General features: G+C 55.1%; 44 protein-coding genes, 3 tRNA genes and 1 pseudogene. 9 read left to right on the top strand and 39 right to left on the bottom strand.

Features of this window, described 5'->3' with window-relative positions; translation table 11 throughout:
• Positions 1–63: 63 nt before the first annotated feature.
• The 9 genes and pseudogenes from GTO91_RS15065 to GTO91_RS15030 form a co-directional block, all read right to left on the bottom strand.
• Positions 64–139: transfer RNA gene (locus GTO91_RS15065), tRNA-Phe, on the bottom strand.
• Positions 140–141: 2 nt separating this feature from the next.
• Positions 142–218, bottom strand: a tRNA-Val gene (locus GTO91_RS15060).
• 7 nt (positions 219–225) lie between these two features.
• A tRNA-Cys gene (locus GTO91_RS15055) sits at positions 226–300 on the bottom strand.
• A gap of 80 nt (positions 301–380) precedes the next feature.
• On the bottom strand, positions 381–992 hold the full coding sequence (locus GTO91_RS15050; RefSeq protein ID WP_161259554.1) for a methyltransferase family protein: 612 nt from the start codon (positions 990–992) through the stop codon (positions 381–383).
• A gap of 181 nt (positions 993–1173) precedes the next feature.
• On the bottom strand, positions 1174–2718 hold the full coding sequence (locus GTO91_RS15045; protein ID WP_235919631.1) for a helix-turn-helix transcriptional regulator: 1545 nt from the start codon (positions 2716–2718) through the stop codon (positions 1174–1176).
• Positions 2719–2754: 36 nt separating this feature from the next.
• Positions 2755–3126, bottom strand: coding sequence for an MmcQ/YjbR family DNA-binding protein (locus GTO91_RS15040; protein WP_161259552.1), 372 nt, complete (start codon positions 3124–3126; stop codon positions 2755–2757).
• Between the two features lie 133 nt (positions 3127–3259).
• Positions 3260–4267, bottom strand: a complete 1008-nt coding sequence (locus tag GTO91_RS15035; protein WP_407929535.1) for a hypothetical protein — start codon at positions 4265–4267, stop codon at positions 3260–3262.
• Positions 4259–4327, bottom strand: a pseudogene (locus GTO91_RS18800) (SEC-C metal-binding domain-containing protein); the annotation flags it as partial. The gene GTO91_RS15035 and the pseudogene GTO91_RS18800, both read right to left, overlap by 9 nt.
• Positions 4326–4778 carry a hypothetical protein gene (locus GTO91_RS15030; protein WP_161259551.1) on the bottom strand — a complete coding sequence of 151 codons (453 nt, stop codon included), beginning with the start codon at positions 4776–4778 and terminating at the stop codon, positions 4326–4328. The gene GTO91_RS15030 and the pseudogene GTO91_RS18800, both read right to left, overlap by 2 nt.
• Before the next feature lie 365 nt (positions 4779–5143).
• Between GTO91_RS15030 and GTO91_RS15025 the strand changes: the two genes are divergently transcribed.
• A complete protein-coding gene (locus tag GTO91_RS15025) occupies positions 5144–6013 on the top strand; it encodes an AraC family transcriptional regulator (RefSeq protein WP_161259559.1) in 870 nt (289 codons plus the stop codon).
• 19 nt (positions 6014–6032) lie between these two features.
• Here the strand turns inward: GTO91_RS15025 and GTO91_RS15020 are convergent, their stop codons facing one another.
• From GTO91_RS15020 to GTO91_RS18250, 9 genes are all read right to left on the bottom strand, one after another.
• A complete protein-coding gene (locus tag GTO91_RS15020; RefSeq protein ID WP_161259550.1) occupies positions 6033–6425 on the bottom strand; it encodes an iron chaperone in 393 nt (130 codons plus the stop codon).
• On the bottom strand, positions 6353–6850 hold the full coding sequence (locus tag GTO91_RS15015) for a DnaJ family domain-containing protein (protein WP_161259549.1): 498 nt from the start codon (positions 6848–6850) through the stop codon (positions 6353–6355). Before GTO91_RS15015 ends, GTO91_RS15020 begins: the two co-directional genes overlap by 73 nt.
• Positions 6851–6911: 61 nt before the next feature.
• Positions 6912–7586 (bottom strand): methyltransferase family protein, encoded by a 675-nt coding sequence (locus GTO91_RS15010; RefSeq protein ID WP_161259548.1) that lies wholly within the window; start codon positions 7584–7586, stop codon positions 6912–6914.
• Between the two features lie 100 nt (positions 7587–7686).
• Positions 7687–8496 carry a MerR family transcriptional regulator gene (locus GTO91_RS15005; protein WP_161259547.1) on the bottom strand — a complete coding sequence of 270 codons (810 nt, stop codon included), beginning with the start codon at positions 8494–8496 and terminating at the stop codon, positions 7687–7689.
• A 196-nt stretch (positions 8497–8692) separates the two neighbouring features.
• A complete protein-coding gene (locus GTO91_RS15000; protein WP_207709038.1) occupies positions 8693–9355 on the bottom strand; it encodes a DUF6273 domain-containing protein in 663 nt (220 codons plus the stop codon).
• A 30-nt stretch (positions 9356–9385) separates the two neighbouring features.
• Complete coding sequence (ppsA, locus tag GTO91_RS14995) at positions 9386–12001, bottom strand: phosphoenolpyruvate synthase (protein ID WP_161259546.1); 2616 nt, start codon at positions 11999–12001, stop codon at positions 9386–9388.
• A gap of 391 nt (positions 12002–12392) precedes the next feature.
• On the bottom strand, positions 12393–12995 hold the full coding sequence (locus GTO91_RS14990; protein WP_161259545.1) for a class I SAM-dependent methyltransferase: 603 nt from the start codon (positions 12993–12995) through the stop codon (positions 12393–12395).
• A 128-nt stretch (positions 12996–13123) separates the two neighbouring features.
• Entirely contained in the window at positions 13124–14572 is a 1449-nt protein-coding gene (gene rlmD / locus GTO91_RS14985; protein ID WP_161259544.1) for a 23S rRNA (uracil(1939)-C(5))-methyltransferase RlmD, read from the bottom strand.
• A gap of 191 nt (positions 14573–14763) precedes the next feature.
• Positions 14764–15495: a hypothetical protein gene (locus GTO91_RS18250; RefSeq protein WP_235919629.1), complete on the bottom strand. Its 732-nt coding sequence runs from the start codon at positions 15493–15495 to the stop codon at positions 14764–14766.
• A gap of 507 nt (positions 15496–16002) precedes the next feature.
• Between GTO91_RS18250 and GTO91_RS14975 the strand changes: the two genes are divergently transcribed.
• From GTO91_RS14975 to GTO91_RS14965, 3 genes are all read left to right on the top strand, one after another.
• Complete coding sequence (locus GTO91_RS14975; protein WP_161259543.1) at positions 16003–16638, top strand: copper amine oxidase N-terminal domain-containing protein; 636 nt, start codon at positions 16003–16005, stop codon at positions 16636–16638.
• Between the two features lie 62 nt (positions 16639–16700).
• Positions 16701–17744 carry a hypothetical protein gene (locus GTO91_RS14970; protein ID WP_161259542.1) on the top strand — a complete coding sequence of 348 codons (1044 nt, stop codon included), beginning with the start codon at positions 16701–16703 and terminating at the stop codon, positions 17742–17744.
• Between the two features lie 212 nt (positions 17745–17956).
• Positions 17957–19201: a hypothetical protein gene (locus GTO91_RS14965; protein ID WP_161259541.1), complete on the top strand. Its 1245-nt coding sequence runs from the start codon at positions 17957–17959 to the stop codon at positions 19199–19201.
• 91 nt (positions 19202–19292) lie between these two features.
• Here GTO91_RS14965 and GTO91_RS14960 read toward each other — a convergent pair whose 3' ends face one another.
• Complete coding sequence (locus tag GTO91_RS14960; protein ID WP_161259540.1) at positions 19293–20942, bottom strand: amidohydrolase family protein; 1650 nt, start codon at positions 20940–20942, stop codon at positions 19293–19295.
• Positions 20939–21613 (bottom strand): CPBP family intramembrane glutamic endopeptidase, encoded by a 675-nt coding sequence (locus GTO91_RS14955; protein ID WP_161259539.1) that lies wholly within the window; start codon positions 21611–21613, stop codon positions 20939–20941. The genes GTO91_RS14960 and GTO91_RS14955 overlap by 4 nt, the downstream gene beginning before the upstream one ends.
• Positions 21614–21873: 260 nt before the next feature.
• On the opposite strand from GTO91_RS14955, the gene GTO91_RS14950 reads away from it, so the two are divergent.
• From GTO91_RS14950 to GTO91_RS14940, 3 genes are all read left to right on the top strand, one after another.
• Positions 21874–22563, top strand: coding sequence for a DUF4912 domain-containing protein (locus tag GTO91_RS14950; protein WP_161259538.1), 690 nt, complete (start codon positions 21874–21876; stop codon positions 22561–22563).
• Complete coding sequence (locus tag GTO91_RS14945) at positions 22556–24166, top strand: glycoside hydrolase family 57 protein (protein ID WP_161259537.1); 1611 nt, start codon at positions 22556–22558, stop codon at positions 24164–24166. The genes GTO91_RS14950 and GTO91_RS14945 overlap by 8 nt, the downstream gene beginning before the upstream one ends.
• 256 nt (positions 24167–24422) lie before the next feature.
• Positions 24423–24695: a DUF4911 domain-containing protein gene (locus GTO91_RS14940; protein ID WP_161259536.1), complete on the top strand. Its 273-nt coding sequence runs from the start codon at positions 24423–24425 to the stop codon at positions 24693–24695.
• Positions 24696–24812: 117 nt separating this feature from the next.
• Here GTO91_RS14940 and GTO91_RS14935 read toward each other — a convergent pair whose 3' ends face one another.
• The 13 genes from GTO91_RS14935 to GTO91_RS14875 all read right to left on the bottom strand — a co-directional run bounded on the left by GTO91_RS14935 (position 24813) and on the right by GTO91_RS14875 (position 43118).
• Complete coding sequence (locus tag GTO91_RS14935; protein WP_161259535.1) at positions 24813–26063, bottom strand: glycosyltransferase family 4 protein; 1251 nt, start codon at positions 26061–26063, stop codon at positions 24813–24815.
• 44 nt (positions 26064–26107) lie between these two features.
• Positions 26108–26473, bottom strand: a complete 366-nt coding sequence (locus GTO91_RS14930; protein WP_328793821.1) for a carbohydrate-binding protein — start codon at positions 26471–26473, stop codon at positions 26108–26110.
• Between the two features lie 280 nt (positions 26474–26753).
• Positions 26754–27890 carry a homocitrate synthase gene (gene nifV / locus GTO91_RS14925; protein ID WP_170294272.1) on the bottom strand — a complete coding sequence of 379 codons (1137 nt, stop codon included), beginning with the start codon at positions 27888–27890 and terminating at the stop codon, positions 26754–26756.
• Between the two features lie 178 nt (positions 27891–28068).
• Positions 28069–28281 (bottom strand): hypothetical protein, encoded by a 213-nt coding sequence (locus tag GTO91_RS14920; protein WP_161259533.1) that lies wholly within the window; start codon positions 28279–28281, stop codon positions 28069–28071.
• A gap of 105 nt (positions 28282–28386) precedes the next feature.
• On the bottom strand, positions 28387–28848 hold the full coding sequence (gene bcp, locus GTO91_RS14915; RefSeq protein ID WP_161259532.1) for a thioredoxin-dependent thiol peroxidase: 462 nt from the start codon (positions 28846–28848) through the stop codon (positions 28387–28389).
• Positions 28849–29025: 177 nt separating this feature from the next.
• Complete coding sequence (locus tag GTO91_RS14910; RefSeq protein ID WP_161259531.1) at positions 29026–29529, bottom strand: L-2-amino-thiazoline-4-carboxylic acid hydrolase; 504 nt, start codon at positions 29527–29529, stop codon at positions 29026–29028.
• Between the two features lie 119 nt (positions 29530–29648).
• Positions 29649–31127 (bottom strand): hypothetical protein, encoded by a 1479-nt coding sequence (locus GTO91_RS14905; protein WP_161259530.1) that lies wholly within the window; start codon positions 31125–31127, stop codon positions 29649–29651.
• Positions 31128–31242: 115 nt separating this feature from the next.
• On the bottom strand, positions 31243–32010 hold the full coding sequence (locus tag GTO91_RS14900; RefSeq protein WP_161259529.1) for a MerR family transcriptional regulator: 768 nt from the start codon (positions 32008–32010) through the stop codon (positions 31243–31245).
• 133 nt (positions 32011–32143) lie between these two features.
• Positions 32144–33559 (bottom strand): tetratricopeptide repeat-containing protein, encoded by a 1416-nt coding sequence (locus GTO91_RS14895; protein WP_161259528.1) that lies wholly within the window; start codon positions 33557–33559, stop codon positions 32144–32146.
• A 49-nt stretch (positions 33560–33608) separates the two neighbouring features.
• Positions 33609–37655 (bottom strand): helicase-exonuclease AddAB subunit AddA, encoded by a 4047-nt coding sequence (addA, locus tag GTO91_RS14890; protein WP_235919628.1) that lies wholly within the window; start codon positions 37653–37655, stop codon positions 33609–33611.
• Positions 37652–41353, bottom strand: coding sequence for a PD-(D/E)XK nuclease family protein (locus GTO91_RS14885; protein ID WP_161259527.1), 3702 nt, complete (start codon positions 41351–41353; stop codon positions 37652–37654). Before GTO91_RS14885 ends, addA begins: the two co-directional genes overlap by 4 nt.
• The gene (locus tag GTO91_RS14880; RefSeq protein WP_161259526.1) at positions 41350–42432 is read right to left on the bottom strand and encodes a 3'-5' exoribonuclease YhaM family protein; all 1083 of its coding nucleotides are present in this window, start codon (positions 42430–42432) and stop codon (positions 41350–41352) included. Before GTO91_RS14880 ends, GTO91_RS14885 begins: the two co-directional genes overlap by 4 nt.
• Positions 42433–42764: 332 nt before the next feature.
• The gene (locus GTO91_RS14875; protein WP_161259525.1) at positions 42765–43118 is read right to left on the bottom strand and encodes a helix-turn-helix domain-containing protein; all 354 of its coding nucleotides are present in this window, start codon (positions 43116–43118) and stop codon (positions 42765–42767) included.
• A 228-nt stretch (positions 43119–43346) separates the two neighbouring features.
• On the opposite strand from GTO91_RS14875, the gene GTO91_RS14870 reads away from it, so the two are divergent.
• Positions 43347–44639 carry a threonine/serine exporter family protein gene (locus GTO91_RS14870; RefSeq protein WP_161259524.1) on the top strand — a complete coding sequence of 431 codons (1293 nt, stop codon included), beginning with the start codon at positions 43347–43349 and terminating at the stop codon, positions 44637–44639.
• 57 nt (positions 44640–44696) lie between these two features.
• Here the strand turns inward: GTO91_RS14870 and GTO91_RS14865 are convergent, their stop codons facing one another.
• The 3 genes from GTO91_RS14865 to GTO91_RS14855 are packed head-to-tail and all read right to left on the bottom strand — an operon-like array spanning position 44697 to position 47413.
• On the bottom strand, positions 44697–45452 hold the full coding sequence (locus GTO91_RS14865; RefSeq protein ID WP_161259523.1) for an energy-coupling factor ABC transporter ATP-binding protein: 756 nt from the start codon (positions 45450–45452) through the stop codon (positions 44697–44699).
• A complete protein-coding gene (gene cbiQ, locus GTO91_RS14860) occupies positions 45449–46261 on the bottom strand; it encodes a cobalt ECF transporter T component CbiQ (RefSeq protein WP_161259522.1) in 813 nt (270 codons plus the stop codon). The genes GTO91_RS14865 and cbiQ overlap by 4 nt, the downstream gene beginning before the upstream one ends.
• 15 nt (positions 46262–46276) lie before the next feature.
• Complete coding sequence (locus GTO91_RS14855) at positions 46277–47413, bottom strand: energy-coupling factor ABC transporter permease (protein ID WP_161259521.1); 1137 nt, start codon at positions 47411–47413, stop codon at positions 46277–46279.
• A gap of 343 nt (positions 47414–47756) precedes the next feature.
• On the opposite strand from GTO91_RS14855, the gene GTO91_RS18795 reads away from it, so the two are divergent.
• Positions 47757–48098 (top strand): helix-turn-helix domain-containing protein, encoded by a 342-nt coding sequence (locus tag GTO91_RS18795; protein WP_161259520.1) that lies wholly within the window; start codon positions 47757–47759, stop codon positions 48096–48098.
• 85 nt (positions 48099–48183) lie between these two features.
• Here the strand turns inward: GTO91_RS18795 and GTO91_RS14845 are convergent, their stop codons facing one another.
• From GTO91_RS14845 to GTO91_RS14835, 3 genes are all read right to left on the bottom strand, one after another.
• Entirely contained in the window at positions 48184–48789 is a 606-nt protein-coding gene (locus GTO91_RS14845; protein WP_161259519.1) for a 5' nucleotidase, NT5C type, read from the bottom strand.
• A 364-nt stretch (positions 48790–49153) separates the two neighbouring features.
• On the bottom strand, positions 49154–49522 hold the full coding sequence (locus GTO91_RS14840) for a hypothetical protein (protein WP_161259518.1): 369 nt from the start codon (positions 49520–49522) through the stop codon (positions 49154–49156).
• Positions 49523–49614: 92 nt separating this feature from the next.
• On the bottom strand, positions 49615–50782 hold a 1168-nt coding region (locus GTO91_RS14835; RefSeq protein WP_161259517.1), incomplete at its 5' end, for a vWA domain-containing protein.

Below are 50782 nucleotides of genomic sequence, written 5' to 3'. Positions count from 1 at the left end.
GAAGGCAGAGCCGGCAGATTTACAGTCTGCTCCCTTTAGCCACTCGGGAATCCCTCCGTGAAATGGTGCCTCGGGGCGGAATCGAACCACCGACACGAGGATTTTCAGTCCTCTGCTCTACCGACTGAGCTACCGAGGCAATGGTGGGCGATAACGGAATCGAACCGCTGACCTCTTGCATGTCAAGCAAGCGCTCTAACCATCTGAGCTAATCGCCCGAATATTTGGAGGCGGCGCCCAGATTCGAACTGGGGTATAAAGGTTTTGCAGACCTTTGCCTTACCACTTGGCGACGCCGCCGTACCCGTGACGGAATTGTATCTTACCAGCAAGTCACGGGAATGTCAATGTTATTTTCATCCAAATGAACGCAAACCGATTCAGATGACGAAGGGGATAAACCGCTTCGTTTTTTGCATGTACATGACATACTCCTCGCCGAACTCGCGGATCATGTCCTGCTCTTCCCTCTTGGCGAGGCGGTAATACATGACGGCAATGAAGGGCCACATGAGCAGCATGGGCAGCGTGGCCCACTCGAAGATCATCCCGACGGTCAGCAGCATAAAGCCCGTATACTGGGGGTGGCGGATGTACCGGTACACCCCGGTCTTGACGACCTTCCCCTTACCCGATTCTTTGGACCAGTATTTGTGGTAGATGTTGTACCAGCCGTTGGCGATGATAATCAGGGCCACGGTGGCGCAGGCGATGTTCAGGTACATCCCCGTGTAGCCGATCTGGTCAAAAAGGGTGTGTCCCCACAAGAAGCCTTCGGGCAGGTTTTTGCCGATGCCCCAGGAGATCAGGTACATACTCATGGGGATGCCATGCATCTCAATGGCAAAAGCGAGCACGAAGGCCATGTAGGCCGTGGCCGGTTTGCGGTTCATCTTCTTGTAAAAGGGCACGAACAACAAAGCGACGGCATAGACGACGGTGAAAAAGAGCACCGCTCCCCACTGGTGAAAATGGCTTTGCAGCGTTTCCATGCTAAAAAACCTCCTCCCGCTTGGTGATTTCATTGTAGCGGGTTTTAAACAGAAAAAAGCCTAACCCAGGTTAGGGGCCGGGGTTAGGGTGGACTCGGTCAGGGCTATGTGGGCGGGACTAGGTGGGCTGGGCTAGGTGAGCGGTGCTAGGCGGGTTCTATTGAATGGGGTTTGATGAGGACTAGATTTCACCGAGGCTTTTCGCCTTGGCGATGGCTTGGACCCGGTTCTTGACCTCCAACTTGCCGAAGATGTGGTTGATGTGCCATTTGATCGTTCCGATGCCGATATAAAGGGCTTTGCTGATCTCGTCGTTGCTCTTGCCCTGGGCGATGAGTCCCATGATCTCCCGTTCGCGGGCGGTGAGCACCGCGTCGGCCGGCGCGGCGGCGCCCTTTTCTTGTTTGGAGAGGGTCGCAAAGAGCCGGGGTTCGATTTTTTGCAGCAAGCCGAGGGTTCTCAGGGGCATGGCGTGAAAGCAGGCGCTAATGCCGAATTCCTTAACCATGTTGACGGCCTCTCGCAAGTAGTTGCAGGCGATGGGCGGTCGATTTTCCAGATGGTGAAGTTCGGCGATTTGCAGCAATGCCGTCTGGATCTGCGGGATGTGGCCGATGTAGCGGAGCCGTTCCAGCCGCGTTTCCAGGTCTTCGATGGCGACGACATCGCTAAAGCCTTGCAGCCGGAGATAGACGAGGACATCGACGATCATGGCGTTGCAGCCGCGCCTGTTTTTTATAAATTCCAATTCGAACTTCTCAATATCCGGCTGGATTGCCGGGCTGTCCGGCTGCGGGCAGGAAAGGATCCGCATCAACGAGATAATCGCGTCGGTCGGCTGGAAGCACACCGTTTCGAATTTGGCGATCGTTTCGTTTTTTAGGCGCTCCATGGCCGCCAGATCGCCCAGCAGGGTAAAGCACTTGAAGAGATATAGTTCGACCATGCCGTGCATGTGAAAGAGGCCGAAGGCGTCGATGCACGCCTTGGCCGCGTTGAGGTGCCTGATGGCCAGGTTCGGCTTGTTCAGTTCATAGCAGCACATGCCCAGCGGCAGGTGCAAGGCGTCCCAGAAGCGTTGCGTCTCCCCTTGAAAACGGCCGGCCTTCATCATCGCTTCATTGCACCGGTCGATGACGCCGGCGAACTCACCCAGCTTGAACCGGTTGAGGTTTTCGTTGACCAGGGCGACGGAAGCGGGAAAGGCGAGGTTCAAGGAGTCGAACTGGTGATAGGCGGCGGCGAACAGTTCGGCGGCGTGGCGGTACTGGCCCGAGTTGGCCAGCAGTTGGCCGTAAGTCAGTCGCGCATTGGCGGAGTAGAAAGAAGCGTCACTGGGAGTGTCGCCGTCGGGTAGGATGTCCATGGCGATCTCGGCGTAGCGCAGCCCTTCCTGGGGATCGGTCAGGTAGCCCACCATCGCCTTGAGGGTGTAAAAGAGGGAACACTGCGGCGGCCCCTGCAGTTCCGCTTCGTCGATGCTTTTTAGTATGGGGAAAAGGCCGGCGTGATCGCCGCTTAAAAAGGCCATCCAGGCCAGCATGAGTTTCGGGGTAAGGTTGGGGCAGGTGGAGAGATCGACGTCCTTTAGGATGTGATAGAACTCGGGGATGTCGGGGGTTGCGAAAAAGGACGGCAGGTTTTCTTCCATGCAGGCGAAGAGCGCTTGTGCGTCCTTTGTTTCGAGGATGGTATAGAGCGTCTGTCGCAGTTCTGCGCTTTCCATTATCAACACTGCGGCCCCCTGGTTTCGCGCTCACGATTACGGCGTGTCGGCTGAACCGGTGATTTCTTTCTGAACCTTTTTGCTTAAGCTGTTGAAGATGAGTTCATAGGATTTATCCAGCATGTCTTTGACCACGTCGTCGGGAACATCTCCGTCGAGCGACAGCGAATTCCAATGGGTTTTGTTCATGTAGTAGCCGGGCACAATGTCGTTGTATTGCCTTCTCAGAAAGTCTCCATACATCGGGTCGAGCTTGACCGTGATGATCGGCTTGTTTTCCTTGTTGCATCCCTGAAGGGCGAACATTTTTCCTCGGATCATGTACCGTGTGGCGTTCCAATCGACCTGAAAGTCTTTTTCAGCGCCTTTTTTGCTGAGGCAGTATTCATCTAGCCAATTGTATTTCATACGAGCACCCCCAAACAGTTATGATTTCCTCTAATTGGAGGGCGGCTGCTCATTTACAGAACATCCGCCAAAGTTCTTTGATTATTAATTGTTTTAGAATTACTTCATCTACGATAAAGTAAGATTTTAGCTTCTACAGTTCAAAAAGATTAAATGATGGCGATTCCAACATATTATAACTTTCTCCTCCAATCATATCAGAAAATTGTCCCATCCCCCACATCAATGCCCCAAACTCATCTTTTTTATCGCTTTGAAACGATTCCCAGGCAGACGGCTTAATAACAATGTTCTCAGCTTCCATAGGTATTAAGTTATTCAAATATATAATGCGTTCATTATCGGACAAATTTAACAATTGGCTTTTGTAATTCGCGAAGATATCGTGTTTATTTTTTACCCAGGATAAAAGGCAAAGAGTTTTATCTCCTTCAGGAAAAACAGTAAAGAATACGTGCTTCATTGGCGTGTGAATATCCATGATGTCCTGCACTAATTCGCCATTTAAATCTTTACACAATGCGGTATGCCCAGAAGCAGCAAAATTTATTGTTTTCTCGAATTTCCAAACGACACTCGTAAGAACGTTATATTGCTTACTTATTATCGCTCGATCAAACACTTCCTTGCATTCTTCCAGATCACTTACTGCTAACTTTTCACCCAAAAATAGTTGATCTATGTCATCGATACCTATTAGTGACGGTCTTCTTCCCAAAATTTTATGCTGTAAATTTACGTTTTCTAGTTTCCGGTGATAACCTAACGCAAAGCATCGGTATGTGTATAAGAAAATGTGTTCATCACTGTAATCAAATGTATTATTTTCAATGGGCTTAAAAAGTTCGTTATCGTGATATCCACAAAAACCGGTAAATACAGTAGCTTCCTTTCTCCCCCATTTTGTTATGACTGCAAAGGGGTTATCGTTTTTGGGATAAGGCATATATACACATCCATTATCAGAAATTTGTTTTAAGATTTTGTTGTTTTGTAATGAATGTGCACCAATAATCCTTTCAGAACATTCATCTTTACATGGGTGTAAGCATTGTTTAATTTTTGACTCGCGCTTTAATTCCTTGTAATTTCTCAAGAAATTTACTGGTTTAGTAAATTCATCATCATCCTTTTTACTCATACAACATTTCTTGTATTTTTTGCCACTGCTACAGGGACAAGGGTCATTCCTACCTATCTTATTCAAAATGAATCTTCCCCTTCAAATCCTCCGAAAAATGGGTTTCCTGATAATTATCCGGTGTGATGTACAAATAATAATCACTAAATTCTTCTTTGCATTTTATTTCGAAAAAATTATACTTCTTACATAACTCCCTCATACCTTTCTTGTTTCTTTCAACATTTACTATTTTAAAAATATTCAAATTGTTCATTGTGCAGTAATTTATTAACCATTCAATTATCCTTGAGCCGGTACCCTTGTTTTCATGCAATAGATATAGCCATGATAACACCAACGTTTCTTCATTAATCCGAAAGGTAATTTGCAAAAAATTACTACTATTTGTTGCTTCTTTTAGCGGAACAATGTATATATTGTTTTCCGATTTCTTTAGTATTGTTTGAATTTCCTGTTCTTTTTCTATCATTTCCTTTAGGGGTAAAAAATCAACCATCTCTTTATTCATTTGAAACGCTACCTCATTTCTAATTTAGACCTAACATTGTCTATCTATCCGTATGCCGGTTGTTTCCCTAAGTTTTTTTTAAGAACAAGGGAGTCTGAAAAAAAGCATTGTAGTAACCCGACTGATCGGGCTTGCTTAAGGCACCTTTCAGGACGCCATATCCACCCTTAGAATAGCCAATTACCACTGTGTGCTCTAAGATGATAACAGGTTTTCTGCGACGTGAACTCAGTTCATATCCGTATAAAAGGCCCCACGCCACAGCGCCCGTGGGCAAGATCGGCGACCATGCAATTCTGGTGCCGATAATATCGGATATATCCATTTTACCTTTGTTATCATACAGAAGAAAGGAGGTCGTGCGCGTGGATGCGCTAAAACAGGTCAATCTTGCCATGAACTATATTGAAGAGAATTTGGCCGGAGAGATTGACTTTGAACAAGTCGCGAGACTTGCTTGTTGTTCCGAGTATCATTTCAAGAGGATGTTTTCATTCCTATCCGGTTTTACCCTAAGTGAGTATATTCGTCGCAGAAGGCTTGCCTTGGCGGCCTCGGAGCTTCAAAACAGCTATGTGAAGGTGATTGATCTGGCCGTCAAGTACGGATACGATTCGCCGGATTCATTCACCAGGGCATTTCAGGCGTTGCATGGCGTCACGCCGACGGAAGCCAGAAAGCGGGATGTCGTCTTAAAAGCATTCCCGCCCATGACCTTTCAATTGATCATCAGGGGAGGCAACGAAATGGATTATCGCATCGTAGAAAAGGACGCTTTTCAAATCGCCGGAATCAAGAAGCGGATCACGCTGGTTTACGAGGGCGTAAACACCCAAATGAACGATATGTGGGCCAGCCTGACGGAGAAAGACTTCATCGAATTGAAGCAACTTTCGAATGTGGAGCCGAGAGGCATCTTATGCGTATCGGCCAATTTTACGGAAGGCCGGGCGGAAGGGACATTGCTGGACCAGTACATCGGTGTCGCCACAACAAAGCCTGTCCCGGAACGCTGGACCGTTTTGCCTGTGGACGCCGGCACCTGGGCGGTGTTTACCGCCATCGGGGAGTTTCCGAAAGCGCTGCAAGATGTCTGGGCAAGGATCTATTCGGAATGGTTTCCCACCTCGGGCTATGAACTCACGGGCGGACCGGAGATCCTGTGGAACGAAAGCAAGGACACGAGCAGCCCGAACTACAAGAGCGAGATTTGGATTCCTGTGATCAAGAAATAGCTGTGATAAAGCAGGGTGATCAGCGATCACCCTGCTTCTTTTTCCCTTTGCCTTCCGCCTTCTTTTGATTCTCGGCCACTCGGAACTTGACGATCTCTCGAATAAGTTCATACGGCATGGGCTTTTCAAAGGGAAACTGCACCGAGCCCTTCGCGCTTTTATATTGCGATAGTTCCTCTTGAAACGCCTCGATCCCGCTGGGGGCTGGGTAAAAACCGATATGGTGTTTATGAGCGGCAAAATGCACGAGGTTTCCATGCAGATAAAAGGTCGGCATTCGGTAGCTGATCTTCTCTTCCGCTTTTGGAGCCGCCTCTTTGATCACCTTTCGGAATCTGCTCAAGATGTCTTGAACCTCAGAAGGAAATTGTGAAATGTACTCGTCAACAGTAGTGGCCTGGTTTCCTTCCATGGCTTTTTCCTTTCATCACAAACTCTTTGACTCATTCGATCAACGCAACACTCTCTATAGGCGATTTGATTATCTGCTGCCCTTGCATGATTCTGTTTTATTAGTTGTTTTCTTTTTTTCCGATTTCGCACTTCCATCATTATATTATATTTTAATTCATTCTCTTTAAGCATTTTAATAATAACTGCTTTTTCGTCTTGTTTATTGTTGCCGGCCAGTTGTTCGCGTAATTTCCCCATGTCGTTTACTAATTGCACTTCTTCTGGTGCGTATCCTGCGTTCTTTAACAACATGTATCCGGCGCGTATATCCTCCGGAAGGCTTGCCCAGTAATCCAGATCGATGGGTTTGCCCAAAGGAAGGTTATCAAATTCGCCATTTCTCATGGCCTCTTGAATTTTTGCTTCAACCAGCTTTTCGAACATACCAGTATCAGCTCCTTTAGACAACGATTCATGAAAATGTCATACCTTACATTCAAATCGGTTACCAGATTGACGGAATCAAACGGTAACGTGTCTTTAAACAATAATCGTTGTATCCCGCTAGTTTTTTTCGTAGCACTTCTTCTTCGTTTTTTATCCTCAGAATTAATGACGGTATGATCAACAGCGAAGGAATGATTGCCCAGTAGGACCCGAGAGCCAGAGGAGAAAACAGCGACATGAGTAACATTCCCGAATACATGGGATGGCGAACAATGGCGTAGGGGCCTGTTGTGATGACTGATTGTTCTTGCTCGACCTGGACAACCGTTGAAGCGTACCTGTTTTCATTAAAGACAATGATAATGAATATATAGCCTAAGAAAACCAGAACATTCGAAGCAATAATCATCCATACAGGCACGGATGACCAATGAAAGCGAAAATCAAAACCGGGAATAATGAATCCGAGAAAATACAATTTCAAGATGGCAGGGGGTTTGCGGGTAACTTCTTTTTCCTTAGACTTCGTTCGTCTTAACAGCAGTTCAGGACTTTTTTTCAGAAAAAATGCCGTCGTGAACATCATCAGTGCAAATAAACCCCACCACCATATCCAAGCCTGCCAAAACCTGAAAGAACCAGCCGGCAGAAAGATGATGACACCCATCACGATCATAATGACTATCGGAAAAAGATACGCTTTTCCCTTGGACAGTTCTGTATCTCCTTTCACTGAAACCCCCTCCGATCCTCTTAATAAAGGATGAATGATTTTTTATAAGACTTTTTATAACCATGAAACGATCATTTGTAGAGGCAAAATTTTATAAAAATCATGAATTAAGATATTTTTGAAAGAGTTGCATATGTTTCATCCGAGCCGGTGACAAAACGTTGGCTGCCATATCGTTGTATAAGCTTGTGAGGGGTCGCTTTATCCCTTGCTGGTTGCATAACAACGCCCTCAGTTGTGGTACGCTTTTAATAAAATCTGTGGATTCCCGGGCTAGCATTTCAATTTCCGGATCGTCCTCCGATAGATGAGACAGGTTCGACAATCGCACACCTAAATCTAAAGCCATTTGATATTGCTCAGGGTGAGCTTGAAAATGCTCGGCTAACGCTCGAAACGTATCCCGGTGATCCTCTCCCCACTGAAAGTCGTCTAAAAGGCCAAACACTTTTCGCTGTTGATCGAAGAGTTCCGGGCAGGTTTGTTGATAATTCGCGACTTGCTCGGGCTTCAAAATCTCCGTGATCATCTGAAAAGAAGGAGAATGATAAATATCTTCATCGAGTATTACTTTGTCTTCACTCAGTAATAATTCAATTTGTTCTAACCGTTCCTCAAGACTTTTTTTCTCGCTCAGCAGATTCATACGCAAGGATTCCAGGACCTCTCTCAAGGTCTTGTCACTGTGTTTATCGCCTAAGATTTCTTTTATCCGTTTTAGGTCCAGCCCAAGGGATTTTAAGTGCTTGATGAATTGCATACGCGTGAGTTCCGCGGCCCCGTATAACCGGTATCCTCCCGCGGAGCGTTCCGGTTCCGGAAGTAAACCGATCTTATGGTAATAGATAATGGTTTTTAATGTACTTCCAGTCAACTTCACAAAATCGCTGATTTTTATTCGATTTTTCACCGTTATCCCACCTTCAAGGTCATTATAAACCCCACCCTAAGGGTCGAGTCAATTGCGTTCGGGGAAGCTTTCGGTATTACCGCAACATTAATCTTTCGTATAATAGTAACAAAAAAACAGGGCTTTTGCCCTGCCGTTGGTTAATGTGCTTCATCTCTTCCATTGCTTTCTCTTTATACATTTTTGGCCTTCCCATTTAAACATTAATTTTTAGTGCAGGGCGAACACCATCACGAGTCAGGGTTACCTCCCCATAACTTCGCACACTGCTACGAGGGCCAACAAAAAATGCCCGGGTGGGTTGATTCCCTTGGGTTCTCAACCACCACCAGGAACAGCCGCATTCCTTTTCGTTTTCAATTAAATAATTGCGTTTGTCAGTTTTATCGTACACATACAAGTGGCAGCCATCACTTTTCTTCGCTTTCGCAAACTCTGTGCCGATTGCACGACGCTTTACACTGAAAGGACTTTCAACAAATTTATCGGTGAGTTCTCTTACTTCCGATTGGCTGAGCAAAAAAACTTTGTCCTCAGTGTCCGGACTATTATCTCCATTGTCCGTGCAATGTGTAGTCTTGATACATCTCTTCTCTGAATCATTGAACGCGACGTTATAAAACGCATCGTTCAGCCACTTCCGCAAATCAGAGTCACGCCAGGAAATATCTATATACTTGCTATGATACTGCTTGCAGTCCAAAATATACTCGCTTAAAATGAACAGCTCACTCCCTGAATTTTGCAGCACTCGCCACTTTATCGGCGTTCTGTCCGCACCTTCCCCCGTCTGCGAATAAGCGCCGAAAGTAATCATTTCGCCGGGTTTCGCGTTCCGGTACCATTCTACTGTTTTCAAATTGTTATCCTCCGGTATGGTTCTTCCCCATTATAGGATTTCTACATACCCTTCTGTTCCATGCACGCGAATTCGTTGCCCGTCTTTGATCCGTTTCGTGGCGTTTTCTACGCCGACAACGGCCGGCAAGCCATATTCGCGTGCGATCACTGCACCGTGGGTCATCAGTCCCCCCACTTCGGTGACGAGACCTTTTATGGATACAAACAATGGTGTCCAACTGGGGTCGGTAAAGGCGGTGACGAGTATATCTCCATCTTCGAGATCAGCATCTTCCATGTTTAGGATGACACGCGCCCTTCCCTCGATCACGCCAGAAGAAACAGCTAGACCGACAATTGCTCCGGCTGGGAGATTTTCTCGTTTGTACTCACCTGCAATGATCTCGCCATCAGAGGTGAGCACACGCGGGGGAGTCAGTTTTTCATATAATTTGTACTCCTCTTTTCGTTTGCAGATAATGTTGTAATCCAGGTCATTCGTGCGTACGACTTCGCGAAGTTCTTCAAAAGTGAGATAGTAAATATCTTCTTTTTCATGAATGACGTTGGCTTGTACCAGTTGTTCGGCTTCTTTCAGCAAAGACTGCTTATAAAGGAAGTAGCGATTCACCATGCCGTATTTTGGATATTCACGATACCCGATGAAATTCCGGACTCGGTCGATCATCTGTTTTGTCTCTTTGGCTTTTTGCTCGCCATCCGGTAATTGCTTCAATCGATCCAATACCTCTTGTTCTTTTTTCAACGCTTCCAGTCGACCTTGCTCAAATTTCCGCTTGCCGGCATTCGGCGCAAAGTTTTTGATGTTACTGAGAATCATGGGAACAAGGGTAGTTGGTTTTTCACTCCAACGAGGTTTCGTAATATCGATCTCCCCGCTGCAACGCATTCCGTATTTGTTGAGATAGGCGTCGATAGCGTCTCGGGATTTCTGCCCGCCATCAAAAGCAACCAGTTCATCCAAAAAGGTTTCATCTTTTACATGTTGTAAATAATCAATGACTTGCGGATACGGACGAATCACATCGGCCACATCCAATAGCGCCAGGCCCATTTCCGAAGTAATATTGTTGGGCGCCGATTGAGATAGCGTGTCTGCTGCGTTTTTTTCACCTAACCACTCGTGCATTTTTTCGTTGACCCAGGCTGAAGCATCCATCGCCGCCATGATCACAGCCAAGCTTTGTGGGCCAAATAACATCTTCTTTAGTTGCTGGATATCTTCGAGAATAAAATCAAATACATCGGATCCTGACTTCAATTGGATCTCTTGTTTTAACGCTTCTATCGATGTTTGACTACGCTTCATAAAATCAGAAACGATGGTCGGGTCGTATTCGATTTGTGCTTGAATACCCGGAGACGGCATGCCTTTGTTGCTTTGACTGGGGCTCTGTTCTTTTTGATCATTTGGCAACGATTTTATAAAATCGCCTCGCTCGATGATGGTCATCAGCGCGTCTTTGATGAGCGGATCGGATTTTCCCAAGGTATTTACGATCATTTCTCTGCTGACAGGCGAAGCCAGATGTGGCGTGACGTCAACAAACAACCTTCCACCGGCCTGACGCATGGGGGCAGGCGTCGTTAACAGGAAAAAAGACAAGCCCAATGGTTTCATGGGATCGGTCATCATTTGTTGATGACCGACCGATACGTAAACGTGATTTTCTTGATCATTCGCTTCAGGGATGGGGTATAACGTGGTGATCGGCCGACTCTGGACGATATAAAATGTATCATCAACCAAACACCATTCGATGTCCTGGGGGGCGCCGAAATGTTCCTCGATCTTTCTGCCTATGCGCTCAAGCTGCAAAATCTGCTCGTCTGTCAGCGCTTGCCGATTCTGCCGCTCCGGCTCGATCTCCTGTTCTCTCGTGCCGCCATCTTGTACGGCATAAATCGCCAGCTTCTTGGCGGATATCTTCTTATCGACCACCTTGCCGTCACTCACTTTATAAGTATCCGCATTCACCCGGCCGGAGACCAAGGCCTCGCCAAGTCCGAAGCTGGCGTCAATGGATACCACCTTCCGATTCGAGGTGACGGGATCGGCCGTAAACAATATGCCAGCAGCCTGCGGAAAGACCATCTTCTGAACCACCACAGCCAGGTGGACGTTACGGTGGTCAAAGCCGTTTTGAAGGCGGTACGTGACTGCCCTCTCGGTAAACAGCGATGCCCAGCACTTGCTGATGTGCTCTAGGATCGCTTCCCTACCGATAATGTTCAAATAGGTATCCTGCTGTCCGGCAAAGGAGGCCGTCGGTAAATCCTCAGCCGTAGCGCTGGAGCGAATGGCGTAGGCATCTTTTTCACCAAACTTTGTGAGATAACCGGCGATCTCTTCGGCTATATCCTTAGGAATCGGTATTCTTTCGATGACCATGCGAACTTTCTTGCTCACGTCACTGATTTTTTCCCTATCTTCTACGCTAAGATCCGATAATTCATCTAATAAACCGTTTAGTTCCTGATTATTTCCAGTGATTTTTTTATATGCTTCTGTGGTAACACAAAAACCTTCCGGTACTAAGATACCCTGAACCTTGGATAGTTCCCCTAGGTTGGCGCCTTTACCCCCGACCGTGGGTAACATTGTTTTGTAAATTTCCCGAAAGCTAAGGACATATGAATTCATACATGTTCTCCTTCCTCTTTTCTATGTATGGGTAAAGCGATCTCTGTAAAGTGATAAGTGCTCCTATAATATCCACGATAAGCTCGAATTATAAGCCTGTTATTTAAAAATTTGGTATGATATAATAAAAACAGGGGAAGTATTTGATTTTCGTAAGAAATAATAGGGTATAATAGGATAATAGATTTTCACGTGGCTTAATCTTAATTAAATTCACATTTTTAGACTTTTATTGATGCTAGAAAAAATCCCCCAAACCATCAGGCTGGGGGAACATAGACGCTTCATTTTTTTCTTAAAAACCTTCGTAGCCTTTGATATCGGCCTATTTCTTCTCTATTGTGTCAACGCGCTTCACGTGCCCGTGTGCGGAAACATATCGTCTTGAATTTTATTTTTGAGAATCAAGGATAAATAAAGATGCGTCATGGCCCATGAATATTTTACTTCCAGTATAAAAAGTTTTGGATTGAATTTCTCTATACCCTATTTTAGTCATAAGGTCAATAAGCTTTTGTTGATCAAATCCGTTATGAACCATATCTGAAACTATTTCTTCATTTTTATTAAAATCTACGATTAATAAATGCCCTCCTACATTGAGAACATCATATAATCTCGATAAAACCGGCTCGATATCATTTATATGGAGCAGAACCTGAGCCATAAAAATATAGTCTGCGTGTAAATCTGATCGATCGTCCTTTTCAAAATCAAAGCACAATGTATCTGCATTCTGAATATTAAAATCAGTAATCTTATGTTTCATTTGATTAATCATATTTTGCGATGTATCCAAAAAGAGAATGGAATTGAAATCATTTAACAAATTTAGTCCAACAAGACCAGTTCCACACCCAAAATCAATAGCATTTTTATTATTGGCGTCAACTAAATATTCACGAACGGCATCTGATATTACCTTTGCAATTCCAATTCTTTCAGAAGTGTCATATTTATTAGCTATCATTTCAAAGATATCGGTATTTCCCATTATTGCCTCTCCAATCTGTCGTTAGAAAAACCTCAGAACACTTGTTTATCTCCTCAAGAAATGCAATGTCATCTTTTTTATCTCTTCAAGGTTCTCAATAGTTGTTGCGCCAAAACCGCTTAAACCCCTTATTTACCATTGCTTTTTCCACGTTCAAGCAAGCAAACCGCTTCTGTATGCCCCGTCTGCGGAAACATGTCCACCGGCGTCACCCGCTTCACCTGCCACCCATGAGCAGCCAACCGCGCGGCATCGCGGGCCAGGCTGGCCGGATCGCAACTGACGTAGACGATACGGGAAGAGCCGGCTTGTGCGATCGCTTCGATCACGCGCTCATGACATCCCCGCCGAGGCGGATCCAACACGATCACGTCGGGAACACCCTCCCGTTCGAGCAACGACGGCAGTAGGTCCTCTACTTTGCCGGTGAGAAACTCGGCGTTGGTGATGCCGCTGCGTTCGGCGTTTCGCTGGGCGTCTTCCACCGCCATAGAGACCTCTTCAATGCCGATGACGCGGGCACAGTCGCGGGCCAGGAAGAGGCTGATCGTGCCGACACCGCAGTAGGCGTCGACAACCGTCTCCCGACCGGTGAGGCCGCAGGCTTCCTTCGTCAGTTGATAGAGGATTTCCGTCTGCCGGGGATTCACCTGGGTGAAGCTGGCGGGGCCGACTTCGATCTTTAGTCCGCCAGGCAGATAGTCGGTGAGCCGCTCTTTGCCCGGCTTGCTCACATGGTAGGGGTAGTCCGGACCGAGAACCTCTCCCTCTCCTTTTTCGTTCACGTTCACGTAGAGAGAGACAAGGTTGTATTGTTCTCCCGCACGTTGTCTGGCGAGATTTTCGCCTGTGTGCCCTTCGACCGTGAGTCGCTCCCCTATCAGCCGCTTCGCCAGTTCTCCCACAGCCTTGCGCCAGGCAGAGCGCCATGCAGAAAAGACGAGGATCAGCATCATCTCCCCCGCCCCTTCGGGCGGGGTTGTTGTTTTCAGGACCACATGGCGGATGGGCAGTTCACCCGCCGGGTCGATGTCAGGTAAATGCCGTCGCAGTGCTTTCAGCACCGGTGGAAAGGTCTCCGGCAGGAGAGGACATTCGTCGTTTTCTACGAGTTCATGGCTGGACAGGCGGTAGTAGCCCATTTGCAGAGGCTTTCCCGGCGCTCCGGCTTCTCGGCGCAGGTGCATCTGCACGCGGTTGCGGTACCGCCAGGGGTTCGCCGCGCCGACGATCTCGCCAACGGGGACATTCTCCAGCCGGCCCAGTCGCCGCAATGCGTCCTGGACTCCTTCCGTCTTTACGTGGCATTGTGTGGCGTAGTCCATCATCTGAAGTTGGCAGCCGCCACAGCGCGGAAAGACGCGGCAGGGCGGTTCCACCCGCTGAGGCGACGATTCCAGCACCTCCAGCAGTTCGGCGCGGGCGAAATTCTTTTTCACCTGGGTGACGCGGGCCTTGACCCGCTCACCGGGCAGGCACTCAGGGATGAAGAGGGCCATCCCGCCGGGACGAGCCACGCCTTCCCCCTGCAAGGTCATTCGTTCTATGGAAAAGGTATCGATATCGCCAGGTCGCATGGAAAAACCTCCAAATTAATCTTGATCCTTTTGCTTTAAGGCAGTCTGTTATGCGATGAGGTTACGTTTTTACTAGATTGCCCCTCTCTCTACCAGCAAATGTTTCTAAGGATCCTTTATCGGGCCTTAGTGTTGCAGAAGCATTGCCCCGAATGTTTTGAGATTCGCGGTTAACTGATCACCATGCTGTATCACTCATGCTGTGATCGATAATTTGACTCGCTGTATTTGACCAAGCGCGTCTCAAGGTTATCGCCCGTTGCAAAAAGCTCCGGAGCTTGATCCAGCCAGGAATATCTCTCCAAGAATCGGTCGGCTAGCGATGGACCGAAGGAATATTCGCCGCCTTCGCTGCTAACCAGAAGGGTGCTCTTTCTAATCAGCGCGTTGACTTCCTCGGCAAAGGCGACCATCTTGGTCGCGTCCAGCTTCGCAGTTCCGTTAATATCAAACTGGATCGTGTTGCTGCGGACAGCATTCTCATTACCCCCCTCCAGCGTGAAAAGGGTGTAGGTATATGAGCAGTAGCCCTGCCACATGCCGGGGTTATACCTTAAAAGATAATATTCTCCGTCCAATTCACAGAGGAACAGCGAACTCCAGCCCGCATGGTAGGTGGCGAACTGCTCGCTCCATATTGCATTTCGGCTTTCGTCACAAACGCGCAGCGTGACAAAAAAAGCAGTGTCCATTTCGCTCTTATCGAGATACATCGATTCCATCAGACCGTCTCGATTCACATCGGCATTGCCGATAAGTTTAAACGGCTCAGTTAACGCTGACGGCTTTATAATTTGGTTGGCATCACCGATTCGGTTCACAGCCAACGCTACGCTTACAATCACCATTATCGCGATGGCGACAAAGATGATCGCCCGCGAACGTTTTTGACATTTCAGCACGTTTTTAATCCGCTCTTTCATGCCGCCCTACACCAATAAAAGCGATCGGCCTCTAATACATGTGCCGTTGATCCGCACTTCGTGATGCTCAATGTCATCTCCTTATCTTGCTTGAATCGAAGGGGCAAAAACTATGTTTGACATGGAACGCACGAAAACATCTCCTTATCAACCTGAATCCGGTTTCGGCATATCCCATCCGAGATCAGACATCGATGTCAAACCGTTTCATCAATTGCCTAGCCTGGATAATATTACTTATCAAGAGTATTATATGACATCGTCGCCCCCATAAAGAAGATGATTCGACAAAAAAGGACGTCTTCCATCTTTAACAATCCCGATCCCGGCGGGATACGTGACACAACGCCCATAAAAAACCCGGCGAGGGCGTTTCTTCTTCCTGTCGCCGCATTTTTAACATAAATTTGCCACAAATCAGGCGTATACTTATGATTGTGGCGGCAGTCAGACGAAACCGGAAAGGTTCAGTCCTGCCGAACTAACTTTTCAACAGGAGGGATTTCCATGAAAAGAAGGATTGCCCTTTGCGCGCTGGCGGCGAGTTTTACGCTGACGGTCGTGTCTGGCGCATGGGCAGCTTCCCCGTCAAACCTCAAGGATCTGCTCAATCAAATCCGCAACGAATCTGCCGAAACCGCCCTTCCGGACACGATCACCGGCGATCTGCCACCCGGCCCAGGTCAGTCTTTCTCCGGCGAGGCGTCAAACCCCGTTCCCCCCGTTAACCGCGCCAACGTTGTGGACCTCAAGCAACTGGCGAACAAATGGAAACGTTCCGGTCATAAGGGGATTAAGGTGTTAGGGAAAGGGCAGGAACTAACCTTCGACGTTCCCCCGCAAATGGTTGACGGCCGGACGCTGATCCCCCTTCGAAAAGTATCGGAAACCTTCGGCGCCGAGGTGAAATTTGATGATTCCACAAGGACAGTGACCATCAAGCTGGACGGCAATACGATTCTTTTGACCCTGGACGCTGCCCAGGCTTCGGTGAACGAAAAGGCGGTCCCGCTGGATGTGCCGGCAAGGGCCGTTGATGGGCGCACCCTGGTTCCGCTCCGGTTCATCAGCGAAAACCTGGGGAAAGCGGTGAATTACGCTCAAGACGGTGATGTCACCGTGATCAACATAACGGACAAATAACAGACAAATAAAAGTCCGTCCGGAATTCGGTTAGAACATATAAAACGCTTGGAGGTATTCTCATGAAAAGAGAAGCGACCGCCATGTTGCTGGCCCTTCATTTGCTGATGGCAGGACCTGTCTTCGCCGAGACCACGGCTTCAACCTCCACACCAGCCATCACCGTTACACCAGACACAACCGCCACGCCAACCGCCTTGACACCAACGGCGACCTCTTCGCCAGCCGCAACCTCGACGCCTGCGACTGCCTCTATACCTGCCGCAACCTCGACACCGACCTCTTCGCCATCCACAACAACCGCCCCTGCCACTTCATCCGAAGTGATTCCCGAACTGCCAGCCAGCGATCAACAGCAGTGGTATAATGCGATTAACGCCAAATATCAGCAAATCGTCCAGTTGCGCCAACAGGACCAGGCATTGCAAAACCAACTGAAGGAACAGGACAGGCAGAACCAGGAGTTGGCGAAGAGCCGTGTCTCTGCCTTGACGGAAGCGGAAAAGAGCCAGCTTCAGCAGGCACGGGAAACGAACAAACAAATGATCGAGACGCAGATCAAGCCTTTGCACGACCAGCTCAAGTCCCTGACGGATCAGTTAAAAACGCTCCGTGAACAGGGCAAGGGCGCTGTAAAGTCCGGCGATCCTCGCGGAGAAAACATCCCCGAAATGGTCGCCATCCGGGAACAGATCAATACGTTGAAAAAACAGATCGCTGACCTGGAAGGGCAACGCAAAACGAACGGGACCACGATCCAACCGCTGCGTGACCGGCAAAAAGAGGCGGCCGCAGCGTGGAAATCGGTCCATGAACAAGTCTCCCCATTGCGTGACCAACAAAAAGCGATCTGGGAACAGGCCAAAGGGCAACACGCCACACTTGCGGCTTCCTGGAAAGCCTTTTGGGGCGCCATAAAAGACAGAAATCTGTCCGGCGCCACGGCGGCGCTGGATCAGGTGATCAGCACAAAGACACAGATCATCGCCTACAAACAGCAAGTTCTGGCGCTGAAACAACAGGTAAACAGTGTGTACGCCAACTTCTCCGTGGCGCCGGCTCCGACGACGGCGCCAACCTCCTCGTCAGCAACAACCTCCAATTAACCTGGCAAAACCCTTTTTGAGACGAGAAAACCCGGCAGCATCGGCTGTCGGGTTTTTTACATCTAAAATCGCATTGGCAGTCACTGCAATCGTCACGCAAGTGGTCCCCCCTTTGCGTCCAGCCCGTTTTGCACCGAGTCATGCTTGAGCGATAACCCACGCATTTTGCCCTGTTGACGGGGAATGAATAACAAAAAACGGGGAGGGCTGCCATGTTCACCGCCGAACTGTTCTTGGCCCTGCTCTGGTCGGCTGCTGGCGGCCTGCTCTCGCTGCTCGGTTCCACCGGTATTTTCGTCTCCTTAGTCGTGCAGCGGCGGATCGAGCGGTTGCAGGACATCCTCGAAGAATTCCTCGAACTGCCCTACCAGGAGAACAAAAACCTGGCCGCGCCCATGGTCAGTCTCGTCCGTAAGTACCAGGTCCACTACCTTTTTCCCGACAGGCCGGGTCGCACCATCCTCTTTTACCTTGACTTCACCCTCCTGCTGATCGGGCTGATCTGGCTGTGGGTGCTCTTTTGGGCCATCGACGGCCCCGTTCGTCCCCTTTTCTGGTTCCAGGGGCTGCTCCTGCTGCTGATCGGCGGGAACATGTTTCTCTTTCGCCGCCTGCTCCAACAAACGATCAACCCGACGGGCAATCCGCTCTTCAACCCGATCATCCCGCCGCCGGAGCGGTTGCGCAGCGTCTCCTACCTGTCGCGTTATGTGAACGTGTCCGTCAAATCGATACTCCAACAGGCCCGCTTCGCCCTGGTCATGACGGGTGACGGCGAACTGCGGTTGAAGCAGGAACTCTCCTTCGATGACTTCTATTATCTCCTCCACTGCCCTACCCAGGACTGGCTGGCCTGGGGGGAACTGCGCCTCGCTTTTCCGCCCGATCCGATCACAGGGAAACCCGTTCCCTTACAACGGAACGTCGAGATTCCGTTGGGGCGGCTTGCCTCCTTCGACCGCGCTAGCACGGGCACCAATGCGGTTACGCAGACCGGCGCTAGTGCTGAGCCCTGTGCTTCTTCATTTCCCGCCATCCTTTACATCTTCCCGTCGGGCGAAAAGCATCCCATCCAGGTCGAATTCGAACTGCGCAAGGAGGAGGTGGGATACCACTCCCGTCCCTTTCCGGAGATGACGGTCCAATCGACGATCCTCTACCGTTTTGAAGCGGAACGACGGTTTGAACGCTTTGAGCGCAACGAGCACATAAAAGTCATGAATCGCTCCGATCACCTGGAACACTCGGATCGCTTGGATCAATCGGCTCGCTTGAATCACAGGGATCGCTTGAACCGCTCAGATCGCTTGGATCGGCTAGACATCTTAGAAGACGGCGGTCGTCTCACCGTCTTCGAACCCTTTCGTTCCTACTTTATATGTGACCGGGAGCGCTACTTCTGCCCGCTGTCCCAACAGACACCTGCGCGATGTATCGAACCCTTGGAGGTCCGCTAAAAAAAGGAGAGGCCGGCATCTCGCCGGCAACTCTGCTCATGTAACGATGTTGTTTCCAATTTCAATCAATCGGGGTTCTTGGCTTCCCCCGTCACCCTTCCTCTTCTTCCTCATCCGCCGTCCCGGGCACGGGCGGCGCTTTCGGCTCCGGCACCGGTTCGGGCATGAGCGGCTTGCTCTTGAAGCGCAACAGTTGCCCCTTTCCCTGTCCCTCCTGCAGGATTTTGCCTTTGGAGAAGGCCATGGCGCCATTAACGAAGACGTAACGGATGCCGCTCTTTTTCTCCGTGCTGGGCGGCAGCAGTTTCGGGTCGATGAGCACCAGATCGGCCCACTTGCCCTTTTCCACAGTTCCCCGGTCCTCGACGCCCAGGAGGGCGCTGGGACGACCTGACAGTTTCAGAGCCGCCTCTTCCCAAGGAATCTTGTTCTGATCGCGCACAGTGCGGCCGAGAAACTCCTTCAGGGCGTCGGGGCTGTACTGGGTGGCGCTGCCCATGCCCGAGTCGACGGTGAGAGCGACAAAGGGCGCCCCGGCGAGTCGGTCGATCCGCTCCAAGGTGGTCGTGCGCAGGATGATCCGGACGAGGCCCGCAGAGGACATCTGCCGGGCCGCCTCCGCCGGCGCAATCCCCCGCTCCTGAGCGATCTCCTGCAAGGTTTTTCCCACCACCGTGGGCGGATTCTGGCCCCCCGCCTCCGCGATCTCGATCATCTCCGGCGGGTAGAGGGCGACGGCCCGCTGCAGCGTCTGTCGGACGCCGGCCGGCTGCCGGTTGCTCGGGTAGAGGGTGGTGTAGATGTTTCGCGACGACAGGTAGCCTGCCTGCAGATCCTGTTCCATGTCGGCGATGCGGGCGTCCGGGGCGTTCCCGAGATACCCCCACGGCGCCATCAGGATGCGCACCTTCGTCTCCCGGTGCAGGTCGATGACCCGCTTGAGAAGGACCGCCGGATCGGCGGAGGTGGCCGGCAGGGTCAAGGACAAGATGGCGCCCCGTTCTTCCAAGGCCTTGGCCAACAGGCGGATCTCGTCAATGGTCAATTGCCGTCCCAATTCGTCGTCAAAATCGATAGAGAGGCCGTAGGCCCCCTGCTCCAGGGAGGTCTGCAATTCGAGAACCAGATCCTCCACAGCCGGTTTGGGCTTCTCCGTCACCGGCGGCGGCGGGGGCGGAATCTGGCCGAACTCCAGGGGCGGCTCTTCGGCCATGACCGCATCGGCGTTCTCCTCGGGTTTGAGCAGTTTAAACAGCCCCTGATGGCCGGCCAAAAGGGCGTAATTGACAGGCAGGCCCGACTTGGCCGCCTGCTGCAGGTGCAGTGTCACGTCATCCTGGGCGATCTCGCCATAGCCCGACAAGACGGTGGTGATCCCCTGTTTGATCAGGCCGTCAAAAGCATCCGGGCCGTCGAGCGTGCCGTCCAGCCGTGAATGAAGGTCCACAAATCCGGGCAGGATGAGCAGGCCCGATGCGTCAATGACCTCCACCTTCGCCGGCGGCTGAATGATGCCGATAAAGGCGATCTTGCCTTTTTTGATCCCGATATCGGCCTGGTAGCCTTTTTTGCCCGTCCCGTCGACAATGGTGCCGTTTTTCAGGACATAATCATAATGCAAGGGCCTGTCCACCAGTTCGATCCCCTGTTTTTCCAGATAGTCCATGCCGAAGTAAATCCCGGCGAAAGTGGCCGCAAAAAGGGCGATGAGTCCCCCCAGGATCGCCAGAACGCGGTTCATCCAATCCCCCCCATATATAACAGGCCTAGGTAAAGCAAACCGAGGCCGATCAGATTCCAAACGGAATGGGCGATAATCGCCGGGAGGATGGTCCCTTCCCGGGAGACGACAAGTCCGAGCCAGTAACCGGCAGCGTACAGGGGCAGGAAGCGGTATGGATCACCGTGCATGGCCGCAAAAACGAAAGCGGTCCCATGGATGGCCTTCTTCCATCCCCACCGCCGTGCCAGGGCCGGCAGAAAAAAGCCGCGAAAAAAACTCTCTTCCGCCACCGGCGCGAACACCCCGGCGGCAAATAGGATCAGCAGCCACGTTGACAGCGCCGGTCCGGCATCGAGCCCAAGTCCCGGCCCAACGCCCGCGCCGGCTCCTATCCCCGTTTCCAAGCCGGTCCCCGTTCCCTGTAAAAACTGCTCCACCGGATGGGGCGGAGCCGGGAAAAAGCGGCTGATCAGCCCCCCTAGCAGGGAAACGAGGAAAAAAATAAAAACGCCTTGGCGAAGGCCCTGTAGGATATCTTGGCGGAAACCCGCCTCCCAGCCCCAGGGCAGCAACAGCCCGCTTCCCGGACGCGCCATCCCCTTGCGGCGAAACCAGGCGCTCGCTCCGAAGGCCAGTCCCAGCATGATCGCTCCGGCGCCCATACTATGTAACACATTCCACTCGGTCATTCCGATCTCCTTGCAGCTTTGCCGCAGACTCAGCCGCTTTCGCGCAGACCTTGCCGTTCGCCCGTAGGCCTTAGCCGCTTCGTCGCAGGACTCCGCCGCATCGCCACAGATCTAGCCGCTTCGCCGACCTGAACCGCTCCGCCGCAGACCTAATCATTCTTTTCGGGATGACGGGGAAAAATCCCTGCCGACTCATTTAAATAGGGAGCGGGGACGCGGGAATACTAGGGGAGCAATCAGCCCTGAGGAGGTGCTCTGTCTTGCTGCCTTGGTTTAATATCGGCCTGTTCGCGCTTGCGTTGCTGATGATCGCTATCACTTTTACGCTCGTCTACTCCTGGTTCCAGCGCCAGAGCCGTCGCCCGCCCTTGCCTGTAAAAAAGATATACGAAGAGTATGCCGGTGAACTGAGCCCTTTTCCAAGCCCTAGGCGCTTCGACGCTGAACTGCCGCCCTTGCGGCACCGCGTTGACGAGGATGCCATCAGCCTGCTCCCCCGCTCCCCCCACTCTCTCTACACCTACTGGGAGGTCTCGGGTGAGCAGGAAGAGGCGGCCGCTTCCGCCTACCACCCAGAGGAGTGGTGGAAGGCGCCGCGCCAGATCCGCCTCTACGACATCACCGAGAATGCCGAACTGGAACAGGCGCCTTTTCTGGAGATCGACGTGCCCGACAACGCCGATCACTGGTTCATCCAGGGCGTAATGCCGGCCCACCGCTATCGGTTGGCTGTGGGACGCCTCCTGCCGGATCGATTTGTCATCCTGCTCCTCTCTGATGTGATCGAAACGCCTGCGGCGGCGCCATCGTCCGTCATCGACCCAAACTGGCCGCCCATCCCGGAACTGCAAGGCCAGGCAGTCCCCATGGTCATGCCGACTTCGCCTGCCGGCGCTTGGACGATCATCTCTCACAAACCGCTGCTGACCGGAGGCGCCGCCCATGACTAAGGGTTGGATCGCCTTTGTGTTGCATGCCCATCTCCCCTTCGTCCGCCACTTTGACCGGGAAGACTACCTGGAAGAGCGCTGGCTCTTTGAGGCCATCACCGAGTGCTACCTGCCGCTGCTCTCCGTCTTCGAAGGCTGGCGGCGCGACCGTCTGCCCGCTGCGATCACCCTGACCATGAGCCCCACGCTGCTCTCCATGTTGGCTGACCCGCTTTTGCAGGAGCGCTACGCCAAACATATCTCGAAACTGACCCTGCTGGCTGAAATGGAGATCGAGCGCACCCAGGATGACCCGGCCTTCGCGCCCCTGGCCCGGATGTACCGGGACCGATTCAACGACGCCCTGACCACCTTCAATGACCGGTACGGACGCGATCTGATCGGCGCCTTCCGCGGGTTGATGGACGCCGGGATCCTGGAGATCATCCCCTGTCCGGCCACCCACGGCTACCTGCCCCTGATGCGCAACCACCCGGAAGCGGAACGAACACAGATCGCTGTCGCAGTGGAAACCTATCGCGATTGTTTTCACCGCTCACCGCCGGGGATCTGGCTGTCCGAATGCGCCTTCCACCCAGGTTTGGAAAAAATCCTGGCCGACTTTCATCTTCGCTATTTCATCACCGACGCCCACGGAATCCTCTATGCCACCCCTCGGCCGCGTTACGGCCTCTTCGCCCCGCTGATGACGCCCGCCGGCGTGGCCGCCTTCGGCCGCGACGTGGAATCGTCGAAACAGGTCTGGAGCAAGGACGAGGGCTACCCCGGTGACGGCGATTACCGCGAGTACTACCGCGATATCGGCTACGACTTGGACTTTGAGTATGTGCGGCCCTTTATCCACCCCGAAGGCATCCGTTTGCATACGGGCTTCAAGTACCACCGCATCACCGACCGTGAGGGCAACCATAAAGAGCCCTACGTGCCCGCCTGGGCAGAGGCGAAGGCGGCCCTCCATGCGGGGAACTTCCTCTTTAACCGCTCCCGCCAGTTGGAGTGGCTGAACAGCCTGATGCCGGAACGGACGCCGCTGGTCCTCTGCCCTTATGACGCCGAGTTGTTCGGCCACTGGTGGTATGAGGGACCGCGTTTCCTCGATCAGGTCATCCGCCAGCAGGGACAGGTGGACCCTGAGATCGCCTTCATCACGCCGGCGCGCTACCTGGACCGGAACCCGCTTATCCAGCCGGCCATGCCCAACGAGTCCAGTTGGGGCGACGCCGGCTACCATGAGGTCTGGCTGGAAAACAGCAACCATTGGCTCTACCGCCACCTGCACCGGGCGGCCGAGCGGATGATCCGCCTGGCGCGGGAACAGCGGGATCCGGAGGCGCTGCCCAAGCGCGCCCTCAACCAGATGGCGCGGGAACTGCTGCTGGCCCAGAGCAGCGACTGGGCCTTCATCATGAAAACCGACACAGCTGTCCGTTACGCCGTCAACCGCTCCGTCTATCACCTCAACAACTGTTCGCTCCTCTACGAGATGCTCCGCGGCGAGAAAGCCTTGGAGGAATCGGTCATCTCCGACCTGGAGGAACGAAGCCCCGTCTTCCCGCGCATCGACTACCGCGCCTACTCTGACGCCGGATCGCCGGCGCACTGAACAAAAAGCCTTAAAAAAAAGCCGCCCCGTTTCCCCTGAAAAAGGGGCCGCAGCGGGCGGCTTTACACATGGGCGGAAGGCCCATTCGGAAGCCCATCTTTGGCGATTTCAACCGCCCAATGGCCTTTTATCCTGAGGTGATTGCCGTTATACTCTGGTTACGATGCATTCAACTTTTTTGTCATCGAAAATACTCCTATTGTTTTGAAATACAGAGGCTTTTGAACGCTTTTTTCCCGGAAGGGGTTTTGTCACAATGAACCGCTATAAAGGAACCCGTCGCCTTACCCATTGGATCGAGGAGGTCTCAACGACGGAGCGGGTCGCTTTTATTCGCTTCGCCGATGGACAGGCGTCGGGCCTTGGATTGCGCCTACTCGAAGGCTACGCCCACCTGATCAACGTCGTCGCCATTGAACCTGCGCAGGGGTGGTATGCCGTGTATGCCACCCCTGACGGTTGGACGGAATTGCCGGCGATCTTGACCAGCCTCCCCCATCCGCCGGTCGAGATCCGCTACTCCTGTTAACGCTGCTCGCCCAAGGCTACCCTGCGAAGGCTGCCCTGCCAGGCTACACCTAAAGGACCTGCCTGATTTAACTTCCTGGATCGGCTCGCGCCTGCTGTACGCTCCAGGCGCTGACCCTTACTGCCTCCCGCCCGCCTGCAGCAGTTGGCCCAACCCTCTGAGGCGAAAGAGGGGGACGGGACCACGACGCGCCGCCACCGCTGCTTCGGTTTTGACCGTCTTATAGACCTGGATCGTCCGATCCGCGATGGCTGACCAGGAATAGACCTCCCGCACCTCCCGGGCGGCCTGTTTCGTCATCGCCTTGACGAGCAACTCATCATCAAGGGCGGTGATGATCTGATCGGCCAGGGAGTTGGCATTGCCTGTCAATGCCTTCAGTCCGTTTTGCCGGTGCCGGACGATTTCGGATAAGCCGCCCGTATCGGAGACGACGACGGGCGTTTCGGCGGCCATGCCCTCCAGGGCGACGATGCCGAAGGGCTCATAGAGGCTCGGGAATACGGCCACATCGGCGGCGCGGAGCAGCCCCACCTTGGTGGCGCCATGGACATAGCCGGCAAAATGGACCTTGTCTCCGACGCCACAGCGGTTGGCCAGGTGCTTCAGATAACTCATCTGCGCCCCTGTGCCGCCGATGACCAGTTTGACGGGATGGCGGCGAAGGACCTGGGGCAGCGCCTCGACGAGGACCTGCACACCCTTCTCCCAGACGAGGCGGCCCACGTAAAAGATGATCCGTTCATGGTCGGCGGCGTAGTCGCTGCGGCGGAATCCCTGCGCTTTGGCGGCGGAAAAGTCGTCGGGATGGACGCCGTTGGGGATGACAGCGATCTTGTCGCCAGGCATCTGAAAGATCCGGCCCAGTTCGCGCTCCATATGTTGGCTGCAAACGATCACCCGCCATGCCTCATAACCCAGCCACCACTCGACCTGGCTGATGTAGCGTTGCAGGTCGTTGTGCAGCCCGTTGTGGCGTCCCCACTCGGTGGCGTGAATGGTGGCGATGAGGGGCTTTTGCCAGCCGTGCTTGAGCGCCCGTCCCGCATAGGCGACGAGCCAGTCATGGGCGTGGACGATGTCAAAGTCGCCGTATTCGCCAGCGACGGCCAGCGCTTTTTCCAGGAAGGCGAAGTTCAGGTGATGGATGTCGCCGGCAAAATCGAGAGACCATAAGGAATAGGGATGGATGCGGTGAACGGTTACGCCCCGGTCCCGCTCTGTCGGCGGCAGTCCGTCGCCTCCCTGGGTGATCACATGGACCTCATGGCCCCGCTGTGTCAGGGCGCCCGCTAGGCCGTGGACATGAGGCGCCAGCCCGCCGACGACGCGGGGCGGATATTCCCAGGACAGCATCAAGATTCGCAAAAAAATACCTCCCATTAAACGGAGGCCGGGGGCCGGAGCGGCCCCTAGCCGTTGTGCACCTGTATTGTCCAGTTGACGCCGTTGTTGTTGTCCCAGTTGTGAGCGGAGTCGTGAAAGCAGAAGTGCATCGCGCCCAGGTCATGGGCGGGAAGGACCTTCACCCAACCGTAACCGGTCTTGTCCATTTCCACATCTTCGACCTTTTTCCATTTGCCGGCGTCGCCGTAGCCTACATGCAGGTAGACCTGATCGGCGCCGCTGTTGGCCAGCAGCCCCGAGTAGAGGATGCAGACCTCCTGTCCTGCTGTCGCAGGAAGCGGATCGATCCTCACCCCGCCAGGATACATATTCTCGGCCATGGCTTCCAGGCGGTTGTCGACGGTGAAACGGGTGTATTTCTTGTCGGCCACTCCATCACCTCCATTGTACTCGGCGTTAGGGGACCTCTGGCCTTTCCTAGTATGCGGCGCGACCCTCGCCCCTATGAACGGCCCTGCCGGGGAAAGGCTTTCAACGGCGGAAATCATTTCAGGAATAAAGGGGTTTCAGAAAAGTTTCCAGCAATAAAAATTTCCAGCAATAAAAAAACGGCTCCGGCGCAAGAATGCGCTCGGAACCGTTTTTTACTTATCATATTGCTTTTCAGAACCGTTCTGTCAGGCCAACAAATCGAGCCGGTGCAGAGGCGGCTTAGTGTTCGGGATACCCGAAGAGTTCTTCGTAGATGAACATGAGTTCCTTGTCGAAGAGGGTGCGCTTCAGTTCGACGGCCGTCTCGCGGACACGAGCCAGCACTTCGGCGGCCTGCACCTCGGTCATGTCGATCTCGAACTCGCGGAACTTGGACTTGATCGAGGCGGTGCCGGAGTGTTTCCCGATGACGATCTGGCGGGCGAGACCCACTTCTTCGGGGGAGATGACTTCGTAGGTTTTGGGGTTCTTCAGGACGCCGTCGCCGTGGATGCCGGACTCGTGGGCGAACATGTTGCTGCCGACGATGGACTTCCAGGTGGGCAGGAAACGACCGGAGGCTTTGGAAACGTATTCACAGAGATCACGGAACTTTTCCGACTTGAAGCCAAGATCGATTTCGTCGCAGTATTTTAAGGCCATGACGACTTCTTCCAGCGCGGCGTTGCCGGCCCGCTCGCCGAGACCGTTGACGGTTACGCCGATATGGGTGGCGCCAGCCCGTACGCCGGCGATGGCATTGGCGGTGGCCATGCCGAAGTCGTCGTGGGTGTGCATTTCAATGTCGATGTCGACGGCTTCGCGCAGCCGCTTGATGTTCTCATAGATCTTAAAGGGTTCCATGATGCCGACGGTGTCGCAGTAGCGCAGGCGGTTGGCGCCCAGCTTCTTGGCTTCCGTGGCAAACTGGATCAGAAACTCGATGTCGGAACGGGAAGCGTCTTCCGCGTTGATGGAGACGTACAGGCCTTGGGATTTGGCAAACTGCACGGCCTTCATCATCGATTCCAGGACCCATTCGCGGGAGGTGCGCAGCTTATGTTGGATGTGAATGTCGGAAGTGGAAATGGAGATGGCAACAGCGTCGCAACCGCAGTCGATGGAGTGCTGGATGTCAGAGATGACGGCGCGGTTCCAACCCATGATGCTGGCCTTCAGGCCCAGCTTGCAAATCTTGGCGATGGTTTCTTTCTCATCGCCGCCCATGACAGGAATACCCGCCTCGATCTGGTGAACCCCGATTTCATCCAGCATCTTGGCGATACGGATTTTTTCTTTGTTTGCGAAAACTACGCCTGCTGTCTGTTCGCCGTCACGCAACGTAGTGTCGACGATGGTAATTTGCCGGTTGGTCAACACCCTCACCCCTCAAATGTATTTTTTCTTTCTGTTTGGTAAAGACTATTATATTTTAGCATAACTTCAAGTAAACGCAAGAATACATAGCTTCATATACTGTATACAGGCCAATTTGCCTGTATTTGGCCGTTTTTGGCCGTTTTTTGTCTTTTGCGTCGACAAATTTCGATATGATTCATACCCACTCCACAGCGGTAACTTTTGTGATCGGAATGGGCTGTGTCGCCGGGTCGACCATGTCGTCCCGGATCCCATAGGCGATCGGCGGCGTCACGTCTACGATTTGGAACCGTTTGACTGTTCCGTCGGCAAAAAAGACATACACCTTACGCCCTTGCTCTTTTGCCTGTTCCAGCATGCTATACACCTTTCCCCGGTGCAAGCCCATGGTTTCGCCCCCCCCCGCCTCGCCCGATTCAGAACCACTCCGCAGGCTCCCCTGCGCAGGCAAAGACCACCTGGGATTATCGATTACCCCCCGCAGAAGTCACCGTTACTGCAACGCCTGGAGCACTGCGGCGGCATGGCCGGCCGACTTGACCTTGCGGTAGATCTGCTGGATATTTCCCTCCGGGTCGATGACAAAGGTTGACCGTTCGATGCCAATGGACTTTTTGCCGTAGAGCGTCTTTTCTTTAAGCACCTGATAGGCGTTGCAGACGGCGCTGTCGGTGTCGCTGAGCAGCAGGAAGGGCAAACACTGTTTGGCCGCAAAGCGCTCGTGCGATTTGACGCTGTCGCGGCTGACGCCCAGAATGACGGCCTTCCTTTGCCCGAATTGGTCGTGCAGGTCGCGAAACTCCTGGGCTTCCAGGGTGCATCCCGCCGTATTGTCTTTGGGATAGAAATAGAGCACCACATGGTTCCCATGATACTGGCTCAGGCGCACTGTCTCCCCGTTGAAAGCCGGCAGTTCGAAATCGGGCGCCTTCTGGCCGATGAGCAGTTCCTCCATATGTATATAGCCTCCCGGATGGTGTTCATGTATGTAACGTTGGATATAGCGGCGGCGCGTTGACGCTGCGGCACATGAGCGAGCTCGATTGGAGCGCTTTAGCATGGGCTTACGATGGATTAGGACGGATTAGGACGGATTAGGATGGGATGGGTTTGGGGTGGGATTAGGGTGGGATCAGGAAGACTTTTTGCGAAAGACCATGCGGCAACAGGCGTCGCCGGCGCCGATGCGCTGTTCGGGTATAAATTCAAAGTCCGGGAAACAGGCCATGATCCCCCGATCACCCTCGACAGCCCAATCGCAGAGTCGATCGGTCTCCTCGACGGCGCAGCCGTGGCGCTCCCGCCAGGCGTCGACGAGGGGGCAGCGGTGAAACTCGATGACGGCCTGCCCCGGCGTGACCTCGGCGATATTCATCTCGAAGACCGCCTGGGACGTGGGCCGGGCAAACTGGGCGATCAGGGTTTCCATGTCTGCCGTAGGTTCCATGGCCTGGCCTTTCATCTGACCGTACCGAAAAATGGCCCTTTTCGCCAAGGCCTCGGCATCGACGCCGATGGCGCGGGCCTCGTCGAGGAGCAGGTAAAACCAGGTGGCCCGGTCCTGAAAGGCTTGCCGGACCGTCTCCAGGGGAAAGGTTTGCGGCGAGTCGGGACGCTGCGCTTCGGGCTGGTTCATCATGCGCCTCCTTTATGTTCGCGTTGTTTTCCGGCGGGTTGGAAGGATAACCAGTTTTATGGTGGCACGGCAGCAGCAGTCTTGTCAACTCGTTTCGCTTCCGATTATTGCGGGACGACTTAGCGCAGGACTTCTCCGGTTACCGCGTCAATGATCGGACCTTCATCCGTTTCGGGGCGGTAGCCAAGCGTAAACGTTACGTCCTGATTGCTGCCTCCCCTGGTTGCGATATAGATAAGCGTGAGCGGGTTGTTTTGAAAATATAATGTTTCCGCTTGCTCCCGTGTGAGGACGTTTTTACATTCCGGCATGGAATCGCCGGCCGGAGTCATGGTTAGGTCACTAAAGAAGCCATTGGTTTTTCCTGAATACTTGTCCATGTTCAGATAAACGGTTCGATCATGGAGCTTCGCGCCGTTGCGTACGGGGACCAATTGGACATAGTGCGGATATACAGCGTAAAACACTTCTTTTTCCCCGGCAAAATACCATTTTGCGAAATCGGTCGCTCTTTTCTTGACTTCGCTCTCATCATCGCTCCCATTGATCCCATCGATTCTGTTGTATCTGTTTTCGTTGAATTCCGCAATTTCCTGGGAATCTTTAAACACAGCCAATTCGACAACCCGTTCACCACTTTTCAGCGGCTTCACGCTGTCGACCAGACCCGGTGCGGTGGCCCAGATGTAGCGGGTTTTCCTGTTATAGGTGTCCGCGCCCTTCGGAGGGTCTGGAACGTATGTCAGGCCTTTCAGATCAACGTTGAATTTTTCTCGCAGGATTTGTTCCGCCTCTTTTGGGCTCTTCACCGTCGTTTTTTGGGCCGAGCCGGTTAAAACAATTCGACCTTGCTGGAGGATATCGTCGAGATAGGATATGGGCTTGCCGGTCTTAGCGTCTATGGAGCGAAAGTTCCAAGGGAAGTAGCCCAGAAAATGCTTCCTCGCAGGGCTCTTACGAAAGAAGTCATAATCATCATAGTAGTACAACTCCAATGGATACTGCGCTTTATAGGCTTTTAAGGCTTCTTCGGGCGTAAGGATTTTATCCGGTTTGGGAAACCGGCTCCCATCGGGTTTCGGCTGTGAATAGCTTTCCGTAATACTTCCGTTGCGGACAGTATACTGAACGGTGTAAGAAGACGTTAACGGTATGTTGTTGACAAGCTGCGGAAGAATGAGGTTGACACCGCCTGTATCCTTATCGCGATAGGCGCTTTGTGGAGCGATCCCTTTGTACTGGGGATTCCTTTGCACTACCGCTTCGTAGGCCTTTTTGATCTCCTCTTGACTGACGTCAATTTTCAGCGGTATGCGATCAAGGATAGAAACGGGGGCTGGATTCGTAGCGGCCAGGACCGGCGAAGGCAGTGTGAGCGTGGCGGCGATCAGCAGGACAACCATCTTTTTGTTTTTTCGAATCCTATGAAACACCATGGAAACCTTCCTTTCTATTTTTGAATGATTTCTGCTGCGGAACAACGGATTATTGGCTGTTTTTGTTGCGGCCGGTGCAGCTTGATGTTGCCATTTCCCTATGCTGCCGGAGGCTGCGCAAAAATATGCCGCCATCAATGAAGTTTTTTCTTCGACATCCATTATTATCAATCCTTGTCAGAACACAACAAAGAATTGCTGCCCTTATTCGCATTTAAAAAACATATAGCCATTAGAAATGCGCGCCGCAAATCTAATGGCTATATGTCGCAGTTTGTTATTTTACCTGGCTGTCACAGTAGTGCCCCATCGCCTGCTGCATGAACCGGGCTAGACCGGGCTTCACCTTGTCAATGTTGGCGGTGAAGCGTTCGTCCTGGACGTACAGATCGCCCAATCCCCTGAAGATCTCCAGGTTGCACTCATAGAAGTTGTCGCTGATGAGTTCCCTCCAGTCGCTGATCGCCTGTTGAACAAGCGGATCGGCGGGGCCTTTGTCCATCGAATCGGCCAGCGTCTTGTAGATGGCGTCGGTCTTCGCCTTGATGCGCGCCCAGTCGTCCTTGGTGTAGGCGGCGGCTCTCCGCTGGCTTTCCTTGTACGCGTCGGTGTGGCCGTACTTCTGCCGGGTCTCTTCGGCGTACTCCTTCTGGTGCTTTTCGATTTCCGACATATCGAAAGCTTCGAACATCTCTTTTTTCGCCATGGTGTCTCCTCCTTCAATGGTGGCGAGTGTCTTGTCCACGAGGTCGATGATGGCCTCCAGCCTTGTCTTTTTCTCGATCAGCAGCCGCTTTTGCGATATCAAGGCTTCTCTCCGGTCAAAACCGGGGGTGTCCAGCATCTCCCTGATCTCCTGGAGGCTGAAGCCCAGTTCCTTGAAGAAGAGGATCTGCTGCAGCCTGCCCAGGTCATCTTCGGTGTACAAACGGTAGCCCGCCTCTGTCGCCTGCGCCGGCTTCAACAGGCCGATCTGATCATAGTGGTGCAGGGTGCGCACGCTGACCTGGGCGAGGTCGGCCACCTCTTTGACTTTGTGGGGCATCTCATCACCTCGGCTTTAGGATAGACCATGACGTAACGTCAGAGTCAACGGGATTGGCGAAGAGATTTCTGGAAATAAAAAAGGAGCGTCAGCCAGCGCTCCTTGTGAATCTGCTGCTTGGTCATATAGACGATTACTGTAGCCGTTGCAGCACTTCTATGATTTCTGTTGAATCGGCTTGATTCGTCAGCGACGCGTAGAGGGAAATCTGTTCATGCACCGCTTTTCTCTGGAAAGCATCGGGTTTATGCCTCTCGATCGCCTCCTGGAAACCGGTGATGCAGTCCTCGTAGTTTTCCAGGAGCATTTCCGCTTCCGCTAAGGTGGAGTCCAGCCACCAATCTTCTCCGCGCCGTTCTCCCCACACATCGAGGATATACAGGGCAAGACGGTTGCCTCTGCCCAACTCGATGCCGGCGATGATTTTGTACAGATAGGCCGCATTGATGGCCGGATAGTAGTCTTCGATGTTTATCCGGAATGCCTCAAGGTAGAGATCTCTGGCGCGGCATAAGAGGTTCTTATTGATGGATGCCTTCGCAACCACAGTACCGTCTCCGTAGAGGGCGCGCCTTTTATACTGGGCCGCGAGCATGGACAGGGTGTCCGAATCCCGCACGCCCGATTGCCATAAGCCGTAGACGATGTCGGCGGCGTCTTCGTACCTTCCCACACGGGTCAGGCAGTTTGCTTTTAGTTTGCGCACGTCTTTTTTATGTCGATAGGGAAAGACCTTGATGCCGTCGACCAGCGTTTCGGTTTTTTCCGCCTCTTCAATATAGGCGATGGCTTCGTTGTATAATCCGAAAGATTTGCAGGTGTTGGCTAAGGCGACGATGAATGCGCCTGTTTTGCCGCTTATGATCTGGGGAGTCAGCAGCGAGCGCAACTCCTCGGCCCCAGGAGCGTTTTTCAGAAACTGGAGCAGATTTCTTTCCTGTACAGCCATATCCGGCGCTTCCGGCAACGCCTTGGACAGGTCCATTTTCAGCACCCGGTCAATGATCTGTTCTTTTTCATTGGCCCGGCAAAGGCGGGAGATCTCCCAGTCGCCGAAATTTTTCGCCAAAGGGATGATGCCCAAGTCGCTGAACTTGATGTTCTCCACTTTGCGCGGGGAATTTTCTATGGCGCTCTTACACTCGCTGGTCACGAATATCTCACCGGCCCGTGTGACCGGTTCGACGCGGGCGGCTGTGTTGATGTTGCTTCCGAGGGCGTTTTTGCCGCCCTTCAAGGGATCATCGTACAGTTCAAATTCTCCGAAGTGGCAGGCGATTCTCGGCAACAGCTTCCTCATACCGATGGACTCGAAGGGATAGTTTCGAAAAAATTCCCGGTATTCGAAGGCGAGTCCGACCACATCGTGGCTGTTATCGAAGATGGCGACCAATGCATCGCCCCAGGTATTTTTTACGATCGCTTTTTGCAGGTACCTGTCTATTCTCTGGGACAGTTCCGGGATGATCTTGCGGAAGAACAACCCGATTTCGCTTTCTGATAACTTGGAGTAGCCCTTCAGGTCTGTAAATAAAACATAGCCGATCATTTATTTACCCTCCCATCAGGCTTTTTTCTTCTCCCAATGCTTCAGTTCCTTAGAGCGCCAATTCCCGGCCGAGGGAAAGCAAGAAAAGACAACGACCTTTTACTTTCGCTTTCAGCACCGATTCAACGGCCCGGTGATAGAGGTTCACCTGACCGAGGTAAGAATCGCGAAGTTGTTGCAGCCAGGGTTCCACGTCCATGCCGATGGGACGGCGGTCCGTCTTGTAGTCCAGCAGCACCCAACCGTCATCCTCCTCAAAAAGGCAGTCGATGACCCCTTGGATGATGATAGACTCCCCCTCTGCCCTTTTTTCCGGATGGATTTCCGCCGCCGGCAAGGCGAGCGTAAAGGGGACCTCCCGCATGACCTGTTTTGCCTGGCGCAGGCGACGCCCGAGCGGGCTCTCTGCGAAACGCAGGATCTCCTGTTCGTTGAGGGCCTGCCGCTGTTCAAGGGACAGCAATTCCAACTCGACGAGCCGGTCGGCCTGCCGGGTGATCCCGGCAAGCGACACATCTCCGGCAAGGTCGAGGTGTTGCAGGAAGAGGTGAACGGCGGAACCCCGCTCCGTTGCCGTCAGGCGCCGCTCCTGTTGCAAAAAGCGGGGGCGAAGGTCGAGGAGGGCGTCGGGCGGGCTGGTTTGGGTTTCTGGGGAGGATGTGTCGCTTTCGGGAAGTTCTTCCCCTTGCGCATAGAGCCACCGGACAAATTGTTTCTTGATGCGGCTTACGGCCACTTTGGCCGCGATTCCCGATTCTCCGGTGTAAGGATAGGTCCAGGACAGCGACGCATCAACAAGGTCCGTTGCGGTGACCGGTTCAAGCCGCCTCAGTTTATCGAGCCAAGCCGGGTTGAATGGGGTCTCCGCGCCTATTTCTTTACGAAGTTCGCTCAACCCTTTTTTCGCGACGAAGGAGAGTCGCCACCGGGAGTTTTCACCGGATATCCGATCGTTTTCAGTCATCCTCTCGTCTTTCGTCATCGTCGATTCGTTCTCCGGTAAAGTCGCCCCTAACGCCGGCGCGCCCTCGGCCCAGCGTCGGATCTCCTGTCCGTCCCGATGTCCGGCCAGGGCGGGGCCGAGCCAGTCGAGGTAGCACTTCGCCCGCAACAGCACCTCGTCGGGAAGGGGGGTGGCAGAGGGGATCCCTTCAGCGTCATGAACCCACTGCTGGGCCGACTTGGCGACCTCGCGGACGGTTCCCAGGAGGATGAGCTTTTCCTTGGCCCGGGTTAGAGCTACATAAAGGATGCGCATCTCCTCGGCGAGGGTCTCCCGGTGGAGGCGGCGCTGAATGGCCAGTTTGGCTACTGTGGGATAGCGGTAGCGCAGTTGTGTGTCCACAACGACGGGGCCGAGGCCGAGGTTTTTGTGGATCAACAAGTCCCGGCGCAGGTCCTGGAGGTTGAACTGGCTGCCCAGACCGGCGACAAAGACGACGGGAAACTCGAGTCCTTTGCTCTTGTGGATGCTCATGATGCGGACGACGTTTTCCTTCTCCCCAAGCGCTCGGGCGGTCCCGAGGTCGCCGCCCTGATCTTGGAGGCGCTCAATGAAGCGCAGGAACCGGAAGAGCCCCCGGAAGGTGGTCGCCTCGTACTGGCGCGCCCGGTCGTAGAGGGCGCGCAGGTTGGCCTGCCGCTGCCCCCCGCCAGGCATGGCGCCGGCGTAGTCGTAAAAGCCAGTCTCCCGGTAGATGGTTGCGATCAGTTTGGCCAGGGAATCGCGGCGAGCCAGCGTCCGCCAGGCGTCAACCTGGCGCAGGAATTCGCGGAGACGGAGGGCGACGGGGTCGATGGGTGCGGGCGTGTCGCCGGTTGCGGCTTCCGCCTGTCCGATAAAGGCCTCAATGGCATCGAAGTAGGTCTTTCGCGGCTCAGCCAAGCGGATGCGGGCCAACTCTTCTCCGGAAAAACGGTAGATGGGCGAGCGCAGAACGGAAGCCAGGGGGATATCCTGGCGGGGGTTGTCGATGACCCGCAGGAGCGAAAGCAGGATGGAGATCTCGGTGGCCTCAAAGTAGCCGGAACCGGTATCGGCGTAGGCGGGAATGCCGGCGGCGCGAAACTCTTCTAAAAAGATGTCCGCCCGCCCCTTCGTCCCGCGCAGCAGGATGACGATGTCACGGTAACAGACAGGCCGGTAACCGCCCTGTTCCCGGTCAAAAACGGGCATAGCCTCGTCGATCAGTTCCCCGATTCGCTGGGCCGCCAGCCTTGCTTCATACTGAGCGGTTTCGAGGACCAACAGTTCCTCTTCCCCGCCGGTCGGGTCCGCGGCGTCTTCGCCGGCATCGTCGGAAAGGCTTTCGCCGGCAACCTCAGCGGCATTTCGGGCCGGTGCTTCAATGCTGTCCGCGTCAGGCTGCCGCTGCAACAGGCGCAGTTCGATGACGGGATCTCCCGGTCGGCCAGGCAGTTCGGGAAAGGCGGCGCCGTAGACGAGTTCAGCCTGCCGGTCATAGGCCATCTCGCCGGCGCGAAGTGTCATGATCCGGCGAAAGAGGTCATTGACAGCCAAGACGACATTGCGGCGGCTGCGAAAGTTCTTCGCCAGGTCGATGCGGGCGCCTTGGCCGGAAGCGCCCTGACCGGAAACCCCATGGTCGGAAACCCCATGGTCAGAAGTAACTGGCGCAGGCGTGTCGTAGGGCGAAAAACAGCGGTACTTTTCTAAAAACAGCCCCGGTTCGGCGAGACGGAAGCGATAGATGCTCTGCTTAACGTCGCCGACCATAAAACGGTTGTTCCGTGACAGAAGGCCCAGGATCGTCTCCTGGACGGTGTTCGTGTCCTGGTACTCGTCCGTGAGCACCTCGGCGAAGTGTTCCTTCAGTTCCAGCGCCAGCGGCGACGGGACAGGTACGCCGGGCCTTGCCGTCTCGTCGAGCAGCAGGCGCAGGCAGAAATGCTCCAGGTCGTTGAAATCGACGAGCCTTTTTTCCCGTTTCGCAGCTTGGAAGGCGCTGTCGAAGGCCAGGACCACGCCGACAAGGGTTGCCATCACCGGCAGCGCCTGTTTCAGATCGGCGACCAGCTCCTGGGGCGTCCGAAGGAAATACTTTTTCTGCAGGTCTATGAGCTTCTTTTTGGCCTGGTCGCGCAGTCGGCCCACTTCTTTTTTGAGGGTTTCATCGACTGGGCCGCGAACAGCCTTGGCCCGCGTGAAAGAAAGCGCCTGAAAATGCGTGTACATTTGCGACCAGGAACGCCCGGCTGCCAGCCGCAGGTCCTGGGTCAGTTGCAGATCGGCTGTGATGGCGTCGCCATAGGCCGCCGGTCCACCGGGCTGCCGACAAAGGGCCAGCGCCCGGACGAGGAGACCCTCGGCCTCGGCAAGGTCGATCGACATCTCCTCGCGCAAGGCCGTGAACCAGGGCAGGGCTTCCCAAGCCGGGGTTCCACCGGACAAGGTTGGCTCGGCAATGGTGTCACCGGCCTCCTGAAATTTACCGAGGATGTCTTGGAGCCACTGTTCGGGCCAGGGCTGGCTGAGCGCTTTTTCATAGAGTTGGAGGACGATATCCTGCAAGGGGCTGTCGTCGCGGTCCCCGCCGTAGGCGTCGACCAGGGCGGTGAAGTAGGCGTCAGCCTTAACCTTGGCCTTAGCCTCAGTCTCCTCTTCCTCCCCTGCGCGCTCATAAAAGCGCTCAAAGACTTCGTCGAGCACATCCTGGCGGAGCAGGGCAATCTCCGTCTCGTCGGCGACGCGAAAAGCCGGGTCGAGGTCGAGGCGGTAGTAGTGCTTGCGGACTAGATCAAGGCAAAAGGAGTGCAGTGTCGTGATGGCGGCCCGGTTGATCAGGACCAGTTGCTGCCGCAGCCGGGTCTGCTGGGGATGGCGGGCCAACTCCTTCGTCAGGGCTGCCCGGATGCGTTCGCGCATTTCCGCTGCCGCCGCGTTGGTGAAGGTGACGACGAGCAGGCGGTCTACATCGACGCCTTCCTTGATGATGCCGATGAGCCGCTCGACGAGGACGGCCGTCTTGCCGGCGCCGGCTGCCGCCGCCACGAGGATGTCGCTGCCGCGGGCGGTGATGGCCTGCCACTGTTCGTCGGTCCATTTGGGATCGCGGGGCATGGGTTCGCGGTTCATCGGATCACCCCCTCAAGAATGGCGTTGGGGCCGGCGGCGATCTTTTCCCAGATCTTCTCCGGCGGGTCGTCGATGAGCAGGCGGTAGTCGTTGTCCTGCAGCAGCAGGTCGAACTGGCAGACCGGTTTATAGGGGCAAAAGCCGCAGGCGAGCCGGTCGTCGCGGCGGTAAGGACGGATGGAGACCAGCCCGTCCAGGATGGCCTCGCCGGCGCGGGCAAAGATGCTTTGCAGGTATTGGCGCAGGAGGGTGAACTGTTCCATCGTCAAGACGGAGGAAGCGCTGTAGAAGCTGCCGTCTTTTTTCAATCCCACCGGGATGAGCGGTGAGTAGCCCTGTTGGGTATGACCGTCCATGAGGGCCACCACGGCCGGGTCGGCCAGGACATGGCCGCGCATCTTCAATTCCTTGAGGATGGCCTGATCGGCCTCATCCCTTGTCAAGGGGCCGCCTGCCGGGAGTAGCGGATCGCGGACACCGAAGTAGAGCATCCCGCCAGGGCGGCACTCAGATGGGGCGAGCAACGATGACGGCATGCCCTCGCTGAGGGCGCATCCCTGCAAAAGCCGGTTGCCGTGGCGCAGCGCCACGTCGAGGTAGGCGAGCAGTTGCAGTTTCAGGCCGTGAGCCATGTCGGCCAATTTCAGATCGGCTCGGTTGGACTTGTAGTCGATGACGCGCAGACAGGGCGCGTCGCCGGCGAAGACGCCGTCGATGCGGTCGATGCGGCCCACCAAGTCCATCCATCGCCCGCCCGTCAGGGGCACCTGCACCGGCGGCAGCAGTTCCTGCGGCCCGAAGCCGACCTCCAAAGCGAGGGGCCGGAATTGGCCGCGCCGGGCATGCTCGCCGAGGACGGTGACGGCCCTGGACAAGGTCTGCTGCAGCCGCCCGGTCAGGTAACGGTGGCGGGCGGTGCTGAGCAGGATCTCGTGTTGTAGTTGCGGCGCCAGGTCGGATACGACCTCGCCGGTGAGGCGGACCAGTTCCTCCTGGGGCATATCGCCCCAGTCGAGCCGGTCCTGGCGCACGCGCTCGCCGAACTGCTTCAAGGCGGCATGGAAAAACTCGCCCAGATCGGGCGCTTCGAGGCGGAAGATCCGCCGTTCTTTCAGCCGGAGGCCGTGGGAGATGAAATGGGAAAAGGGGCAGGCCAAAAAGCGCTCGATCCGGGAGACGCTGGCCTTCAAGGGATCGCCGAAAAGGCGGCGGCTGACGGGCTTCGGCAGGTACTGCTCGCGGTTTTCATGCCAGAGACCGGAGAGCACCCGCGCCAGGCGCTCCCGCCAAGCCGGCTGTTCGGCCAGCCAGGAGTAAGCCGCCCACCAGACGAGCGGCGACGGACGATGGGCCAGAGCCTCCCGCATGGAGGGGATCAGGTAAGAGAGACTGCGCGCGGGATGGACGATATATTCCTCGGCCAGTTCGCGTCCAACGGTCGCATCTCTCGTGGCTGTGGCTTGTATGGCTGCGTCTTCTGTGGTTTGTGCTGCCATGGCAGCGGTTTGGACCATAGCAGCGGTTTCTGCCGTTGCGGTCTCTGCAAAAACGCTGCCTGAAGCGACCGCGCCAACCGGCAAGGCGCCCGGCTCCAGCAGCCAGGTCCGATCCGTCACCTGTGGGAACAGTTCCCGCACCCGGGCGATCACCGAAGAGGGCATTTGCGCCCGCCCTTCCGCATCAGCCAAAGGGTAGCTGAGGTAACAGCGTTCACCGGCGCGGGTGAGGGCCACATAGACGTGGTACTCCTCATCAAAAAGCCGGCGGCGGCTGCCTGGCGCCAGTTCGAGGCCTGTCAACGCGTGGATGCGCTCGCGCTCCTTATCGTCGAAGATGCCGTCATCCTTGGGCCGCGCCGGGAGCACCCCCTCGGAGACGCCAAGGACGAAGGCGGCCCGGATGTCGGGGCACCGGGAGCGATCAAGGCTGCCGACGAAGACCTGATCCAGTTCCGGCGGGATAAGGCTGAGCTTCAGGCTGTCCAGGCCCGCTTCCATGACGACGGCGTAGGTGGCCAGGTCCAGGGGCGTCTCGCCGAGGGACTCGACGATCTGGTCGAACAGGTCGATGACGGCTGACCAGACCTGCCGGTGGGCGCGAGCCTCCTCGATCCGTCCCGCTACTTCCGCCTCGGCGATCCAGCGGGAGATCTGCTCGGGCGCCTTCAGGTCGATGAGCAGTTGATAGAGGGCCGCCGTGATCGGGCGCACCGCTTTTGCGCGGACGACTTCTTTGTGAAAGGAGGCCAAGGCGCCACGCGCCCGGTCCCGGGCGTCGTTGATCTCGGCCAGTTCGGCCAGTTCCTGATCGCTGAATTCGCTCAAGGCGTCCTCGCCCAGGGTCAAGCGGCGGCGAAAGAGCCAGGGCTCAGCGTCGCGCCAGCGCCGGCCCCGGATGCCGTGGGCCAGCACGTAGTTTTCCAGCCGGTCCGTCTCACCCCGGGAGATGGGGACCAGGTCGGTTTTTAAGTAGCGAAAAACAGGCTCATAGGCCCAGTCGCGCAGGACGGCCTCCAGGGCCGACCGGATCAGTTCCACCAGCGGGTGGTGGGGCGCCAGGCGCTTGCTGTCCATAAACAGAGGGATGCCGAAATCACCGAAGATGCTCTCGATCAGATCGTGGTAGGATTCGAGGTCGCGCAACAGGACCGCCGTATCGCGCCAGCGGTAGCCCCGGTCACGGCAGAGGCGGATGATCTCCCGGGCCGCCCCCTCCACTTCGCTGCGGCGGTTGGCGGCGGCGCAGACGAAGAGGCCTTGCGTCCCGCCCGGCCAGGGTGGCGCAGGACGGCGGAAATAAAAGGACTCCAGGTGTTGCAGTTCGGGGTTCTGCTGAAAGCGCGGCGCTGTTTGTCCGGGAGCAGGGCCGAGATAAATCGCTTTTTCGATGACAATCCCCTGGTCAAAGGCCAGTTGCAGCAGTTTCGCCTGGGTCTCGCGGGTGCGAAAAAAGGGATCGTCGAGGTCGCAGGGCTCGTCCAGTTCGGCTGGATCGAGACAGAGCGCCACGTTGACGCGGCGGCAGGCGGACATGAGCGCCGCCAGGACGGACAACTCCTGGGGGGTAAAACCGGCAAAGCCGTCGACCCAGACTTCGGCGTCGCGGAGCATGACCGAGCCGGGGATGCGCTGGGCCAACAGGTGCAAATAATCGTCGGGATCGGTGTACTTGCCTTCCAGAAAAGCGTTCAATGCGCCATACAACAGCGCCAGGTCGTGGATCTTGTCAGCGAGCAATCCGGCGCCCTGGCGCTCGATCACCTCGGCCTGGCAGCGGTCCAGGCTGCCGGCGTCGATGTTGTACAGTTTCAACTCGGACAAGGCGCCGGCGAGGGCGTCGGCGAAACCGGGCTGACCGGCGGAACGATGAAAGAGGCGCAGTTCGTCCTTGTGCTTTTCCAGGAGGTTGCGCAGGATCATGCGCTTTCCCAACTCGCCGATGGGAATGCGCGCGCTGCCGCCCACCTCCTGAAGCACCCGGTAGGCGAGGCGGCGAAAGCTAAAGACCTGCGCCCGGATCGCGCCCTCCAGACCGGGCATGGTAGCCAGCGCCCGTTCCGTCTGGAAGGTGGCCTGCTCGGGAACGAGGAACAGCAACGCCGGACCCTGGGGAGACCGTTCTAGTTCTCGCGCGATCTCGTCAAGACAAGCGCCGCTCTTCCCTGTCCCGGCCCGGCCCAGGATGAAGCGCAGGCTCATGAGCGCTCCCCTCCTCCTCCCCTGTGGTGTAGCGTCTCGCTGGAAGACCGGCCGCTTGTCTCGGCGTGGCTCCTATCAATGGGGCTGTTTTTGGCAGCGCTCGTCTCAGCGACGCCGGCGTAGAATCGGCGGTCCATGCCCTTCAGATAGGGAGACCAGCCGTCCTTCGCCTCGGCCAAAGCCTGGCGCACCTTGAACATGTCGGCGTCAAAGCGGTCGGCGTAATGGAGGATCAAGGCTTCTGCCGTCTGGGGCCGTTTGGGCGACTGCCACTCATACTCGCCGTGGTGGCTGGCGATAAGGTGCAGGAGTCTTACGCGCAATTCCTCCGGAAAATCCGGCAATTCGCGGATCTGCCGATCAAGAAGGTTGATGCCGATGACGATGTGGCCGAGCAGGTTGCCGGCGACGGTGTAGCCGATGACGCTCTGATACTGAAGCTCCTCGATTTTTCCGATATCGTGGAGGATGGCGCCGGCGGCCAGGAGGTCCCGGTCGGCTTCCGGCACGCTGGCCGCGAGGCCGAGCGCTGTCGCACGGACGCCGAGCGAGTGCTCCAGGAGGCCGCCGATATAGGCCTGGTGGTGGGTCATCGCCGCCGGGGCGCTCAGATAGGCGCGGCGGATGTCCCCTTCGGCGAAGAGACGCGCCAGCAGCGTTTTCAGGTGGCGGTTGGCGATGGCGGCGATGGCGCTGTCCAGGTCCGCTTCGAGCTGGTTGCGGTCCAACGGCGTCACAGGCAGGAACTGGCCCCAGTCGATCTCCCGGGCGTCGACCGGTTCGACGCCGTGGATATGCAACTGGATGGCCCCCTGATATTCGGTGGCCTGGCCGCGGATGCGAAAGACCGTCTCCTCCTTCAGGATCTGGGCGAACTGCTCCCCTTTGTCCCAGGCTCTCGCCTCCACCTTGCCTGATCGATCTTCCAAGGTGGCCGTCAGATAATGCCCCTTAGCGGCGTCGCGGTAGGGCATCAAGGAAAAACGGCGAACAACCAGGAGGTCGTGAAAAGCCTGGCCGTGTTTGAGGTCTTTGAGCATGAGGCGGTCGGTTGGGGCGGCAACGGATGCGTGCGTCACAGGGACAACTCCTTTTCTGTTTCGGATCGGCAGGTTTCTAAAAAACCTAGCCAGCAGTGAGAACGGATGTATGGCGCGACACCGTGGAATGGGCGCAAAAGATTCCCGATGGATACATCAGCAACCGGATTCGGCCATTCTGTTAGGTGGCGTTTCGGGTTACCGTGTCAGGGCTTCTGTGTCAATTTCGACTTGCTTATCCTGTATTTGTTCGGCAAAAGGATTCCGATTTCCTTGCACAAAAAAATGCCTTTCAACTGTCGCCGGCGGCTCGTTGAAAGGCATTTTTTCATGTAGCGTTTTTTAAATCGGGGGTCCAGGGGACTGCTTTTTCATAAAGGAGATCCGGATCGATGCGTATTTCTGTACGCATCGATCAGAGCAGCGCATGTGCTCTGTAATAATACGCGAAGCCCATCACCGACCTTTTCCCCACCGTACTCTAAGTCAGGATTTTCAAGCACTTCCAACAAGTCACTTTTGACTAATGGGTTAATGCAATAAAACTGTTCTACCGTAATATTCAACACCTTACATATATCGGAAACTCGCTTTGTAGAAACGGGTTTTTCTCCATTTGCCATAGCAGATACATAGCTTGAATTAACGCCGATTCGTCGAGCTATTTCACTGTAGCTAATACCATGACTTTTACTTAATTCGCGAATCCTAGCCGGAATGTCCATAGATACTCCCCTTATTAAATGTAAGGTCTCCACTCATTTCCCATGATAGCATGGAAAATAGTAGGTGGACAGTACCCACTTTATAATCATGCCATTATAGAAAATCTTTTTTAGAGAAACAACTTGCATGGCAGATGGGGCCTTTCTTGGATTGCTGTTGTTGCTCTCTACCATGTGGACTTATAATGAATTTAACATAACAAGCATGATGCGCCGGAGGTGACACCCATGAGCAGTTCCCTACATACTATCATGAACCGCGCCACCAACAGCCCTGTCAACGGCGCTATCGAGTTCATCGTCAACGCCGGCCGCGTGCTCCTCGAATCGAGCGCCGAGGTCTACCGGGTGCAAGACACGGTCCAAAAGATGGGGACCGCCCTCGGTGTCGACGAACTGGAGAGTTATGTCACCCCGGCAGGCGTCTTCGTCAGCTACATCGACAGCGAAGGGAACCCGCGCACCTTCTTCCGGCGCGTATCGAAGCGGCAGGTCAATCTCGACAGGATCGCGGCCGTCAATCATCTTTCCCGCCAGGTGGCCCGCAGGGACATTTCGCTGGAGCAGGCCTTTTCGGAGTTGGAAATAATCGAAAACGCCCCGCCCCTCTACTCCCCGTTGGTGAAGTTGTGCATCAGCGCGGTGACAGCTGCCGGCAGCGCCGCCATCTTCGGCGGCGGCTGGACCGAGTGCGGCCTCGCCCTGCTGATGGCCTTTGTCGCCTTTTTGCTGATCGACGGGACCAAGGTCGTGGCGATCAACTATCTGCGGGAACTGCTCCTCGGCGCCGTCGGAACGGGACTTGTCCTGGCGGCGCGCACGGCCGTCAACTTTGACATCGGTCCTGTCGTTGTCGGGGTGCTGCTGGCGGCCATCCCTGGGGCCTATATGGTCAACTCGGTCCGGGACATCATCGCCGGCGACTTGATTTCCGGCGCCATCCGGGGCTTGGAATCAAGCGGCCTGACGGCGGCCCTCTTCGGCGGGGCCGGCATCACGCTGGCCATGGTGGGCACCCAGTACCTGTCCGAGCCGGTCGAGCCGCAACCGCCGATCATCGCCGTCAGCTTTTTTGTCTCCGCCCTCTTCAGCGTCTACAACCAGGCGCCCCTGCGGACGGTGGTTTCGGCCGGACTGACGGGGATGCTCAGCGCCACGATACTCTATTTGACAGTCGCCAACGAGTACACGCTGATCCTCGGCATGTTCTGGGGCGCTATCGCCGTGGCCGTCGCCAGCGAGGTCCTCGCCCGCATCCACCTCGTCCCGGTCACCGTCTTCATCGTCGGCGGCTTTGTGCCGCTGATCCCGGGGATCTGGTTTTTCCGGGCCACCCAGTTTCTGTTCACGGGAAACTACCTCTACGTCCTGGAGCCGCTGATGGTCGGCGTCGGCGGCATCGCCGCCGTTGGGGCCGGTGTGGCGATTGTGACGGCGGTGGTGCGGCACTGGAAACAGAACCGCTGGAATATCCGCCTCGACTGGCGGTACTGGAGGAAACGGCTGAACCGGGGTTTGTAGCTCGAAAGCGAAATTTCCGGTTTAGTCGTTCGGTCTGGGCAGGCAGATGTAAGCGTCTTAAGCGCGCCTGCCGCACACCGGGCAACCCTGCGCGGCCAGCGGCAGTTCCAGCCCGCTCTCTTCCATCAGTTTTGCATCGAGCAGGAGCGTTTTCGTCGGTCCGTCGGCGATGATTTGGCCGTTTTGGACGACGATCGTCCGGTCACAGCGTTCGTACACCATGTCCAGATCATGACTGGTGATGATTTTGGTATGGGGAAAGCTACCCAGCAGGTCCATGAACCGCCTTCTCGATTTCGGATCCAGTGCGGCGGTGGGCTCGTCCATGACGAGGATACGGGGACCCATGGACAATACGGAGGCGATGGCGGCAGCGCGCTTTTCGCCGCCGGAGAGCTTAAAGGGCGCTCGATCCTTGAGATGGGCGATCCCGACAGCCGCCAGGGCCGCCTCGACCCGCTTTTCCACCTCTGTTTCATCGAGCTTGCTGTTGCGCGGGCCGAAGGCCACATCATCATAGACGGTCGTCATGAACAACTGATCATCGGGATCCTGAAAGACCATGCCCATCCGTTGCCGGATCAGGGGCAGGGTCTTTTTTGTCACCGCCATGTCTTCCACGACAATCTCGCCGCGCGTGGGCCAAAGGAGGCCCATCAGCAGCAACAGCAGCGTCGTTTTGCCGGCGCCGTTTCCCCCGATGACGGCCACCGACTCTCCCGGATGGATGTGAAACGACAGCCCCTTGATGGCCTGGTGGCCGTCGGGATAGGTGTAATGCAGGTCTTTGACTTCCAGTTTTCCGCCGTTCATTGCATCACCTCCGTAATGAAAGCGCCCAGCCACGCCGACAGGTTCACCGAGCGGGCCGTCAGGAAAAAGACACACCATCCGGCGATAAAAAGGATATCCCTTGCGCCCACCGGCACGCCCGAGCCCCCGGCGTGATAATCGCCGTCAAAACCGCGCAGACACATGGCTTCATAGACGCGCTGGGCTCTGTCGATGGTTCTGAGCAACAGTTGCCCCGCCAGAGACCCCCAGGCGGTCCAGTGGACGCCTTTTTGTTCCGGCGCGCGCAGCGCGTAGGCCATGACCGTGCGCTGCGCCTCCTCCATCAGCACCGAGATATACCGGTAGGTCAGCATCAACTGCAGCACGAAGATTTTCGGCACTTTCAGGATGCGCAGGGCGACGGCGAGCCGGTCCATCCCTGTCGTCGCGATCAGGATGAGCGTCGCCGTCACCGTCAGGGCGGACTTGAGAAGGAGCGAGAAAAAGATGAGCCAGCCCGCCGAAAAGGCGATTCCGCCGACCATGACGACCTCCCGGTTGAGCAAAGGGCTCAATATGCCGATGGTCAACACAAAGGCCTCCACCAAAAGGACACGCTTAACGATGGCAGCGGGCGGCAGTTCGGCGAGGGTCAGGAGCATGACCGGAAAGATTACCAGCGGCAGCAATCCCCCGATTTCCCGGCTGTCAAAAGAAGTAACCACAGCTAAGTACATAACTGTGGTTAGCAACTTCGTGACCGGGTGCAGCCGGTGGATGGCTGTCCGCTGCCGCGCCAGATCGTCCAGTTGTCTCATGCTGAGAAGCGAATCGGCGATATTCAACATCGTTGCAGTCCCCGTTTACAGGTTCACCTTTTGTTGCTGTCGCTTGGTCAGGCGGATCAGGAATCCGATTAAAGCGGCTAGGGCCAGTGTCAGCAATCCGCCGACGATGCCGGACACGCTTGTGCCTGCGCTGACATTCGGCCAGGCGGATTCTGCCGCTTGCGGGGCCGGTGTGCCGGATGATGATGTTTCGGCTGTTTGCGCTTCGTCTGTGGCTGTGGCTGTGGCTGTTCCTGCTTCGCCAGCCGCAGTAACAGACAGAGAACTTTCTTCGGATTTGAAGTCGTAATCAGGCAGTATGGCAGTCTTCTTCTGAAGACCGGCGAAGACATCATACAGACCGCCGGAAGCTTCCAGTTCCTCCGTGCCGGCCGCCTTTTCCATTGACCATTCCAGCCCGTCTGGGTTCGTCGAGGCAAACCAGGACAGCAGGCCGCCCACCATCACGGCGGAAATCGCCAACCCCTGTAAGACCTTGCGGAAGGAAATATCGCCAAAAGCGCGACCGGCGACGACCTGTTCCAGGATCTCCGGACGGCTTTTCCAGACGAAAGTGACAACAGCGGCCGTCACCAGCCCTTCCACCACGCCGATGGCCAGGTGGATCGGCTGCATCAACAACAAGAAGGCGTTAAAAGGCAGTTCTGTCTTGCCCGATAAGAGCGTCTCCATGACCACGCTGAAAGCGCCCAGTTGGAGACCAATGATGGCCGAGACAAGCGACGCCACGAGGATACGGTTCGCCGTCAGGCCTTTTTTTATGATGCTTTTATAGATCAACGGATAGGCCACAAAACAGGTGTAGACGCCGAGATTGAAAAGGTTGCAACCATAGGCAAGCAACCCGCCGTCGGCAAAAAACAGCGCCTGGATCAATAAAATAGAGGCCATCGTCAAGAAACCGGCGTAGGGTCCCAACAGAATCGAAAGCAGCATCCCGCCGCCGAGATGGCCGCTCGACCCGGTGCCGGGGATCGAAAAGTTGATCATCTGGGCAGCAAAGACGAAGGCGCCCATCACCCCCATCATGGGGATGATCTTTTCATCGACATTGTGCTGGACTTTTTTTATCGAGTAGGCCGCCGCTCCAGCGGCAGCAGCCCACAGGGTCCCTCCCACAACAGGAGAGATGAGCGCGTCGGCCATATGCATGTTGCTTTACCCCTCTCAAAAAAATAACCCATTACGGGTGTACGACCCCCCTTCATGGGGACAACCCTTCATGGGTCGGTTTTTTGAGATATTGAAACTACGCGTAAAGCCTTCATGACTTCAATAAGCCTAATCTAACATCATCTTTTGGGGGCGTCAAGTTTTGGAAGCGGGATTGATTAGCTTCGATGAACGTTTCTGAACGGGGATAACGGGCCGACCGCATGCGGAAAACGGACACTTCTAGTATCCGCTCACCCGCAAGGGGTGCGATTGCCGCGCAGACCTGTCATTCCGATGAACCCGCCCGTTTAAACACACGCACAAGCGTGTAGAGAACACCTTGGGAGAAATCTCTATCAATAAGGAAACGTTCGTAAAGGCCAACCATCTACGAGGAACACAACCGAAGGATCCTAATACGCCAGGCGCGCGTCTGTTTCATGCTCGTTCAGCTAAGGGATTGACGATTCGTGAGCTAGCTGTGGTATCGGATGTAACGGAGGCCACAATTAGCAACATTGAAAACAATCATGGTCGGCCAACACTTCGGGTACTGAAAAAACTGTCTGCTGTACTTGATGTTTCGCTCGCTTACCTCGGATGCTATGATTTGCTACCCGAAGAGTCGATTGGCCAACGGCTTAGGAAGCAAAGACTAATCTGCGAAATCAACAAAAATTAGAGTGGGCTACTTTTGTAGCCTACTCCTGTTGTGAATAAACGGGAAAAAATTTTAGAGGAGGACGCAAAAAGCGTCCTCCTCCTGATTATGTTGAGGCTTCTTTCTGAGACTCTGTTCGGTATAACCTTTTTACATTTTCCCATTCGCAAAAACGTAACATCGGTACTCCATCATTATATTCATGCGCCTTCACCAACACAGGAATTCCTCGATCTTCTGCCTGGCGCACATACACCGGATCATCTTCCACCAGGAGATCCACTCCCTTGGCCGCACAAAGGGTCCCCTTTTCTTCCGTAAACAGGATCTCTGCTTCAGGAAACCCATGGGTATGTAACCACCGGGCTGTCACCAAGTGACTCTCCCGAGGCCGAGCCGTGATATAGAAAAGCCTATGTCCGGCATTCTTCAGATCCACAAGCACCTCCGCCGCACTCGGATAGGCTTCTGCCCGCGCGAAGATCCTAAGGCCGTCAGGAGATGAGAAAAAGTCCGGTCCTAGTCCTGGCAAGTCCCAACGGCGCATGACCCGATACTTTTCTGGAATCGTCTCCGTTCCGAAAAAATGAAGTGCCAGTTGCTTATTGATCTTGGCGATCGTATTGCAGATATCCACCCCGATCAGTAGGCTCCGTTCTGCGGAGAAGAGCATTCGCGACAACCAAAGAGGAATCTGGTTTGGCTTAATCATTACCCCCCATCCCCCTTTCGTTGTTTCGTCCAGTGAAGGTAAGGATTCGGCCCATTTCTGCCACACCCGCCGGTTCTACCCGCGGGCGGGTCAGCCGGTTACCCTGTCCATCTTCAACCCAAGAGATTGTAACCTCTCCCGGTCCCTGTCTCAAAATATCTGGAATGAGCGTTTTGAGCACATTCGGCGGAATACTGGTAATTTTCATCGTCATACGCCTCTGGTCGCACGACCAGAAACTTTTCACCTTCCTTTATATCTCCCCCGCGTTGCAGCGGGAGAGAATTTCGTCTCTCCCCTGCGCGGGGAACCATATAAAGGATTTTACCTGGTGACAACCGCTGGCATGTCACCGCGCATTAAGTCAGCGCGGTTTGCAATACCGGTCAGACCATTCCGGCCCAGCGGCATCAAAGAAGGCCTGATGGTCCATTATTGTCGCCTTCGCCCCGCTCAGGGCTACCTGAAACAGCGCCCGGAAGAGTTCGAGGAGCGACCTACCCGAAGCGACTTTCAAAGGAACGTCCCGCACGGTGAACGTCGCCCGCTCCCGCTCTTTCCCGCCGGCATGAATCGCCCATTCGGCACTCACATCGGCAGACTTTTCCCGGCGCATCTCCATGGCCCGGATAGGAACCAGGACACAGCGTTGGCCATAGGGCGAAATATCGTGTTCCATCGAAAAGATCACCAGGTTGCACAGTTCGGCAATCAAATCTACCGCCCGGTTCATCGCTTTCGCCTCCAAGCAACCGGGGCAGGAATCCCATCCCGCCCCGGCTCATTCTATTTCACTGGACTCGTCCTCGCTCTTGTCGAGAAACCTCACAGTTCCAGGACGATATCCACGGCCTCGTCATCAGACCCTTGGACCACGGTCGCCACCTGGTCGGAAAAGAGGCTCAAGGTTCCACCGGAGGCATCGCTTCCGATCAGCACGCCGATGACGTGAAACTCCTTCTCCAATTTCACCTTCTGAAACCGTTCCAGAAAGTCAGACGATACGCTGCACTGACCGTCCGTAATGAAGACGACATCCCCCTTCTTGAAGGCGGAACGCTGCAGCAGGTTGAGCGCTTCCTGCAAGGGCCGTTCAAAATTCGTGCCGCCGCTCAGAAAGCGGGTCACCATGTCCAGCACATCCTGGGGTTTCGCCCGCTTCGGTTTGGGAAACTCGAATGAAACGATCTGCGAGGCTGACCCAAACAGGATGGCGGCGAAGGCGCGCCGCTGCTTCCGGGCGGTATCGAAGAGCGCCAGGCAGAGCGCCTTGGACCATTCCTCCCGGCTGTGGCCGCCCATGTTTTCGGCCATCGAACCGGAAGAATCGACGCAGGCGATGATGGGCCCCTTCCTTTCCGTCTCCTTGCCCTCCAGCTTGCGCTGCATCAACTGCCCTTCCGAGAACCGCCGGAGAAAATCCATCCGGGTAACGGGACAGCGAAGCTGCGCCAGTTCCGAGGGCAGGATACGGGACAGGTCGGCGCCCATTTCCACATCGACCACCTCCGTAGGTGGCTGATGGGTCCGGTTCCGGCGCTTCTTGGCCGCCATGGCCTTCATGCGCCCTGCCAGTTCCGACACCTTGCGGAGCTTTTTAGAACCCCGGAGGATTTCTGCTAGCTCCATCCGTTTTTCCGGCGGCATGGTCTTTTGTTCCCCCGGCCCCAGGCCGTACTGGATCAACGCCTGCGCCGTTTCCGCCTGTTCCGCCGCCTCTTCTCCGAAGGCGGTCTTCATGGCCCGGATCACGGAGGCCGATTGCGCCGCCTCCTTGCCCAGGGCTTCCAGCTTCGCGCCCAGTTTTTCAGCCTGCTGCTGACTCTTCTCGGCTTGCTGGCTGGCCTTTTGGGCCTGCCGCTTCGCCTGCTGGGCCTTTTTCTTCATCTCCTGGGCTTTCGCCGCGTCGGCTGCCTGTTGGGCCTGCTTCGCGGCGTTCAGGAAACTCTCCATCATCTGACGCTGCAGTTCCGCCTCTTCCTTCGCCGTATCG

Source organism: Heliomicrobium undosum, assembly GCF_009877425.1.
Classification (GTDB): domain Bacteria; phylum Bacillota; class Desulfitobacteriia; order Heliobacteriales; family Heliobacteriaceae; genus Heliomicrobium; species Heliomicrobium undosum.
This window is presented reverse-complemented; position numbering and strand designations above follow the sequence as displayed.

Coding starts and splice junctions, on each gene's coding strand:
- GTO91_RS15050 (WP_161259554.1), bottom strand. CDS start 992: ATGGAAACGCTGCAAAGCCATTTTCACCAGTGGGGAGCGGTGCTCTTT.
- GTO91_RS15045 (WP_235919631.1), bottom strand. CDS start 2,718: ATGGAAAGCGCAGAACTGCGACAGACGCTCTATACCATCCTCGAAACA.
- GTO91_RS15040 (WP_161259552.1), bottom strand. CDS start 3,126: ATGAAATACAATTGGCTAGATGAATACTGCCTCAGCAAAAAAGGCGCT.
- GTO91_RS15035 (WP_407929535.1), bottom strand. CDS start 4,267: ATGAGTAAAAAGGATGATGATGAATTTACTAAACCAGTAAATTTCTTG.
- GTO91_RS15030 (WP_161259551.1), bottom strand. CDS start 4,778: ATGAATAAAGAGATGGTTGATTTTTTACCCCTAAAGGAAATGATAGAA.
- GTO91_RS15020 (WP_161259550.1), bottom strand. CDS start 6,425: ATGGAAGGAAACCAGGCCACTACTGTTGACGAGTACATTTCACAATTT.
- GTO91_RS15015 (WP_161259549.1), bottom strand. CDS start 6,850: ATGTTCGAAAAGCTGGTTGAAGCAAAAATTCAAGAGGCCATGAGAAAT.
- ppsA (WP_161259546.1), bottom strand. CDS start 12,001: ATGAATTCATATGTCCTTAGCTTTCGGGAAATTTACAAAACAATGTTA.
- GTO91_RS14990 (WP_161259545.1), bottom strand. CDS start 12,995: ATGGGAAATACCGATATCTTTGAAATGATAGCTAATAAATATGACACT.
- rlmD (WP_161259544.1), bottom strand. CDS start 14,572: ATGCGACCTGGCGATATCGATACCTTTTCCATAGAACGAATGACCTTG.
- GTO91_RS18250 (WP_235919629.1), bottom strand. CDS start 15,495: ATGAAAGAGCGGATTAAAAACGTGCTGAAATGTCAAAAACGTTCGCGG.
- GTO91_RS14975 (WP_161259543.1), top strand. CDS start 16,003: ATGAAAAGAAGGATTGCCCTTTGCGCGCTGGCGGCGAGTTTTACGCTG.
- GTO91_RS14970 (WP_161259542.1), top strand. CDS start 16,701: ATGAAAAGAGAAGCGACCGCCATGTTGCTGGCCCTTCATTTGCTGATG.
- GTO91_RS14965 (WP_161259541.1), top strand. CDS start 17,957: ATGTTCACCGCCGAACTGTTCTTGGCCCTGCTCTGGTCGGCTGCTGGC.
- GTO91_RS14960 (WP_161259540.1), bottom strand. CDS start 20,942: ATGAACCGCGTTCTGGCGATCCTGGGGGGACTCATCGCCCTTTTTGCG.
- GTO91_RS14955 (WP_161259539.1), bottom strand. CDS start 21,613: ATGACCGAGTGGAATGTGTTACATAGTATGGGCGCCGGAGCGATCATG.
- GTO91_RS14945 (WP_161259537.1), top strand. CDS start 22,556: ATGACTAAGGGTTGGATCGCCTTTGTGTTGCATGCCCATCTCCCCTTC.
- GTO91_RS14940 (WP_161259536.1), top strand. CDS start 24,423: ATGAACCGCTATAAAGGAACCCGTCGCCTTACCCATTGGATCGAGGAG.
- GTO91_RS14920 (WP_161259533.1), bottom strand. CDS start 28,281: ATGGGCTTGCACCGGGGAAAGGTGTATAGCATGCTGGAACAGGCAAAA.
- bcp (WP_161259532.1), bottom strand. CDS start 28,848: ATGGAGGAACTGCTCATCGGCCAGAAGGCGCCCGATTTCGAACTGCCG.
- GTO91_RS14910 (WP_161259531.1), bottom strand. CDS start 29,529: ATGAACCAGCCCGAAGCGCAGCGTCCCGACTCGCCGCAAACCTTTCCC.
- GTO91_RS14905 (WP_161259530.1), bottom strand. CDS start 31,127: ATGGATGTCGAAGAAAAAACTTCATTGATGGCGGCATATTTTTGCGCA.
- GTO91_RS14900 (WP_161259529.1), bottom strand. CDS start 32,010: ATGCCCCACAAAGTCAAAGAGGTGGCCGACCTCGCCCAGGTCAGCGTG.
- GTO91_RS14895 (WP_161259528.1), bottom strand. CDS start 33,559: ATGATCGGCTATGTTTTATTTACAGACCTGAAGGGCTACTCCAAGTTA.
- addA (WP_235919628.1), bottom strand. CDS start 37,655: ATGAACCGCGAACCCATGCCCCGCGATCCCAAATGGACCGACGAACAG.
- GTO91_RS14885 (WP_161259527.1), bottom strand. CDS start 41,353: ATGAGCCTGCGCTTCATCCTGGGCCGGGCCGGGACAGGGAAGAGCGGC.
- GTO91_RS14875 (WP_161259525.1), bottom strand. CDS start 43,118: ATGGACATTCCGGCTAGGATTCGCGAATTAAGTAAAAGTCATGGTATT.
- GTO91_RS14870 (WP_161259524.1), top strand. CDS start 43,347: ATGAGCAGTTCCCTACATACTATCATGAACCGCGCCACCAACAGCCCT.
- GTO91_RS14865 (WP_161259523.1), bottom strand. CDS start 45,452: ATGAACGGCGGAAAACTGGAAGTCAAAGACCTGCATTACACCTATCCC.
- cbiQ (WP_161259522.1), bottom strand. CDS start 46,261: ATGTTGAATATCGCCGATTCGCTTCTCAGCATGAGACAACTGGACGAT.
- GTO91_RS14855 (WP_161259521.1), bottom strand. CDS start 47,413: ATGCATATGGCCGACGCGCTCATCTCTCCTGTTGTGGGAGGGACCCTG.
- GTO91_RS14845 (WP_161259519.1), bottom strand. CDS start 48,789: ATGATTAAGCCAAACCAGATTCCTCTTTGGTTGTCGCGAATGCTCTTC.
- GTO91_RS14840 (WP_161259518.1), bottom strand. CDS start 49,522: ATGAACCGGGCGGTAGATTTGATTGCCGAACTGTGCAACCTGGTGATC.